Annotated in this window: 37 protein-coding genes (1 of these 37 cut by a window edge); 8 read left to right on the top strand and 29 right to left on the bottom strand. The window is 62.7% G+C overall.

Going from position 1 to position 49846, the window contains the following annotated elements; genetic code table 11:
- Positions 1–229: 229 nt before the first annotated feature.
- A complete protein-coding gene (locus QW863_RS08885; protein ID WP_315767599.1) occupies positions 230–1768 on the bottom strand; it encodes a hypothetical protein in 1539 nt (512 codons plus the stop codon).
- A gap of 439 nt (positions 1769–2207) precedes the next feature.
- Between QW863_RS08885 and QW863_RS08880 the strand changes: the two genes are divergently transcribed.
- Positions 2208–6134, top strand: coding sequence for a hypothetical protein (locus QW863_RS08880; protein ID WP_315767597.1), 3927 nt, complete (start codon positions 2208–2210; stop codon positions 6132–6134).
- Between the two features lie 86 nt (positions 6135–6220).
- Here the strand turns inward: QW863_RS08880 and QW863_RS08875 are convergent, their stop codons facing one another.
- The 9 genes from QW863_RS08875 to QW863_RS08835 form a co-directional block, all read right to left on the bottom strand.
- Positions 6221–7201, bottom strand: a complete 981-nt coding sequence (locus QW863_RS08875; protein ID WP_315767595.1) for a hypothetical protein — start codon at positions 7199–7201, stop codon at positions 6221–6223.
- A gap of 299 nt (positions 7202–7500) precedes the next feature.
- Positions 7501–8034: a hypothetical protein gene (locus QW863_RS08870; RefSeq protein WP_315767593.1), complete on the bottom strand. Its 534-nt coding sequence runs from the start codon at positions 8032–8034 to the stop codon at positions 7501–7503.
- A 216-nt stretch (positions 8035–8250) separates the two neighbouring features.
- Positions 8251–9735, bottom strand: a complete 1485-nt coding sequence (locus tag QW863_RS08865; protein ID WP_315767591.1) for a hypothetical protein — start codon at positions 9733–9735, stop codon at positions 8251–8253.
- Complete coding sequence (locus tag QW863_RS08860; RefSeq protein WP_315767589.1) at positions 9732–14624, bottom strand: hypothetical protein; 4893 nt, start codon at positions 14622–14624, stop codon at positions 9732–9734. Before QW863_RS08860 ends, QW863_RS08865 begins: the two co-directional genes overlap by 4 nt.
- Positions 14625–15400: 776 nt before the next feature.
- Positions 15401–17347, bottom strand: a complete 1947-nt coding sequence (locus QW863_RS08855) for a hypothetical protein (RefSeq protein WP_315767587.1) — start codon at positions 17345–17347, stop codon at positions 15401–15403.
- An 11-nt stretch (positions 17348–17358) separates the two neighbouring features.
- On the bottom strand, positions 17359–17835 hold the full coding sequence (locus QW863_RS08850) for a gamma-glutamylcyclotransferase family protein (RefSeq protein ID WP_315767585.1): 477 nt from the start codon (positions 17833–17835) through the stop codon (positions 17359–17361).
- 179 nt (positions 17836–18014) lie between these two features.
- Complete coding sequence (locus QW863_RS08845; RefSeq protein WP_315767583.1) at positions 18015–20468, bottom strand: ATP-binding protein; 2454 nt, start codon at positions 20466–20468, stop codon at positions 18015–18017.
- The gene (locus QW863_RS08840; RefSeq protein WP_315767581.1) at positions 20465–20638 is read right to left on the bottom strand and encodes a hypothetical protein; all 174 of its coding nucleotides are present in this window, start codon (positions 20636–20638) and stop codon (positions 20465–20467) included. The genes QW863_RS08845 and QW863_RS08840 overlap by 4 nt, the downstream gene beginning before the upstream one ends.
- Positions 20639–21141: 503 nt before the next feature.
- The gene (locus tag QW863_RS08835; protein WP_315767579.1) at positions 21142–21348 is read right to left on the bottom strand and encodes a thermonuclease family protein; all 207 of its coding nucleotides are present in this window, start codon (positions 21346–21348) and stop codon (positions 21142–21144) included.
- Between the two features lie 244 nt (positions 21349–21592).
- Here QW863_RS08835 and QW863_RS08830 point away from each other — a divergent pair, with 244 nt between their 5' ends.
- The 4 genes from QW863_RS08830 (at position 21593) to QW863_RS08815 (ending at position 23646) form a co-directional block, all read left to right on the top strand.
- Positions 21593–21952 carry a DUF2958 domain-containing protein gene (locus QW863_RS08830; RefSeq protein ID WP_315767577.1) on the top strand — a complete coding sequence of 120 codons (360 nt, stop codon included), beginning with the start codon at positions 21593–21595 and terminating at the stop codon, positions 21950–21952.
- Between the two features lie 8 nt (positions 21953–21960).
- Positions 21961–22185 (top strand): hypothetical protein, encoded by a 225-nt coding sequence (locus QW863_RS08825; RefSeq protein ID WP_315767575.1) that lies wholly within the window; start codon positions 21961–21963, stop codon positions 22183–22185.
- Complete coding sequence (locus QW863_RS08820; RefSeq protein ID WP_315767574.1) at positions 22182–22646, top strand: hypothetical protein; 465 nt, start codon at positions 22182–22184, stop codon at positions 22644–22646. Before QW863_RS08825 ends, QW863_RS08820 begins: the two co-directional genes overlap by 4 nt.
- 703 nt (positions 22647–23349) lie before the next feature.
- Complete coding sequence (locus tag QW863_RS08815; protein ID WP_315767572.1) at positions 23350–23646, top strand: helix-turn-helix transcriptional regulator; 297 nt, start codon at positions 23350–23352, stop codon at positions 23644–23646.
- On the opposite strand, the gene QW863_RS08810 is transcribed toward QW863_RS08815, so the two are convergent.
- The 7 genes from QW863_RS08810 to QW863_RS08780 form a co-directional block, all read right to left on the bottom strand.
- Complete coding sequence (locus tag QW863_RS08810) at positions 23600–24856, bottom strand: tyrosine-type recombinase/integrase (RefSeq protein ID WP_315767570.1); 1257 nt, start codon at positions 24854–24856, stop codon at positions 23600–23602. The two genes, QW863_RS08815 and QW863_RS08810, sit on opposite strands and share 47 nt — an antisense overlap.
- A gap of 291 nt (positions 24857–25147) precedes the next feature.
- Complete coding sequence (gene guaA, locus QW863_RS08805; protein WP_315714406.1) at positions 25148–26752, bottom strand: glutamine-hydrolyzing GMP synthase; 1605 nt, start codon at positions 26750–26752, stop codon at positions 25148–25150.
- Between the two features lie 402 nt (positions 26753–27154).
- Positions 27155–28456: an RsmB/NOP family class I SAM-dependent RNA methyltransferase gene (locus QW863_RS08800; RefSeq protein WP_315714407.1), complete on the bottom strand. Its 1302-nt coding sequence runs from the start codon at positions 28454–28456 to the stop codon at positions 27155–27157.
- A 15-nt stretch (positions 28457–28471) separates the two neighbouring features.
- Positions 28472–28813, bottom strand: coding sequence for an MAPEG family protein (locus QW863_RS08795; RefSeq protein WP_315714408.1), 342 nt, complete (start codon positions 28811–28813; stop codon positions 28472–28474).
- Between the two features lie 139 nt (positions 28814–28952).
- The gene (locus QW863_RS08790) at positions 28953–29975 is read right to left on the bottom strand and encodes an NADP-dependent oxidoreductase (protein WP_315714409.1); all 1023 of its coding nucleotides are present in this window, start codon (positions 29973–29975) and stop codon (positions 28953–28955) included.
- 195 nt (positions 29976–30170) lie between these two features.
- Entirely contained in the window at positions 30171–31658 is a 1488-nt protein-coding gene (guaB, locus tag QW863_RS08785; RefSeq protein WP_315714410.1) for an IMP dehydrogenase, read from the bottom strand.
- 263 nt (positions 31659–31921) lie between these two features.
- Entirely contained in the window at positions 31922–32170 is a 249-nt protein-coding gene (locus QW863_RS08780; RefSeq protein ID WP_315714411.1) for a hypothetical protein, read from the bottom strand.
- Between the two features lie 137 nt (positions 32171–32307).
- On the opposite strand from QW863_RS08780, the gene QW863_RS08775 reads away from it, so the two are divergent.
- Positions 32308–33795, top strand: coding sequence for an MDR family MFS transporter (locus QW863_RS08775; RefSeq protein ID WP_315714412.1), 1488 nt, complete (start codon positions 32308–32310; stop codon positions 33793–33795).
- A 16-nt stretch (positions 33796–33811) separates the two neighbouring features.
- On the opposite strand, the gene QW863_RS08770 is transcribed toward QW863_RS08775, so the two are convergent.
- The gene (locus QW863_RS08770) at positions 33812–35005 is read right to left on the bottom strand and encodes a sialate O-acetylesterase (RefSeq protein ID WP_315714413.1); all 1194 of its coding nucleotides are present in this window, start codon (positions 35003–35005) and stop codon (positions 33812–33814) included.
- Between the two features lie 113 nt (positions 35006–35118).
- Between QW863_RS08770 and QW863_RS08765 the strand changes: the two genes are divergently transcribed.
- On the top strand, positions 35119–36543 hold the full coding sequence (locus QW863_RS08765) for an O-antigen ligase domain-containing protein (RefSeq protein WP_315714414.1): 1425 nt from the start codon (positions 35119–35121) through the stop codon (positions 36541–36543).
- On the opposite strand, the gene QW863_RS08760 is transcribed toward QW863_RS08765, so the two are convergent.
- The 11 genes from QW863_RS08760 to QW863_RS08710 all read right to left on the bottom strand — a co-directional run bounded on the left by QW863_RS08760 (position 36528) and on the right by QW863_RS08710 (position 48596).
- The gene (locus tag QW863_RS08760) at positions 36528–37586 is read right to left on the bottom strand and encodes an acyltransferase (protein ID WP_315714415.1); all 1059 of its coding nucleotides are present in this window, start codon (positions 37584–37586) and stop codon (positions 36528–36530) included. The two genes, QW863_RS08765 and QW863_RS08760, sit on opposite strands and share 16 nt — an antisense overlap.
- Before the next feature lie 324 nt (positions 37587–37910).
- The gene (locus QW863_RS08755) at positions 37911–39887 is read right to left on the bottom strand and encodes a cellulose synthase catalytic subunit (protein ID WP_315714416.1); all 1977 of its coding nucleotides are present in this window, start codon (positions 39885–39887) and stop codon (positions 37911–37913) included.
- On the bottom strand, positions 39887–41089 hold the full coding sequence (locus QW863_RS08750) for a hypothetical protein (RefSeq protein WP_409977897.1): 1203 nt from the start codon (positions 41087–41089) through the stop codon (positions 39887–39889). Before QW863_RS08750 ends, QW863_RS08755 begins: the two co-directional genes overlap by 1 nt.
- Before the next feature lie 11 nt (positions 41090–41100).
- A complete protein-coding gene (locus QW863_RS08745) occupies positions 41101–42576 on the bottom strand; it encodes an HlyD family secretion protein (protein WP_315714418.1) in 1476 nt (491 codons plus the stop codon).
- Positions 42577–42772: 196 nt separating this feature from the next.
- The gene (locus QW863_RS08740; RefSeq protein WP_315714419.1) at positions 42773–44272 is read right to left on the bottom strand and encodes a tripartite tricarboxylate transporter permease; all 1500 of its coding nucleotides are present in this window, start codon (positions 44270–44272) and stop codon (positions 42773–42775) included.
- Positions 44272–44766 carry a tripartite tricarboxylate transporter TctB family protein gene (locus tag QW863_RS08735; protein WP_315714420.1) on the bottom strand — a complete coding sequence of 165 codons (495 nt, stop codon included), beginning with the start codon at positions 44764–44766 and terminating at the stop codon, positions 44272–44274. Before QW863_RS08735 ends, QW863_RS08740 begins: the two co-directional genes overlap by 1 nt.
- Entirely contained in the window at positions 44763–45731 is a 969-nt protein-coding gene (locus tag QW863_RS08730; RefSeq protein ID WP_315714421.1) for a Bug family tripartite tricarboxylate transporter substrate binding protein, read from the bottom strand. The genes QW863_RS08735 and QW863_RS08730 overlap by 4 nt, the downstream gene beginning before the upstream one ends.
- Positions 45732–45896: 165 nt before the next feature.
- Positions 45897–46256 (bottom strand): hypothetical protein, encoded by a 360-nt coding sequence (locus QW863_RS08725; protein ID WP_315714422.1) that lies wholly within the window; start codon positions 46254–46256, stop codon positions 45897–45899.
- Between the two features lie 81 nt (positions 46257–46337).
- The gene (locus QW863_RS08720) at positions 46338–46616 is read right to left on the bottom strand and encodes a DUF3551 domain-containing protein (RefSeq protein ID WP_315714423.1); all 279 of its coding nucleotides are present in this window, start codon (positions 46614–46616) and stop codon (positions 46338–46340) included.
- A gap of 102 nt (positions 46617–46718) precedes the next feature.
- Positions 46719–47414, bottom strand: coding sequence for an RlmE family RNA methyltransferase (locus QW863_RS08715; protein ID WP_315714424.1), 696 nt, complete (start codon positions 47412–47414; stop codon positions 46719–46721).
- Positions 47415–47522: 108 nt separating this feature from the next.
- Positions 47523–48596: a Ppx/GppA phosphatase family protein gene (locus QW863_RS08710; protein WP_315714425.1), complete on the bottom strand. Its 1074-nt coding sequence runs from the start codon at positions 48594–48596 to the stop codon at positions 47523–47525.
- A 200-nt stretch (positions 48597–48796) separates the two neighbouring features.
- On the opposite strand from QW863_RS08710, the gene QW863_RS08705 reads away from it, so the two are divergent.
- A protein-coding gene (locus tag QW863_RS08705; protein ID WP_315714427.1) for a xanthine dehydrogenase family protein molybdopterin-binding subunit crosses the window boundary here: on the top strand, positions 48797–49846 show its 5' end (the start). The gene runs 1326 nt beyond the window's last position; the window shows 1050 of its 2376 coding nt (coding positions 1–1050); its start codon is at positions 48797–48799; its stop codon lies off the right edge, out of view.

Genomic DNA, 49846 nt, shown 5'->3' with positions numbered 1-49846 from the left:
AATCCCGATGATCTGCTCTTCCGTAAAGCGGCTGCGCTTCATGCTCTGGTCCTCGTTGGGGCCAGAACGAACTTCAAACTGGATTATCCCCGAGGGGCAAGGTCAACTGCACTCGCTTTCGGGCCCCGCCGTCATTTCATGCCGGCGTCGCTATCACTGTCCCGAAATCGGGTGCCATCTCTGCCCCGCCGCCGCTTCGCTCTGGCGGCGACAATGATCAGAGCTTGCCTTACTCCGGTTTGCATTCAGAACAGGCCAAGCGGCCCTTTCGAAGGGAAGCGGTGATATTGCCCTTGCTTCGACGAACGACATGGCCGTGACTCGTACACCGCCAGGAATACGCCCGTTGCACGCCAGCATACTTCTTATCCATCAGGCGAAGCCCATGCTTCGCGCCCCAACGACGAAGTTCGCTGATATCTAGCTTCCGGTTGCCTGCGCAAGACGGGCACCACGCCCCGCGCCGAATTCGCCATGGTTCTGCGAACCATGTGGGATGACCTGATATCGAGCATTTCCACTCGTGTCGCTCGCTTCCAAGGTACCGCTGTGAGACAAGCTTTCCTTTTCGCGCTGCCGCCATACGTTTCAGCTCGGCGAGTTCGGCTTCAAAGAGCTCATCCTTCGGAAGGCGCGGCTTCCTTTTTAACCCTGCCGCGTTAAGAGACGCTTCAACGCTCGGGAGCAGGTTTTGGGGCGGAAACGGTCGCCGCACGGCCACGACTTCGACCAGCGTCACTCTGTGGGCACGACAAGCCTTGCGCTTCAACGCATCGGTCGCCCGAACCGTGGCCTGACTCTTATGATGCGGCCCCTGATATTCGAACGCGATCGCCAGCTTCTCACAATAACCATCCAGTTCAAGCTTGCGACCTGTCCTCACCGCAAGCCACGCCGGCTTTACCTTGGGAAACCTCGCGCCAAACGTCGCTTCGAATATCTCTCGAACGATCCGCTCCCCTTTCGGACGACAATATGGACACCAGCTTCCGGCGTGAATGAGATTATTGGCATCAGCTTTCCATTCGTGGCCGTTGGCACATTTGACCCAGAGGAGAGTCCCAAGGCCTCGCCACTGTTTGCCCCCCACGATGCACACAATACGTCCGCCGCGCTCAGCAATTCGTGCCTCCACAATCGTGCGTGGTATGGCCGGCTTTGGTGGATAAAGTCTTCTGCGGACCGCGTCGCACTCAGGGCACCAATTGCCCTGATGCACGACGTTCGAAATGGCGGCCGGGAATGGCTTATGAGCTTTGACCTTACATCTCCACAGGACACGCGTATGCGTGGAAGCCGGTGTCGTGGCTAGGCACTTACCGCCAAACCTTTCATGTGCAATTTCGTTTAGCTTGGCGATCGACAGAAATTTGGCCGTCTGCCGCTTCGTATGATCCTCGAATTTGCATTTTGGGCACCACCGCCCATGCCGAAGATTGTCCGGCGTGATCGGGAAGATATGACCTCGTTCACAGCGAACGCGCAACTTTGTTTTCGCAGAGACATAGGCCTTCGACAGCAACGCTCCACCGCGCTTCTCGACAACTGCACGGATCGAATTGAGGAAGGCGTGCTTTTCAGGTCGTGCGTTCCAACCACCATTTTTCCGCGCATGCTCGACAAGGCAGGTCGCACAATTCGGGCTACTTACGTAGCGCGGCGCCAGATGCCCTCTGCGGCACGGCTTACCTGTAAAAAAGCGATCGACCCCAAGACGTAGGGCTTCCGCGCGCGTGGTGGGCAGGTTGCTATAATTTAAAGACGGCATGACGCGTCAGAACTGAACAGCTTGGAGCCCCGCCGCGGATAGAAATTGACATTTGCTTCGCTTGGGAACCCTTCACTAGGGTTTCGACACTCTATATCTAGCTTAATTTTCTCGCTATACTCACCATATTTTGCCTGACGCACGGCTCCAGGAACAACGGATGGATCGCTTAAGTCTGGCGAACAACTGATCTCCGTCTCGCCCGCGCATACATCCCCAATCTGATCAAGAGATCTGGAAGCAACTCTCCTTTCAAATCGGAACCGTAAGGCGCATTCTGAGCAGCCGACTCGTCCCATTCCAATTGCCCCTCAACACGATGCCTCCTCGGCAACCTTTTACTTCCGGCCCCCGCCTTTCTGGCGCCCCAAGCGGCGATCCGGCGACACAAGCCATCGCGTCACTTCGTGGGTATGCCTATCAACTCTATTCCAGCGGATTGGCATGGCTCGACCTTCGGCCGGGACAGGAACTGTATCTTGAGGTTGCTCAGGATTACGCCGTTGCGACCACGGATGCACTACGCGCCGTCCAGGTGAAGGACACTGCGGCCAACGTCACAATCAATTCCGAGGACATCCGCGAAACGCTGGATGCATTCGTTGATCTCGTCGAACGGAATCCGGAACGTGAGATTCACCTTCACTTTCTCTCGACCTGTTCAGTGGGGCGGGAGCAGAAGCTGGAGCATCGCGCCCACGGCGAGCCAACGCTGAATTACTGGCGGCGGGCCGCGGCCGGTGCGGATATACGGCCGTTGCGCGAGGTGCTGGCAAAAGTCGATCTCTCGGAGCGGGTTCGCCGCTTCATCGAAGCACGCGGTGACACGGCCCTCCGCAATGAATTCTTGCGCCGCATCCAATGGGATTGTGGGGCGCAGCCTCTCGAAGGCGTTCAGCGCGAGCTGGAGCAGGGTCTCCTTCGTTATCACGTTGAGCGGTTTCAATCGGCGGCCCGCCGAGACCAGCTCGCCGCGGCCGTCGTACAGCGTGTTCTGTCGACGATCATCCAGGGCGGCCAGCCACGCCTCACCGACGGCGAGCTGCTAGCGCTTGTAACAGATACATCGAATGTTCTCGTCCCGAGGACCGATCTTGAGGCGATGATGCGAGGCCTCGCCGCCGCAATCGGCGGTGGCCAGCAGGGCGCAATGCTGGAGACGGTCGAACTCTCTCGCCTTCTGGAGCCTGAGCGTGACCTTCCTTTTCCGCCGCTTCTCGCCGAACGCAGCGAACTCACACGCAACCTGCTCGATCGGATCCGCCGAAGCGGGACAGCCTTCGTAACGGGCAGCACAGGCTGTGGCAAGACAACCGTCGCGCGCCTCACGACACGCATGCACGAGGCTTCATGGTGTATTCTTGACCTCAGGGAGAATACCCCCGACCAGATCATTCAGCGCCTCGATCTTGCGGCCGGGGCGCTTGGTGCTGCACGCTACCAGGGAATTATCCTCGACGATCTCAACGAGATCGAAGACCCGCACGCCCGAGGGGCTTTGGCGCGGTTCCTTTCCGCTCTACGCCGTCGCGATATGCTCTGCCTAATTACGGCCTACAGCCAACCCTCGAGCCGTGCCCTTTCCGAACTCGGCCTGGACGACACCTCACAGCTCGCCCTTCCCGATCTCTCCCTGGCCGAAATCACAGCCCTAGTGGCAGCGGCGGGCGGTGATGGTGGGAAGTGGTGCGCGGCCGTACAGCGGGCCAGCGCATGGGGTCACCCTCAACTGGTTCAGGCGATTATTTCGGGACTGCGTGCCCGCGGATGGCTCGAAGCAGAACGCACGAGCCTGCTTGCGTTCAGCCCATCTGCCGACATCGAAGCAGAGCGGCGGGCCGCGCGAGGCCGAATATTCTCGATGCTGACGGAAGAGACCAGCGCACTGCTTTACCGAATCAGCATCTTGTTCGGCCGTTTCGACCGAAAACTCGCTCTTTCAGTAGGAGCGATTGAGCCCGCAGTGCCCCAGCCGGGGACCCATCTCGATCAGTTGATTGGCCCGTGGGTCGAGTTAACCGTTCGCGGCGACATGCGCATCTCGCCGCTGCTGCAAAATGCCGGGACGCAGATCCTGACGCCGGCCGAAGCCAAGCGCGTGCACGAAACTGCCGCACAGAACATCTTGGGAGGTCCGACAGTCGACATCGATCGAGCGAACTTTGGCTTTCTGCATGCATTGATTGGCGAACAGGAGTGGCTACTCACACGTCTCGCGTTCAACATCATTACGACATCTGATGAAACACGTCGCCAGCTTTCCGAATGGATGGGCAGCTTACGACAGCACCGGCTGGATCAGAAAATCTATTTGAAGGGTCGGCCGGGCACTCCAATCCTGTTAAGACTTGCACAGTTTCTTCTGATTGCTGAAGGCGGGAAACCGAAGACGATCCGCAACTGCTGGCGCACGCTCCAGGCTGAACTCGCCGAACTCGAGGATGCTGAGGTGCGCGAGCACTTTGAATACATGATTCTGGCGAAAGCCCTCTTCACCCGGGAAGCGATTGCTTTTTTACCAGATCCCGTCGGCCTCATGTTGCGCTTTGCGGTCCTTTCGCAAAAGGACTCTCTGAAGCGCGCCATGTTCGAGCAACGTACGCCATCGGCGGACGGACGCACCCACAGCATTCTCGGAACCTTCTTCATCACTTACGCACTGCGCATTCCGAGTGTGCCGGACTTGCAGCGCGCCTTTGACACCCTCGACGCTGCGTCGCCCACTGACCGCGCCGCGCTCCTGGGTGACGTGTCCAATATGCCGGGAGATGCGGGATATATCGTGAACCATGCTTGGTTGGAGGAAAGCAGGCGTGACACGACCGACTGGCCCGTGCACCTCGAAGCTTACCGGCGCATGGCCGACCAAGCTAGCAGCTGGGGCTATCGCGACTTGGCACTACGCTGCCACATCGCCCGCGGGATAATTCTCGACGAGTATCTCAAAGACCCCAGCGCGGGGTTACAGGCACTCGACGCCGCCGAGGCACTTCTCGGAGATGATCCGGCTCTCGATCGCGCGAGGGCAAAAATATACTTCCGCCGCAAGGACCACGAGGCCGCGCTACAGTTGTTCCGCGACAATGCTGGAAAAATGGAACGGCAGGACCCCGCGGCCCGCAGTTACATGCTCCGCGAGGCGGGCATCAGCGCCGCCGAACTCGGCCAATGGGCCGAAGCACGTGAATGGTTTGCCGCTGCGCGCGAAACAGCGAGTAACGCGACTTCACCCAACATCAAGCTTATGGCCATCGGGCTGCGCGCTGACGAGGCTCTTGCCGCCTACATGGCAGGCGATGTCGTGGCCGCGCTAAACGGGCTTAACGTTGCGCTTGATGAGCTGAGTCCCATTGATCCTGCCAGTTCAGTTGCGGCCGGGTATCGCCATCGCGTAATTGGACACTCGGCCCTATGGCTATTTGGCCAGACTACGGCGACTTCCGTTCAGGTCGGGGACGAACCCACGGCGATGGTGCCAGGCATGTGCAGCAACCCGGAGCCACCCGACGTTAGCGATCTCCCTCGCGGATCTCCGGTGTATGCCCGGTATCTTCTGGTCCAGGCAGAAATCGCAAGTGGTGTCTCGGCGGGCATCGAAAAGGGACTGCGGGACCGCCTTGGTGGCCGAGCCATCCCAGCGATGGACATCCTTGTCCGCGCCACGCGCATGGAATTTCTAATCCGGCAGCTCAATGCTCAAGGATATATTGCGGCGCTACCGTCATGGGTGGATTGCCAGATTTATCTCGACCTCAATCGTGGCGACCTACGGCAGAGCCGGCCAGAGAGCCCCGCCTTTGGGGAGATCCCGCCGGCCACGGCCGAGCAACTCGGATCGGAACGCGCAACCTTCACGGCCGATGATGCAGTATTGAGCTTCGGAATTCTCGCAGCCTTGCAAAATCGCAGGGATAAGCTCAATGATCTCTGCGCGGAAGCAGCAAAGATACCGGTGGGGTACGGTGGACAGGAGATTCTGGCCATAATCGCTAACGGAAATAGCGCGATCCAGGAATTGGCGCCGTTTGTGGCAGTGCAAATACGTCTGGTTGCCGAGCAGCCGACCCTCACACCCGACGAGCTATTCGTAGCGTGTGTTCGCTTTATCCAGTGGGCCAAGAAATCGAACCTCCAAAGGGTACTCACGCCAGCCATCGAAGCCTGGGCGCGAGCAGCGTGGGCTCATGCGATCGAGGAACAGCGGTTCAATTTGCGAAACCCCGCGAGCACCGTATTCCCCATACGCCGGGCGTTGGAATCGCCCGACACCGGCCTAACCTTTCTTGGACGGCTGGTTGTTGCCGCGCAGCCTGCGGTTCACCACAAGCTCGGTGAGGCGTTTCGTCAGTTTCTGCTCTCGCTTTGAAAGACGGGCGACCGTCCGAGCGGCCGGGCCAAGGTTGATCCTACGAAGATTGTCCGCCCAGTTCGCGCTGCACGGACAGCTTCACCTCATTCTGCTTCCAGGCGTTCCCTTTCGATCATCTCGCGCGAGACGACCTTCGCCGGATCGCGCTCGCGGTATCGCCTCGCGAATTCTTCGTCGCTTATGTCGTCGTCACCGTAGTCAGCGTAATCAAGGTGCCTCCAGCCTTCCTGAGAGAGCTCCATGCCATACAAGGGGCCGACAAAGCCGCTCTGCGGAATGATATAGGTCCGCACGAATGTGTTCGCTTCGTAGGCGCGCTTGATGAATTGAGCGCCCGGCGTATTTTCGATGAACCAGGGTTGACGGCCGAAATAACCAAACTGCCTAGCGAGGACGGCATTCAGCCGCTGGAGCGCCGCGAGTGCATCCTCACGCAACGACCGGTAAGTTTCAGGATTAAAGTGAATAGACCGATTGCGAAGCGAACCCAGAGCGAGAAATTCTGCACCGACGCCATCTACCAGAACATTCCAGTCCGTCAGGACAGATACCGCAAAAGGCCAATTATCAAAGGATTCCTTCCTGGCGACCTTTCGATAGTGCGCGGACGCCTTGAAGCTGTCGCGCAAGTCCAGCACAAGATGGTTTAGGATGCGCTCGCCCAGCGCACAGGCGGCAACGAGGGCCGGGTAATGCGCTCCTATAACAAAAGACCGTCGCGCCTGCTGATGAATCTGGTTGTGATACGCAAGTAGGGACATCGACTTCGGTCCAAGATCGATGACGTTCCTGACGACGTCCTCGATGTGCCGCGAACCATACTCCTGTTCAAGACGCTTCATCTGCTGAATGCGGTTCTCTCTATGGGTCTGTTTGATCTGCTCGTCCCAATGCGCCTCGGGCTCCTTGAGGCTCAGCGGCGTTGAGTCGAAATCAAATGAATAGGGATGATAGCGGCGTACGCCACGGTCGGCGAGCCATGCGTGCCCGTCATGATCGTAAACCCCTCGGGGCAAGTCGGCGATTGTTTTCCGCATACCTCGTGGCACCGTCGTCTCATCCATTCCAGAAATATATCAATGGGACCGAATTCCGACGAGAGACATCATTTCCAGCGGCAGATAGGGCCATCCGCTTCGCGGAGATGGGCCCTACTCGCTTCGCTCGCCGAGCCGCCTCCGTCCCGCTTTCGGTCCCCGCCCTCATTTCATGCCGGCGTCGTCATCACTGTCCCGGAATAAGGTGCCTCCTCTAGGCCTGCGCTTGCGCTGCGGGCGGTGATTCATCGGCTTATTTTTATACCAACGCGCGCATCCGCGAACCCTACATGGTTTACCATTCACGATGGTGTCATGCCACGAGGCTAACTCTTCTGAAACAGTGCGTTGATCATTCTACGGCAAACGTTCATCATCAACAGCGTGAACTGCGGATCAAGATGGAGTGCTCCGTGAGTCAACTTGTTCCGCTGCTTCACAACGACATCGAAATAGTTGAGTGGCTTGCTGCCAGGCACTCCCGGCACGTCAAACTCGTTCCGCTCGAGCCATTTATACTTGATGGCGGTATTGAGTAGCGGTGTCAGCTTGGACTGCTTCGATTGCGGTTGCGCAAGCTTCAGTTTATAGCGAAGCGCCATCTCAAGCGTCGTGTAACTTTGGAGCTCCGCCACGGTGGCAAGATCGTAAGCAAACCAAGAATAGAGATAAGCGTAGCGTGCAGCGTTGAAGTGCTGACGAATTTCTAGTGGCACTGACACCACCAATTCAAGCGATGCAATATCGTTGTATAGGTCTTCGATACGAAGCTCGCGAATATGCCCCACACCCTGATCGTGGTACCGGAGATTTCCAAAGCGTGCGTCTGGCTCGAGGATGTGGGCAAGGGGCTTAAGCATCTGCATTCTGTCGGGGACGGTGACGTAGGGCTAACCATATCAACCAGCGGCGTGCATCGACAATACGGCTGGATACGGTACGACAATGTCGGCTCTCGTTCGCCGAACTCCGCAAAGTGGTCTCAGCCCAATTCGGGTGCCTTATCGTCCAGGTTATACGGCGCACAGGCCCGACATGGCCTAGCCGTTTCGCGCTGCCGCCGGCTTGCTTCGACGCTATCCAACAGCAGCAGCCTCAGGAGAGGTAGGCGTTCCGCTATTGGCCCTCTGTTCGCTACAAGGTAGCGGTGGTACCTGAGGGTCGGGCCAACATGTGTTCTGGAATACGCACGCTTTGCAGCAAAGATACGTCTCAAATGCCGCCACATAGCACCAGTCCGTCCGGCGGTCGTGTATCGTTCGATGCGCGCAGTGTTGTGCCGAGCCTGACGCAAAATAGGCCTTCGGGGCGATGCTCGACGATAGAACTGGACTGGTCCCGTGCGCATGTCCAGCGCTCGAACAGGCGACCCAATCATGGCCCATGCACGAGAGAAAAGACGGCCCGTCGACGAGGAAGTGAGGTACGGCACCTGTAACGAGCAGAAATTCCCTGGGGCTGCCAGGAAATGGCCAAAGGAAATTGACGCGCTCCGGGATGGGTTCAGGAACGAGGCCACTTGATGACCCCCGTGTTGGTGTCGAAGGAAATCCCCGAAATACATCGATGTTCGACGCGACGAGGGTAGTTCCCAGCGCGGCAGCCGCTGAACGGAGTAATTGCTCGGCCTTCCCTCCTACACTCGCAAAGTGCGCTTCGAGCTTGTCGGAGTCCGTTGGAACGAACTCGTGGCCTAGCTGGTGATCGGTGACGTGCAGGAGTTCACCGTCCGCCCGCTCCAGAACAAGCGCCGGATTCACAATGATCTGAGGAAATCGATCAAGGACGGCATCGGAGCCCGAAGCCTGCCAAGTTACAACGATTCCATGGAACGCGCGGCGAACGTCGCTCGCCGCAATATAGGCGGAAAGCTGGGTCGGACGGAGCGGAGACGGAATGCTCTTAACGAGGGCATCGTATGCAAGTTGCTTGAATATGTCGTCCGAGGCTAAGACATACTGGTCGGCTTTGAAGACAAGAATGAAGTTTGGATCAATTGTACCGTCATCGATAAAGGCATTGCGGGTGTCTGTGAAAATCACCAGCCACTGGCCGGAAGAAATGGCGACCTTGCTGACAAGGTGCCTGCTTTGAGCTTGAAGGTTGCGAACATAATCCCGCAGCTTCGACAACCACCCAGTCCATTCTGCGGTAGTCGGTGATGTGCCTTGTCCGTCGCGGATGAATGTGAGCGTCCTGGCGAGAAGCGTCTCCGGCGAGACTCGCCTGTTAGCAGCGGAGATGGCGCTAACAGGCGGCTTATCCCAAGCCTTCGCCTCAAAAATCAATATGGGAGTCCGCTGTTGAACGTGGACACCGAGATAGTCGAGAAACAACGTTGTATCGCCCTTGACGCGGGCTTCTTCAACGACGGCTTCGACCTTCCATCCGAGCGCCCTCAGAAGGTGATCCAAAAACTGTATCCGCACCGTATGCTCTAGCGGCGCGTCAAGCTCTTCGCCCGTGAAACCGGCTGGCGCGTTCAGCGCCTGCCGCTGATCCATGTCGGCGACGCGTTTCTCTAACTCTTCCTTGAACCGGGAAAGCTTTTCCGGGCTCATTGCAGAAGCTCCGGAAGCCGGTAAAGAAGCCGTCGTGCCGAGGGCCAACCGGCCTGAATAAACAGATCAAGACACTTGACCAGCGTCTGCCGCCGGTCGGAGTCTTCAAACAATTCGCGGTGGTCAGCGAGAAAGCGGCCGATTAGCGTGACTGCCCGATTTACGCCGAGGCTTTCGAATTGATAGCCGTGGGAGCGGCCCGCACCAAGCAACGCCTGGGCCGACAGCTCGAATATTGCTTCTGGGTCGGCGTCCATCAGGAATTCGAGCAGGTCAATGAGGTAGTGGACTGTGTCGGGCGTCCCGACCGAGGCGACCCGCTCAAGGACTGGCTTGCTCTCTTCCAGAAACTGCCTTCTTGCGTCGATCGACGCGAGGCCCGCGTCTTCCTTATCTCCGCCCCCATCCCTAAAGGCGCCGGACGAGAAGTAAAACTGGTTCAGCAGATGATGAAGAATGCGGGAGGCAGCAATCGTCTCGTCATCTTCCTTCTTAGTATGCACGGTTTTCGCAAGATATGATTCGACAATCTCGGCCGTCCTTTGCGATACCATGTCCGCGAAACGCATCGATTGGCGGCGAATTTCGATGTCTTTTTCCTCGCCGCTGGCAAAGCCAAGGACGACCGCCCCCCGCAGCGTACTCACGGCATGGTCAAGCTCTTCTTTGTTGGCAGCAACATCGCTGAGCCATTCTTCGAGCGTCGCCTTGGCTAAGGGACGCTTATGAGTGATCCATAGAATTGCGATCAGGCTTCCAATTTCTTCCCGCAATTTCTTCCAACCCTCTTCCGCGATGAATCGGGTCCGCAACTGCAAAAGGAAGCCTTCGACACGTTCGGGATCGGCATGAACGAGCCGGCCCAGCACGCCGTTGACGAAAAACGACAGCACCGAAGCATTTGTCTCCTCACCGACAACCGTCTCGCACATAGCCCACATGGCGCCGCGATCCGACACCCATAGCGCATTCAGATATGTTGCAACGGCCATGCGTACCGCCGGGTGCGGGTCGCGCAGAAGCGACTTCAACAGCGGCAAAAGCCGCGCCGTGGCTGCCGAGCTCACACGAGCGAGTTGCATGGCGGCGTGGGCAGTCGACACTCTTGGAGCTGGCGAACCCCAACTCGGGTTGTCCGCGAACTGGGCCTCGGTCTCGGGGCCAAGTTCAGGACCAGCGCTCTTGGCAAATCGTTCAGCCACAAGGCTCAACTCCTCGACCGAAGAGCTATTCTTGGCGAGTTCCCGCTCGAAGATCGGAACCACTGCTTCAAGTGCTTCAGCTCCGATGCCCTCTGCATAAGAGACAACGTCGGCATCAACGCCTTCCGCACGCGCGATGTCATCGGTATAGCGCTTTAGCCGGCTTACGGCAGCGCCGAGGTCGGGAAACGCCTTCGTGCGGTTACTCACCTCGATCTCGGCTTTCAAAGCTTCCGCAATCTTCAACAATGCCGCATTTGGGGGCCGATCTGGGTCGACATCATGCCGCCGCAGCCACCAGTAGGATTCAGGCGAACCCGATGTAACCTCGAAATGGATAGGCCGTTCGTTGTTGTAATCGCGAGCCCGCGTCGGCTCGCTTACCGTTGCAAAAACCCGCGCTTCTTCCGTCTGGAGCCGGTCTCGTCCGATGGCCGTAAAGAGCCGCTTGAGGACGTATTCACGCGCAACCGCTGGATCTTTGGCGTCATTAAATATAAAGCCCAGAGCGCGGTGTTCGAAGGACTGTCGCTCTGTTTCGGGCTGGTTCGAAAATGCGGCCGCAATGAAATCGATCGCGTCCTTTCGCGTATCGCTTGCCCAGAGGAACGGATAGCTCGTCGCAATCGGCCAGAGAAGTGAGCCAAATAATTCGGCCCGCGCCTTTGCGACCATAAATAGCCGTGCCCAGACTATCCCCATCTCGTTCTCGGCGCAGATGATCTGGGCAGCCCCGATCGCATCATCGGCCTTGGCATCCTGCAACCAGGCCGAAAAATCCTGCACCATTTCAAGGGCGTTTTCGCCATGCCGATCGTCGGGATTTGACGCCCAGATATAGCTGTAGTCCTCAAGCAGGCGGCACTCGCTGCCATCCGGTAGCTTGACCGTTATCGTTTCCATCCGCTCCGGAGCGTGATCGCGCAACACGTATCCGTGGAGTGCTTTGACATAGGCCTTGGCGGCAAGCCGCGGCTCGGCAGCGAGAAACTTCGGGAAGAACTCCTTAAGATTATAGTAGGAGAGCTCGAAGTCCTGTTGACGGTTGCTGGTCATCCGCATTATGCGGCTATTGCCGATAGACGTCGTGCTTCGATCCGTGATGCCGCGCGCGAATGCCTTCTCGTAGATTTCCAGAACGAATTCCGGGTCCGACGCGAGGATCGTCCGGAGCTTTTGTGTCATCCAGGGAATGTCATCGTCGGCGTGCGCATCGAATCGTGACGGGTCGAAGAGAGAAGAAAGCAGCTTGCGGGACGCGCCGGGGTCACTCGCGTAGCTATCCGCGACGAAACCAATGGCTTGCGTTGTGAGCTGTTCCTCGGACGCTAAGGAAAAACGTAGAAGCGAGCGCGACGCCAACCCGATCCATACCCACTGTTCGGGTGTTGGCGCTTGCGTGGTCAAGATGAACAGCAAGGTACGCAACGGCCAAGCGACACCGTCGATCTCTTCACCGAGCTCATGGGCCAGCGGACACCACGCGTCCATCGCAACCGGAAGCTTATCTTCCGCATGAACCGAAAGGGAACCGACGACATGATTTAGCGCCGTGCGTGCAAGGTCTTTCCCATCGCCACTGGTGCGGAGCAACCCGACAAGTCCGGCAAAATCCTCGGCGCTGACCGGCAGCTCGCTTGCTACGCGTGCCGCGATGCTGCGGGAAACAGGGTCGATATCGGAGCGGCCGACGCTTACGAGAATAGCATTCCAGAACGCTACCCGATCTGGCCCAGAGCTCTCCCAAAGTTCGTTCAAGGCAAAGATCAAGGCTGGCCCCAGCATCAAGCCAAGGGCACGGTTGCCGCTAAGCACATCGGCAAGTGCCTGCGGATTGAGGAGGTCAAGGTAAACCTTGCTCGCAGCGTAATCGAAGAGGATGTGGTGCCGGAATGCGATGTAGCGCTCGCCAACCACCGGAATGAGGACGCTTTCGCTAAGTAGCTTTTCGAGTACGCCGGCATGCTGTTTGGCGATCGGGATGCGATCGACTTGTAGCGACCGCGTCTCGACCATGCCGTGAACAACGTCGCTTAAACACGCGCTGGCGGCCAGGCCATAGCGATCCACGCGATGCGACCAATATAGCTCTAATAGTTGGGATTGAGTGCCAACTTCACTGAATGCATCCGGGCGCAAGCCGTCCGTCACCAGATCTGCAAGAAGCCTCGTATTAAAGGGTGTTCGAGCAAGGTCCAGAAGCCTCGTTCCGCCTGCTTTAGCCGCTTGGTCTATTGCTGGCGCGAGCGAAAGCAATTGTTGTAGCTCGACGTCATCCCACAGAGGGATGTGGACATGCCGGACGCTCTGGAACGCCTTATCGAGGAACGTTGCATCCGGCGGCCGTCCGGCAAACAGCGCCACGAATTGCTTTCCCATTCGAAGATCAAAGCTGCGGATGGAGGCAACCACGCGCCAGCGCTGACCCGGCATTTTAACAACTTCGGAAATGAGCCAGCGAATAATAGCCTCGCTCTTACCTCCGCGTGTGGCGTCCAATGCGTCGATAAACAGGAAGGCCGGTTCGTTTCCTGGCCAGTTCGCCAGAACATCAAGAATACGTTTGGAAAGGCCGAGCTGGTGGTTCAATCCTTCGATCGATTCCACGGGCAGGCGGTCGACTGCCAGCTCAATAACTTCACGGCCGGCCTGCTTGAGGCGTGTCGCCGCGGTGCTCATCACCGCGCTTTTTCCGGCCCCCGGGTCTCCCACAAGTAACAAGGACGCGTCCATGGCCGCAGCAAGAACGGCGTTTACGCATTTTCGGTCGATCTTAATAATTTGTGCCCCGAGGCGGGTTTCCTCGAGATGTTCGAGATGTCTGCGCGTCTCGTCGCTGTAGCCGCGCAATCGCTCGACATCGGTGCGATAGCTAGGCGGCGCCTTGAGCCGGATAGATCCCGCTATTCGCGTCCGCAGGCCGGTGGCGTCGACGCCAAGACGCTTTACGCTGAGAGAGGTGAAGATGTCACGGAGCAGCCCGAAGGCGCCGTCGGCATCACTTTGCTGTTCTGCAAGACCCTGCATGGTATGCGCGACGAGCGATTGATCCGCGCCATCGAAGTCAAAAACAAGAACATCAATCAACCGAGTAAGAGCTGTTACGTCGGCCTCGGTCGGCGCGCTGGCGGAGCTGGTAAGCCAGACCTCGCCAATCGTCTTAGCCAGACGGTCGAACGCAGCTTGCTGGTTCTGAGGTAAGGGGGCACTTGCCTGCGCGCGCTTGGCCTCCAGCGCGCGCTTCAAGTCCGTCTTAACGCTGTTCGATGAAGCCGGACCGACTGCGAGCACCAACCGGTCGCGAACATGATCGAGCGGCCTGTTCCAGTTCCGGTCGCCAGAACCCGAAGCGCAGACGAGCCATTGTCGAACAAATTGTTCAACGGTCTTCCCAAAAGGACTTTCGGAACCCGGTGTAAGATCGACGCGGGTCTTGGCTTGGATGAAGATAAAACCGCCGGCACTCGTTTCCACGAGAATGTCGTCAACGGGCGCCTCGGTCTCCATACGAACAATGACCGGAACGCCCGGCGTCATATCGGGAAAACGATCGATGTTCTTCTCGGCGAGCATGGCAGCGCCGAAATAGCTGGCGACGCCTGACTCGAACAGCACGCCCGAGGAGGTGGCATTTCCGCCACCGCCGGCGAGCAAAGAATCTGGTTTTGAATCTGTCATTTCTGCCATTTGCCCCCGTGGGTTGAGACTACTCCGGACTCGCCCCATGTGAAAGCCTCGTCGACCCGTAACGCGGCAGTTAAACCACTATATTCGCACATGTTTTGTCGAAATACTCGACGCCCCCAAGGCTCCAAGGTGCCGCCGCGAGGAGTTGCAGGAGCGCGTCTAATCTTTCTGCGCCCACTATAACCGCCTCTCAGGGTGCACCGCCGCTATTTGAGAAACTTCGATCGTCTAGCAGTTTCTTGTGCACGGCTCAGGACATCAAAGGCACACGGATTACGCGCGCCACCAGCAGCGCGACCCTCTTCTCATTGATGTCATGTCCAAATTTGCGCGCGATGATCACCGAGATCTTCTGGACAAGATCTCAGCGGCGATCCAGCCACGCACAGTCTGCATCCGTGAAGACGAGGCTCGTGTCCTTCGGACCTCTTCCCCGCGGAAAGCGCGAGGTTTTCCTACCCCCCGATAAGCCGCGCCACAAGCTCACCGACTTTCTTCTTCGAAAAAGACATGTTGTACTCGCCGGGCTTTCTCTCGATCATCTCCACGGCAGGCTGGCGCGGTAGATTTTGAACCAATTTCCACACTCGTCTTCAGTCACGCCCTTTAGGCGGAATTGCTTGCCAAAGCCATGAGACGTTCCATAACTGCGCAGTTCGGTCCGCAAAACGCCGGTTCATGACCGATGGCACACCGGTTGCTCAATTCGCTTCTTCAATCCACCGGACTATGCATAGCTAGAATGGGCCAGAATCACCTTGAATTAACCGAACGCACTATTCCCAAGGCGGCTTTTCCTTTGCATCTTGTGATCGCGTTTGGCGACTTCTACGCCGTTTCCGGCGAGGCTTGATTTGCTTTCGTTGTTCCGAGACACGCTCCCACACCGTACCCCGAGAGTTTGAGCGGGTTTCGACGTTGGAAATTGGCCTGCGTACGGCGAGCGCGGCGTCAATCTTCATGTTCGCAAACTGCAGATCACGAATGACGAGATCATACACTCGGTCGAGAAGCGATCCGAATCCTGCTCCGCCTTCGCTCAGTGAAACCTCGAAGCGCTTCAGTTCTTTCGCCAAGCGCTCGTGCCTATGAGTCGCTTTGTGGCCTGCGAGCAGGCGCAGTTCGTAGAGCGAAAACAGACGCTCAATCGGCTGCTCTGGCTCGGTTCCATCCCGCTGGAGCCGCTGCCAGATTTCTTTACCCAGCCGTGACAACTCAAGGCCATTCTGCTCCGCAAGCTGTGCCATGCAAACGAGCGCGTCGAGCAACTTTAGCCCTCGCAGCTTTTCAACGGCCTCCGACGGCACGCCCAGTGCCAATACTACCAAACGCAGGCTCTTCTCGGATAAGCCCTCTATGACGAGCTTGGTGAGGGTCATGCAACGATCGAGGAACGCGTCTTCTGTTAGCGTCAGCGGAACATGCCGCGCAATAGGCTCAATATTCTCGAGGGTCCACCAACCGTGATATTCGAGCGCCTTCCTTCTCAGGCCGACGAAATCCTCCGGCAGCAGGCCCACCAAATTTATTGCTTCGGCAAGACGGGAGAGGCTCTCGCCCAGAGAGACAAACCCAAACACTAACTTCTCCGCCCGCGCGCCAATATTGGCCTCCGTCGCCATGCGCGCCAGCGCGGCCTCCGATGGGCGTACAACGGCATGGCGATGCCAATCCCTCGTAATGTGCGGGGGACATCCCTCATAGAGCTTCTTTAGCTCCAGCCTAATGAGGTTCCGCCCGACTCGATCGCAGAAACCGACGCTCCACTGCGTACCAAAACCAACCGAGCCGTGCTTTGGATTGACGCGAAACTCGGATCTCCCTTCATATCCGCCGAGCACAGCATCGCTAACGTAGACCACATCGCTTACGCTCATACCCATCGCCATAGCGTCCGTCACGGGCTCCGCGTAGCCCGGCCAGATCAGGCCATCCCTTTCTAGTGCGTTTTCCGAAATCGGCAGAGACCCCGGCTCTGCGATCACCCGCGCTCCCCAGACTTGCGCCGAAATAGCACCCTTATCTTCCCAAGAGCGCCGCAGCGCGTACCGACGGTCTAACAGATCAATATTCACTCCTTCGGTACCTGCAAGTCTGGTCTCGATTGCTCCGTCCGTGCGGCCCCAGCGCATTTCCCAGTAGGTTTGAACCAATGCCATCTGACGCAGAGTGAGATAGTCCTGAAGGTAATCTCTCCGCACGGTGACACTCGCAGGCGTCCCAGATGGAAATTCCCAGACGGAGGGAGCGGAGACGCTCGCGATATCATAGACAGGCGCCGTTGGATCGTCCCAGCGGGTCTCCCCGTTGCCGAGATGCCGGGGCACAAGCCCGTAGGTCATTGCGAAGCCGGGATCGAGTTGGAGAACGGTCTTGTTGTGTGACCTCCAGCTCAGGACAAGCGGCTCGTAAGAGCGCCTGGGCGGACCTTCTACCTCGATCCAAAATTTCGGCATGTAGGGATGAGTGAGGCTTGCCGACGGATGGGGACCACTTCTCTCAACGCCATACTCGAATCGCGCGAGATTTTTCCTCACCTCAGGCAATTCCGCTACAGGAATCAGCGCCGAGAAAACATGACGATGCCCGGTATGCGGCGCAGCGTCGAAGCTACGGATTTCCGCCACCAGCACATCTGCGTCCGCCCATGGGTCAATATCTCGAACGTGCCCTAACGGTTTTGGCCACCAGTTTTCTCCTGTCTTTTTCTCGTCTTTGGTCATGCGCGCATCCATCACCCCTTCTTCACTTCGATCTTTCGGAGTTCTGCAATGTACTCTGCTGGCGCCTGGATCCACTCAGCGCCTGAGACGATCCTCGCGAGATAATGTGGATGGGGAAGCGGGTTTGGTTCGATGCGCTCGCACACGACGTAAGTTTGCGCTGGTGTTTGGGCAGCCGGATCACCCTCCTTGTTGACCCTTACCTCAATGCGCTCATAGGCGTTCTTGGCCCGCTTGGGATTATAACCTTCTAATCTATCGAGCGACGGGATGTCCGCGTCGGCAATTTCAAACAGAGCACCCCATACGTGCGCTCCTTTGTCGGGCAGGACATCCGCGACACCACACCCTGGCCAGTTCGTGACCGATTCTCTGGTGAAGGCGAGCCGATAATCATCGAGCCTTGCCTTCCCTAACAATCGGGCGGAGGGACAACGTTTTTCTATTTGGGCCGCGTGCATGTTGGAACCGTAAGCGAAATAGAGCATTGCGTTGGGCTCCCAGGAGAGTCGTGACGATTGCTCTACTATGGCCAAGGCCTCTTTTCGACGCCAGCATGACTTTCACAGTTCAAAATGAAACAGCAGATTGGCTACACGCCCTCTAGCTATTTATCGGACTGCCTCGATGGCATGGCCATGTGCCTTGTCCTGAGTGGCCGTAAATATCACTTTTGCTTCGATCGAAGATTCATGTTCACGCGGCTGCAAGAGCAGCGTACGGCGTCGGGATTCCCACGCGGGGTGATATAAAGCCAAGTGTCGCAGCTATTGCACCGAAAGCAACCGAGCAGCTCGCGGAAGGCCGCCACAACCGGTTCAAAATCCTTCCGCGAGAAGTTGGCCCACTCATTGTAGTGAACCGCTTTGTTCACGGCCCACTGCTCGACGTTGACCGCTCCATTGCACGTAGAAAGTAACTTTTTCCGCTCGAGCCCCGCCTCCTTCTCCGAGGTCTTTCCCCAGGATTGTGCCGCTTCCACAGCTTTCCCGCACAGTTCTCTCAGGCGGACAAGGACGCTAGGCAACAGGTCGCCAAGTTCATAATTGCCGTCCGATCTAAAAACAGGACTGGCGCCAAGGCTGTCTGCGAGACGGCGCGCCACGTATTCAAGATGCCGGCGAAGCGTCCCCGCAGCATCCGACACCTTGTTTCTGGCAAGTGAGGCCGCGATGTCCTGCCAAACGTCGATATTGGATTCCACGAGCGGTCCCGTTTCGACCGTCCATCCGTGGAACGAAAGGGATGTCTTGGTCGAGACAAGTCCCGCATATCGCATCTGCTCCGCCCACAGGCGATCGTGCGTGGTGATGATAAACTGAGTGTTCGGGAACTGCGTCTTGAGCAACTTGCAGAACTGGTATCGATGGCCAGAGTCGACCGACATCACCACGTCATCCAGCAACGCCAGCGTAAACGAATCGCCGTATAAGCGCTTCATTAGGGCAAGATACAGGCAAACTCCCATGCCATCCTGATGGCCTTCGCTGTGGAACGCCGCAGGCGGAAATAGCCCGCGCTCGTAGAAGTTCACCGCGAAATCCAGCTTGCCGGCGCTGGGCGACAGCTTGGCCGTGAACTTCTCTTCATCGCCCTCGTTTATCAAACGGTAGAAGGTACTGAAATCCTCCTGCACATCCTGATAAAGCGCGTCGAGTTCTGTCTCCATTACGGTGCAGTACGTGTCGTACGTCACCTTGGCTGCCTGACTTGCCGATTCGGCGCGCTGCTTTCGGCGCATCGCTTCACGATAGTCATCAAGCCGGAGCTGCGCTGTAGAAAGAAAGGTTTGCGCGTCGAGAGTCGCCGTTTGGTCAGGCTTGGACTCCACCAGCGATATGAGTGATGCAAGTGTTTCAGCAAAATTTTTCGGAACCGCAGCCCAGCCCGAAGACAACCGTGGCTTCAGGCCAAGAAGACCATCCGTCTTCGTCAGCTCCGATCGTAACTGCTCAAGGTCTTTGCCCCAAGTCTCGATCGCCGAGCGGCTGGCGCCATGATCTTGTGCCGCGGCAATTCGATAGCCTGCAACAAGAAGCTCCCGCAAGCGGGCGCATTCGCGCGCAAGGTCACTGCCAGCGGTGTTCAGCGCGGCTTGCAGCTTCGCGGCCTCTTCGGACTTGGCAAGCTTTGCGGCAAGATGCTCGCGGAGGTGATCTTCGTCTGGCCACGGATGGTCGCATAGAGGACAGAGAGGACCATCGACCAGATCCAGGCCTCGTTCGACAAGGCCGCGGTGGTTGAGCGCACTCAACAATGTGGGATCGGATTCCAGACCCGACAGTGCCCCAAGAATTGCGTCGGCCGCCTTCTGGCCGACCTCCGGCAATCCTGGCACCGCTGCGAGAAGGGCGTTCAAATCGCGAAGTGCCGATTGCTTGTTGAATTCGGCGTTGGTTTTGCCTGGGTCCATGAGACCCTGATCCAGTCGCGTTTCCGCCGTGAGCTTGGCGATCTCGGGCAGGTTTAGGATTTTCCGCCGCGCGTTTACAGCCGCAAGTATTTCTTCCGGCCTGAACTCCGCGATGTTGAGATGGCGCGCGAGCGTGTTGCGGCTCGATTCCGCCTGCCCTTCTGCGCCTTTCAATGCTGTCTGAAGCCGGTTGCATGCCGTGTTGAGCGCAGACCGCGTCTGGCCCACAGCATCCAGTTTCAGAATAGTCTGGATTTCCTCGGATCGCTTTGCCGGTTCAACAAGGATCAGCCGGAGGATTTCACGTCGCGACAGCGTAATTTCTGGATGCGATGCAATCTCATCGAACGCGGCCTTAATGTCGGGGTCTTTGGGAGTGATAACCGGCTTCTTTGGCGCCGAGACCTTCCGGGTGATCTTCGCCGATTTCTTGAGATCCGGAAAATACACCTCAAGCGTCACGAAAGCGACGTCAGGGAATTTCGTCTTGTCAACGTGCGGGCCATGCTCCCCCACGGACAGGTCTTTGGTGCCGGGTCCAGTCAAGCGTCCGATCTGGCCGGTCAACCCGAATTCGATCGCGTCGATGACACCGCTCTTCCCCGATCCATTAGGACCCGAGATCGCAAACGTAGCCTGGTTCAACGGAATATCGAGTTTGCGGATGCCGCGGACTTCCTCGATATGGGCAGCGATGATCTTAATCACGCGACCTCGCCATCGTCGCTGGAAAATAGCTCAATGAGCTCGTCGGGCCGGAGCTTGTTGTCCGCTTTCAGCAGCCCACGCAAGGCTTCAATTTTCTTCTCAGCAAGGGTCTTTTTGCTGGCCAGTTCAGCAATGAGTTTCTCAACGATCCTGTCGTGAATGGTCGCCATGCTTGTCTCTGTCGGCGGTCAGACCGCCTCACCAACCGCCGAGTTAAAGAAATCTGTTACCTTTCCACACATTCAACCTCGCATTGTGGCCAACTACTACGAAACTTAACAAGACCCCGGCCGGCCATCTGCGTAAAAAATAGGACAATTCAGGTGAGCCGGCGCACTTCGAACCGACGGTTGGTGGCATTTTGCCCCGTCACTTGGAGCACACCGCCGTACCTCTCCCCGCCCTCATACACGATCGGAAATACCTTGGTTCGATAAAGTCGCCTGCCCATACGCCGCGACGAGCCTTCGAGGCCTCGTCCTGCGCGCCGCGGTACTTCCCCTTCGAATAGTAGGCGTATTCGATCGCGAAGGCCCCGTCGCACCAGCCAGTCGCCGATGTCGAGGTTCGATGCCATGCAGACCGCGACCGTTCGCCCGTATTGATCCACGTCACGCGCGGCACAGGAGAGGGTCTTGCCTTCGAGGAATTCGGCAAGCGCGTTCGCTGCGACCTACCCACAGCGATAGTCCTTCCCGCCGGCATCGTGGCACAATTGCGCAGTCTCCGGCGCGTCGATGCCGAATAGACGGATACGGTTGCCGTGTATCTCGATCGTATCCCCGTCGATGACCGAGGCGCGGCCGACGAGATCGCCACCGCAGGCAGGGACCGCGAATGCCAGAAGCGATGCTAGGACCAGGAAGATCGTTCGACTCATCCTCCGATTAGCAGCCAATCATCCACCGGAAGCAAGATCGTTCGGGGGCATCCGGCTTCGCCGGAAACGGGCTCTATTCGCTTCGCTCACCGAGCCGCCTAAATGATTTTTGAATGGGGCCCCTCGTGCGGAGCCTCCGCGCGGATGCTTGCACCCCGCTACGCCGAAGAGGGCTGTCCATTGGTTTTCAAGCGCGGGCTTGCGCCCAGCGCCGAAAACCAAAACTCAAGAAAGGAAGCCCCACATGAAACTGTTACTCAATGAGCAACGCGCCGAACTGCTGGCAAACGGACGTACCAACAACGAGCGCCGCGTCAAAGGCCTCGACGAGCAAGACTTCAACCCCGTCGTCAAGCTCTTCTGCCCATGGGGAGCGGCGACATTGCTTCTCTCGGAACTCGACCCCGAGGACGAGGATATCGCCTTCGGCCTCTGCGACCTTGGCATGGGCTGCCCGGAATTAGGCTCCGTTCGTATCAGCGAGATTATATCCGTCACCAGCCCCGGCGGGCTTCGCATCGAACGCGACATTCACTTCAAGGCGGACAAACCGCTTTCGGCCTACGCCGAGGAAGCCCGCCTCCATCAGCGCATCGTCGCCTGAGGTGGCCCATGCCGAACTTCCTCAACCTCGTCTGCCCCCGCTGCGGGGCAGACGACCGCCTCGAGATCGCCTCGCATCTCTGGCTGCGCGTCACCGAAACCGGCACCCAAGCCGACCTCACGGGGACCTATGAGTATCATCCGCAAAGCCCGGCCATCTGCACCGGCTGCGGCTTTATTGGAATCCTCCGCCAGTTCGAGCGTGCGGACGACAAGCCGGGAGCCGCGTCATGAAAGCCGCGTCGCCTCGTCAAATGGATTTTGAAACGCTGCTCGCCGAGACAGACCGCGTCAACGCAAACCGCGTCCTCGCACGCGAGACGGCCCATCTTCCCGCGACGATGGACGAGGCCGTGCCGTTCTTCCGCGGGCTGATCGACCGGCACCACGCAGCCATGCTCGCCGCGGATGCCTCGTCCGCCATGGCGATACGCTCGGAGGCCGAACAGCTCGCCACGAAGCTCAACGGCTTCGAGCCCGGCTATCTCGCCGACGACGACGCCCCCGGATGCGTGCTCGACCGGAAAACCCGTGCGCGCAAGGGGAAGGTCCCGCTATGGGGCCAGAGCGGCGCGTTCGAGGTCACGGTTCAAGCGGACGAAATGCCACGTACCATTTCGGCGGGTGAGGAAGTCAGGCATGACTCACCCCCACGTTGGACGCAATGTTGTACGTTTTGTTGGCGTCTCGGGTAGCCACGTTCGTGCTCCGGTCCGGAAAGTTCCGGTAGAGCGTACCGCCCACATCGCGCGGATTGGGGGGAATAATTGGTAATTTCAAGTTTTTGCCTCCGGTTGGAGGCTCTAGGTCGGCTCTGACGCTCTATAAATGTGGAGGTTCTCCCCTCCGCCATTCTTTTCAAACGAGCAATCAGTGGCGCTCCCTAGGGGAATCGAACCTCGTTTCAGCCTTGAGAAATCCGCCCCCCGGTGGAAATACTGATGCGAGGAAGACCAAGGACCGAAGGAATGTCGCTCTTGCGCAACTAGCGTCACTTCGTCTCGCACCGGTGTACGATCAAGGTCGAGGCCTGCACCGCCGGCGCGCCGGCAGTCTCGGACGTAATAGGCGGGCTGACCAGCGCGAGCGTTGCGACGAGGATTAAGCTAGGCGCCAAGCGGTCACGCCGAACACTTTGACCGTTTGAAAGACGGTTTTGGTTTTCCAATCTCAAATGGTGATTTTAGCTAAGTGCTTGATTTGAATGGCGCGCCCGGAACGATTCGAACGTCCGACCCTCAGATTCGTAGTTGAAAGGTCCTACCTCTGGCTACGCTAGGGCACCCTATTGCTTCCATTCGCTCGCCGAGCTTTCCAATTGCCGACCGACAGGCGTATGCCTGTTTCATTCGAGTTCGATCGGCTTCAATTGCTGCGTTTCGCACAAGGAAATCGATCATGGCTCGCCAGGAAGGCACGGTACTGAGACGAACGATCCGGCGGCATCAGCTCCGTGAAATGGTCCCTCTCGCCGACAGCACCATCTACGAGATGGAGCAGCGCGGGGAATTTCCGCGACGCTTCGCGCTCTCTCCTCGGTGCGTGGTGTGGGACCTGAGCGAGGTGGAGGCCTGGCTTTCGCTGCGCCGAAGCACTCCCCTCACCCGCCCTCCTCATCCAGACGTAAAGCTGCGACGAAGCCGCCCGGTCAAAGGGCAGGATCGGGCTCGAAGATCGGCATCGACGGCGGAATGAGGGTTGGCGCGTATTTTTGACCACCGACCCACGCGTCGATGATGTTCGACCACTCCTGCATCATGTGCCGGCGCTGCAGCTCGTACTCCGCCTTGTTGTAGACCCCGCGGGACGAGCGGCCATCCTCGTGCGCCAGGCACTTCTCGATCCAATCGCTGTTGAAGCCAAGCTCGTTGAGCAGCGTCGACGCTGTCCGCCTGAGGTCGTGGACCGTGAAATGTTCGAGCGGCAGCCCCTCGTTCCGAGCGCGCTCGACGACCGCGGTGGTGACACGATTGAACGTCGCGCGCGACATCGGGCTGTCGGCATCATACCGGGATGGAAGCACATATCGCGAGTTGCCGGCACAGGTCTTCAGCGCGATGAAGATATCGAGCATCTGGCGCGAGAGGTACACATTGTGTGCCTTCGACCGCTTCATCCGCTCCTTCGGTATGGTCCAGACGGCATTCTCGAAGTCGACCTCGTCCCAGGTCGCATCCTGCAATTCGCTTTTCCGCACCATCGATAGAAGATAGAGCCTGACGCCCAACCGGATGGTCGGGAGCGTCGCAACTTGCTCCAGCTGCTTGAGCATGATGCGGATTTCTGCCGGCGACAGTGAGCGATCGCGGGGTACGAACTGCGCGATGGAGGATGGGCCGACGTCGTCGGCTGGATTGGCGACCTTCTCTCCGTGCAGAATCGCAAAGCCATAGATCTGCTTGACGATATCGCGGACGTGGATCGCGGTTGCCGGCGCGCCCCGATCGACGATGGCCGCACAATGCTTCCGCAAATCGTCCGGCGTGATTTCGGACAACAGCCGCTTGCGCCAAGGCGGCAGCAGCTCTCGCTCGAAAATTGAACGGCGCATGGCCCGCGTGCTGTCAGCCATGGGAGCCGCCGTGAGCCACTTCTCGCCAAACTCTCCGAATGCCTTGGCTTCCATCAGGCGTCGCTTTGCGCGCTGCTTCTCAATGGCTGGCGAACGCCCCTCCTTGATGGCGCGCCTGGCGTCGATGCAGAGCTCTCTTGCTCGCGCAAGCGACAGGTCGGCCGGACCGTATTTGCCGAAGGTGATGGTCTCCCTGCGTCCGTTCATCCGATAGTCGAGCCGGAACGAGATCGAGCCCTTCGTGCTGACGAGGACGTACATGCCGTCCCGATCGGTCACCTTGTAGGATTTTTCCTTTGGTCTCAGATGCTTAAGCGCGGCATCGGTCAGCATTTGTCCGCCTTCTGGGTTCGATACCGTCAGGCCGATTTCGGCCGCGGATCTGAAGGAAAGCGACGCTATTTCAATTGGTTGGACCAAAAAAAATACCGTCAGGGCTCATTCCGAGCTGACGGTATCGATCAAAACGGGGTGGGAATATGGAAGCCGATGCCGTCAAACAGTCCGGCACGCGCGACCATCGCCCACCGATAGCCAGCGATAGCTATCGGAAGAATTTATTTTTGATCCAGAGGGTTAGAGCGTAGATTTGGATAGATCCGGCGAGCTTCGGATAGGCCCGAATTATTCCCACTCAATCGTCCCCGGCGGCTTTGATGTCACGTCGTACACCACCCGGTTCACGCCCTTCACCTCGTTGATGATGCGCGTCGCGGTGTTGCCCAAGAACTTCATGTCGAACGGATAGAAATCCGCCGTCATGCCATCCGTCGAGGTGACGGCGCGCAGGCCGACGACGTAATCGTAGGTGCGGCCGTCGCCCATGACGCCGACGGTCTTGACCGGGAGCAGCACGGCGAAGGCCTGCCAGATGGTGTCGTAGAGGCCGGCCTTGCGGATCTCGTCGATGTAGATGGCGTCGGCCTTGCGCAGGATGTCGAGCTTGTCGACCGTGATCTCGCCGGGGCAGCGGATGGCGAGGCCCGGGCCCGGGAACGGGTGGCGGCCGACGAACACGTCGGGCAGGCCGAGCTCGCGGCCGAGCACGCGGACCTCGTCCTTGAACAGCTCGCGCAGCGGCTCGACCAGCTTCATGTTCATGCGGGCTGGAAGGCCGCCGACATTGTGGTGCGACTTGATGGTCACCGAGGGGCCGCCGGTGAAGGAGACGCTCTCGATCACGTCGGGATAGAGCGTGCCCTGCGCCAGGAAATCGGCGCCGCCGATCTTCTTGGCCTCGGCCTCGAACACGTCGATGAAGAGTCGTCCGATGGTCTTGCGCTTCGCTTCCGGGTCGGTGACCCCTGCGAGCTCGCCGAGGAACAGCTTTGAGGCGTCCACATGCACCAGCGGGATGTTGTAGTGGTGCCGGAACAGGTCGACGACGGTCTCGGCCTCGTTGAGCCTGAGCAGGCCGTGATCGACGAACACGCAGGTGAGCTGGTCGCCGATCGCCTCGTGGATCAGCACGGCGGCGACGGCGGAATCGACGCCGCCGGAGAGACCGCAGATGACCTTGCCCTTGCCCACCTGGGCGCGGATCTTCTTGATCTCCTCGGCGCGGAAGGCGTGCATGGTCCAGTCGCCGCCGAGGCCGGCGATGTTGCGGACGAAGTTGCGGATCAGTTTTGCACCATCCGGCGTGTGCACCACCTCGGGGTGGAACATCAGGCCGTAATACTTGCGCTGCTCGTCCTGGATCACGGCGAAGGGCGCGTTTGGCGAGACGCCGGCAACCGAAAAGCCCGGCGGCATCTGCGTGATGCGGTCGCCATGGCTCATCCACACCTGGTGCTGCTCGCCCGGCTGCCAGACGCCGTCGAACAGGCGGCTCGATGTCTTGACCTCGACGTCGGCGCGGCCGAACTCGCGGTGGTGGCCGCCCTCGACGGTGCCGCCGAGCTGGGCGGCCATCGTCATCTGGCCGTAGCAGATGCCCATCACGGGCACGCCTGAATCGAAGATCAGTTGCGGGGCGCGCGGGGAGCCCTCTTCGTGGACGGATTCGGGGCCGCCGGAGAGGATCACGGCCTTCGGGTTCATCTGCCGGAAGGCGGCCTCCGCCTTCTGGAACGGCACGATCTCGCAATACACGCCGTCCTCGCGCACCCGGCGCGCGATCAGCTGCGTGACCTGGCTGCCGAAATCGACGATCAGGATCTTGTCGTGGAGCGCGGCCACGGAGGTGTCGGCGGCGGCGCTGGCGGGGGTGTTGGGCTGGGCTGTCATGGCAAGGAATTACGCCGAGAGCACGAGTCCCGCAACCCTTCGCCGGGGTTGACGCCCTTTCCTCCCCGTCATTCCGGGGCGCGCGGAGCGCGAGCCCGGAATCCATAACCACGACCGGGAGTATGGATTCCGGGCCCGCGCCAAGGGGCGCGTCCCGGAATGACAGCGTGCTTGTGGCAACGCCGTCATACCCCGCGAAGGCGGGGTATCCAGTACGCCGCGGCGTCTCGGTCGGACACGACCGGCGGGTGGATTACTGGGTCCCCCGCTTTCGCAGAGGACGACGGTGGAGGATGCCGCGGCTGCCTCCTCCGTCATTGCGAGCGCAGCGAAGCAATCCAGAGTCTCGCGCGCAACCCTGGATTGCTTCGCTGCGCTCGCAATGACGGCGGTGGGTGGAGTTTAGGCCTGCTTCTTCAATACCGACACGAAGAACCCGTCCGTCCCCGTCCGGCGGGGGGTCATCAGCCAGCCCTCCTCCGACTTCAGCGCGGCCTCGGCGAAGGCCTCGGCCTTGTCCCAGAGGACGGTGGCGGTCTGGTCGGGGGGCTGGATGGTGAAGGCCGGATGCCGCTCCACGAACGCTCTCACCTGGTCGCCGTTCTCCGGCTGGAGCACCGAGCAGGTGATGTAGGCGATGCGGCCGCCGGGCTTGACCAGGGCGGCGGCGCGGTCGAGCACCTCGGCCTGATCCTTCAGGCGGATCTCCAGCGCGCCGGGGCGCATGCGCCATTTGGCGTCGGGATTGCGGCGCCAGGTGCCGGTGCCCGTGCAGGGGGCGTCGATGACGACGAGATCGGCCGAGGCCTTGATGTCGGCGAGCGGATCGGCGTCACCCCTCGGGCTGCGGACGTCGGCATTGTGGACGCCGGCGCGCGACAGCCGCTCGTGGATGGGCGCCAGCTGGCGCTTGTCGTGGTCGGTGGCGATCAGCCGGCCCTTGCCGCCCATCATCGCCGCCAGGGCCAGCGTCTTGCCGCCGGCGCCGGCGCAGAGGTCGATGACCTGCTCGCCGGGCTTGGCGGCGGTGAACAAGGCCGCGAGCTGCGATCCCTCGTCCTGGACCTCGATGCCGCCCTTGATGAAATCCTCCTCGGCATGGATTCCGGGATTGCGCGCGTCGGCACCGAGCGTGATGCGCAGGCCGAGCGGCGACCACGGCGTCGGCACCGCGCCGAGATGCTTCAGCGAGGCCTGCACCTTCTCGCGCTTGGCCTTGAGCGTGTTGACGCGGAGGTCGAGCGGCGCGCGGCTGGCCATCGCCATGGCCTCGGCGACGCGGTCGTCGCCGAACACCGCAGTGAGATAAGGGTCGAGCCAGTCGGGATAGTCGCCGGCGACCGGCGGCGGCGCGCCCTCGGTCGTGCGCGAGGCCAGCGCCGTCTCCTCCTGCGCGGTCAAGGGCGGCGGGGCGAAGCGGCTGCCGTCGCACATCGCCGCGATGGTCGGCACATCGAGGCCGCGCTCGAGCTTGAGCATGCCGAGCACCCGCGCCCGCGCCGTGTCGTCCTCCATGACATAGGCGCTGGAGGCACGGCGGCGGAGCACGTCCCAGACCAGGCCCGCGATGGCGGCACGGTCGCCGGAGCCGGCGAAGCGGTGGCTGGTGCCCCAGTCCTTCAAGGCCTTGGCCGCCGGCGCCCTCTGGGCCTCGATGGTCTCGATGATGTCGATGGCGGCGGACAGCCGGGCGGCGGGGGTCATTCAGGAGGTCCAGTTCTAGATCAGGAGAAGGATCTTGAGGGCGAAATACAGCCACATCGCCAGCAGCACCAGCGCCGAGGCGATCCAGGCGAGCCCGCGCTGGCGGCTGTCCTTGGCGCCGCTGACGAGGCCCGCATTGACGAAGCGGGTCACCACGAACACCCAGGACAGCAGCACGATGACCAGATCGGCATGCCGCAGCGGCAGCGCAATCGCGATCAGCGCGTAGAACAGGGTCGGCAGGCCGAATTCGTCGGCGACGTCAGCGGTTTGTGCCCGTGTCCTGTTCCAGAACAGCAGCGCGAAGGTGAGCCCGACCTGCACGAAGACGGGCAGCAGCACCATGGTCAGCGACATGGAAATCCCCCTTGGGAAAGTCGAAGGCCCGGCATGATGCCGGGCCCTCGTGGATGAACCGGTTCCCTCAGGACTCCCGATAAGCGCCCGTGGTTCCCGCTTTTTTCCAGACAGGCTTAAGAATTACATCAGGTGTGGCTCAGGCCTTGTCGGGTCCGACCCGCACCAGCTGCTTGCCGAAATTGGCGCCCTTGAGCAGGCCCATGAACGCGGACGGCGCGTTCTCCAGGCCCTCGGTGACGTACTCCTTGTACTTGACCTTGCCGTCGCGGACCCAGGCCGACATGTCCTTGAGGAAGTCGCCATGGCGGGAGGCGAAATCGCTGACGATGAAGCCGCGGATGGTCAGCCGCTTGGTCAGCACATTGCGCATCAGCGCGCCGGCCCATTTCGGCGCCACCGACTGGGTGTCGTTGTAATGCGCGATCAGGCCGCAGACCGGCATGCGGGCGAAGGCGTTGAACAGCGGGAACACCGCCTCGAACACCGGGCCGCCGACATTCTCGAAATAGACGTCGATGCCCTTGGGACAGGCTTCCTTGAGCTTCGCGGCGAGATCGGGATCGCGGTGGTCGAGGCAGTCGTCGAAGCCGAACTCGGATTTCACATAGTCGCATTTGTCCTTGCCGCCGGCGATGCCGATGGCGCGGGCGCCCTTGATCTTCGCGATCTGCCCGACCGCCGAGCCGACCGCGCCGGAGGCGGCGGCGACCACCACGGTCTCGCCCGGCTTGGGCTGGCCGATGTCGAGCAGGCCGGTGTAGGCGGTCATGCCGGGCATGCCGAGCACGCCCACCGCGGTCGAGATCGGCGCCAGCTTCGGATCGACCTTGGCGAGGCCCTTGCCGTCGGAGATCGCGTGCGTCTGCCAGCCGGCGCGCGCCAGCACGATGTCGCCGGCCTTGAAGCCGGGATTGTTGGAGGCCACCACCTCGCACACGGTGCCCGCCTCCATCACGCCGCCGACCGGCACCGGCTGGGCATAGGACGGCCCGTCGCTCATGCGCCCGCGCATGTAGGGATCGAGCGACAGCCAGATCGTGCGCAGCAGCACCTCGCCAGCACCGGGCGTCGGGACGGCGTAGTCCTCGAGACGGAAGTCGGTCGGCTTGGGCTCGCCGACGGGACGGGCGGCGAGAACGATGCGCTTGGCTTGGGACATGGTGTTTCCTCCTGATGTTATTATGCTTGCTGAGGGAGCGGTGCCCTCTCCTCCGTCATTCCGGGGCGCGCGTTAGCGCGAACCCGGAATCCAGAGGTGAGGTGCGCAGGTGATGATGCAAGACAATATCGGGATTCCGGGTTCAGCACGCCGCGCGTTGCGCGTCGCGCTGCCCCGGAATGACGTGGGTATGGCTTACGCCCCGCCCGGATAGTTCGGGCTTTCGCGCGTGATCGTCACGTCGTGGACGTGGCTTTCGCGCAGGCCGGCGCCGGTGATGCGGACGAACTCGGCCTTGGAGTGAAATTCGCCGAGATCCTTGGCGCCGACATAGCCCATGGCGGCACGGAGGCCGCCGGCGAGCTGGTGCATGACGTTGCCGACCGGGCCCTTGTACGGCACCTGGCCCTCGATGCCCTCGGGCACGAGCTTCAAGGTGTCCTTGATGTCCTGCTGGAAGTAGCGGTCGGCCGAGCCGCGCGCCATCGCGCCGACCGAGCCCATGCCGCGATAGGCCTTGTAGGAGCGGCCCTGCCACAGGAACACTTCGCCTGGGGTCTCGTCGGTGCCGGCGAGCAGCGAGCCGACCATGGCGACGTCGGCACCGGCGGCGAGCGCCTTGGCGAGGTCGCCGGAGAACTTGATGCCGCCGTCGGCGATCACGGGCACGTCGGCCTTCTTGGCGGCCTCGACCGCGTCCATGATCGCGCTGAGCTGCGGCACGCCGACGCCGGCGACGATGCGCGTGGTGCAGATCGAGCCCGGGCCGATGCCGACCTTGACCGCGTCAGCGCCGGCATCGATCAGCGCCTGCGCGCCGTCGCGGGTGGCGATGTTGCCGGCGATCACCTGCACCGCGTTGGAGATGCGCTTGATGCGGTTGACCGCCTCGAGCACGCGCGAGGAATGACCATGCGCGGTGTCGACCACGACGAGGTCGACACCGGCCTCGATCAGCTTCTCGGTGCGCTCGAAGCCGCCCTCGCCCACGGTGGTCGCGGCGGCGACGCGGAGCCGGCCCTGGCCGTCCTTGCAGGCCAGCGGATGCGCGACCGCCTTCTCCATGTCCTTCACGGTGATCAGGCCGACGCAGCGATACTGGTCGTCGACGACCAGCAGCTTCTCGATGCGGTGCTTGTGCAGGATCTTCTTGGCCTCGTCCTGGCCGACGCCTTCGCGCACGGTGACGAGGTTCTCATGCGTCATCAGCTCGGAGATCTTCTGGCGCGGATCGGTGGCGAAGCGCACGTCGCGATTGGTGAGGATGCCGACCAGCTTGCCGGGGATGCCCTTGCCGCCGCCGGTGACCACCGGGATGCCTGAGAAGCCGTAGTCCTTCATCAGCGCCAGCGCGTCGGCGAGCGTGGCGTCGGGCGCGATGGTCAGCGGATTGACCACCATGCCCGACTCGAACTTCTTGACCTGGCGCACCTGGGCGGCCTGGCCCTCGGGATCGAAATTGCGGTGGATGACGCCGATACCGCCGGCCTGCGCCATGGCGATCGCCATGCGCGCCTCGGTGACGGTATCCATGGCGGAGGCCATGATCGGAATGTTGAGCGGGATCTCGCGCGTCACGCGCGAGCGAATGTCGACCTCGGAGGGCAGCACATCGGACAGGCCCGGCTTCAAGAGCACGTCGTCGAAGGTGAAGGCTTCGCGAAGTGTCTGGACGGTCGCCATCGTCAACTCCTTGTCTGCGGCCAAAACGGCCGCGATGCGGGTACGGATGAGCGACGCCGCCGTCGAGACCATGCCTCGCCGTCGAATCGGTGCCCATCGGTGGGGTTGACGCGGGTCGATAGCATGGGCCTGTGACGAATCAAAGGGCCGATCCGCTGTCCTCCCGCGATTGCGAAGAACGGCCCAGACCGGCCCTGATCAGGTCCGAAACGCGCAACAAAAGGTCGCGAAGCCCCCGATTCTGGAGCAGAAGTTCCGCGCCTCTAGCGCCATGCGCCCGGCGGTGGCCCGTAGCGGCGGATGGCCTCGACCACCTCGCGGTGCCGCCGGTCCTCCCGCCGCATGTGCACGGCGACCAAAGCGTGCGCCGAGGGCACCAGCAGCATGACGTGGAAGAACAGGCCGAGGACCAGGCACACCAGACACAGCAGCAGGTTGAAGATCGCCGCGAACGGCTGCCCGTTGAGCAGCAGACCCAGCGGCGGCACCAAAGCGGCGAGCAGGTAGATCATCGGCACATCTCCAACAAAACGGGACGCGGCAGCGTCACGCTGCATCTAGGGGGCCATGCCAGCAGCGCAATGGCCTCGTTCGCCGCAGGGTGTTAAAGCCCCGGCGCCCGCCCTCGTCCTCCCGCTGCCGACCTCCGATGAACAAGCAACGCGTCATTCCGCTGATCGTCGCCACCGCCCTGTTCATGGAGAACATGGACTCCACGGTCATCGCGACCTCGCTGCCGGCGATCGCCAGGGACATCGGCACCAGCCCGCTGACGCTCAAGCTCGCCATCACCTCCTATCTGCTGTCGCTGGCGGTGTTCATCCCGGCGAGCGGCTGGACCGCCGACCGCTTCGGCGCGCGGCGCGTGTTCTCGAGCGCGGTCGCCGTGTTCATGATCGGCTCGATCGGCTGCGCGCTCGCCAACTCCGTCGAGAACTTCGTGTTCGCGCGCATCCTGCAGGGCATGGGCGGGGCGATGATGACGCCGGTCGGGCGCCTCGTGCTGCTGCGCTCGGTCGACAAGAGCGCGCTGGTCGGCGCCATGGCCTGGGTCACCATCCCCGCGCTGATCGGTCCGGTGATCGGACCGCCGGTCGGCGGCTTCATCACCACCTATTTCTCCTGGCACTGGATCTTCCTGATCAACATCCCGATCGGCATCGTCGGCATTATCATGGCGCTGCGCTTCATCGATCCGATCAAGAGCGACAATCCCGAGCCGTTCGATCTCTATGGCATGGTGCTGGCCGGCATCGGCCTCGCCGGCCTCGCCTTCGGTCTCTCGGTCGCCGGTCTCAACCTGCTGCCGTGGCCGGTGGTCGCGAGTCTCGTTGCGATCGGCGCGATCTCGATGACGCTCTACGTCCGCCACTCCTGGCGCACCAACTCTCCTGTGCTCGATTTCTCGCTGCTGCGGCTGCCGACCCTGCGTGCCTCGATCGTCGGCGGCTTCATGTTTCGCCTGGGCATCGGCGCCCTGCCCTTCCTGCTGCCGCTGCTGATGCAGCTCGGCTTCGGGCTGTCGCCGTTCCAGTCCGGCCTCGTCACCTTCGGCTCCTCCGCCGGGGCAATGGGCATGAAGGCGCTGGCCGCGCGCCTCATCCGCGCCTTCGGCTTCCGCCATCTGATGACCGTCAATGCCGTCGTCAGTTCGGTCTTCCTCGCCGCCTGCGCGCTGTTCACGCCGGCGACCCCGCTGCTGCTGATCCTGATCATTCTCGTGGTCGGCGGCTTCTTCCGCTCGCTGCAGTTCACCGCGATCAACACCGTCGCCTATGCCGAGGTCGAGACCGCGCAGATGAGCCGCGCCACGACGCTCACCAGCGTCAACCAGCAGCTCGCGATCTCCGCCGGCGTCGCGGTCGGCGCGTTCTCGGTGGAGACCACGATGTGGGTGCACGGCGCGAGCCAGCTCACCGCGGCGTCCTTCGCGCCCGCCTTCATCGTCGTCGCGATCACGTCGGCGCTGTCGTCGATCCTGTTCTGGCAGATGCCGGACGACGCCGGCAGCGAGATCTCAGGCCGCAAGGTGGCCGCGATCGCGAGCCGCAAGGGCGCCGAGAAGGGCGCGGAGAAGGCCGCCAGGAAATCGGCGAGCGAGACCACGCATGATGCGCGGGATCAAAAGCTCGGCTGATCGTCCCGCTTCCGGCTCAAGGCCGCCTCGCCCCGGACTTCCAGTAGTCGGCCAGGCGATCGGCCCACATCCGCGCGTGCAACTCGGTGCCGGCATGGCTCATGTGGCAGCCATCGTGGCGCAGCTTGAGCCCGATCTGGTCGGTATCCGGGCCAGGATAAACGCCGAGTGCCGGGTTCGGCACGGCGGCCTGGGCTGAACGGATGATCTCGTCGGGAACACTGCCGCAGAGCGTCGCCGTGGCGACGAAGATCGGCGCCGTCAGGTCGGCCGCCCGCAGGCCGGCAACGATCTCAAGATAATTGCGCAAGTAGGACAGTCGTCCCGCTTCCTTCATTTTCGCAGTGACGTGCAGGGACGCGCCGTCCTCCGCGCCATTGGTGGAGAACGCGAAGGCGTTGTACTCGCCCTGATGCCAGAGCACCGCGCTCGGTTCGAGATTGGCCTCGCGCAGGCCGGCGACGGTTGCGAGCAGCACCTCGAAATACTTGCCGCCGCGGGCGCGCCACTCCTCGAGATAAGTCCCGCCGATCGCAACGGGTGCGATCACGACCGTCTTCGCCAGCCCGCGATCGATCAATTCGTCGCCCAACCGGGTGGCGACGTTCTCGCCCTCGCCCGGCGTTCCCAGCAATGGATTGCGCGCCACGTAGCAGCGGCCGTCGAAGCGGTCGAAATTGTAGAACCGGTTGTGAGGCTGATAGAGCCGGCCACTCTGATCGGGCGCGCCGGTGTTGGAGATGTTCGACTGGCCCGCGGTCAGAAGCACCACCAGCCCCTCGCGCGGAATCGCGTCGCAGGCAACCGGCGTGGCCCTGGCACGCACGGCCTCGTTGTCCGGCAGGAGGCAGCGCGAGGCGTTGCCGCCCGCGATGAAATCCGCGTCAGAACCGTACAGTGCACGGGCCAGGTTGCGTCCCTGCAGCAGGCTCTGCACCTCCGGGTCTCCGCTCGCGCCATCGATACGACGGTCGATGTCGGCAAAGGCGGCGCGCCGCGTGCGCACCTGCTCCAGCAGTGCCAGGAACCCAGGGGCGGTCGAGATGGGTCCGACGGCGCAGGGAACGCAATTGCCGTCGCGCGATTTGGCCGAGGTGGTCGGCTGGCAGACGTCGCGGGCCGGCAGCACCTCCGCAGCTCCTGCCGTCGCGGTCAACGAGACGGCCAACCACGCTGCGACAAGCGTGGCCACGATTGCGCGTCGCATCATGCTCGGATCACTTCTTTCGTCGTCCCGGTTGACGGCCGCCTCAGGCGCCGGGCATCTGGCTCCCAGCCTCGAACATGCCTGAGGAGACCGGATTTCCATTATAGTCCGACTTCATGAAAGAGAGCCGAATCGATCCGCAGCCGCTCGCGGCGATGGCGATGAACTGTTGGCCGTCCGCGCTTCTCCTGGCAGCGACGGCGCTTGCCGTCCCGGCACTCGGCGGCATCGTCAGACCAGCCTTCATCCTCGGCTGCGCGGTGGCCGGCTGGTTCGCGTGGCGTCGCAGCCCCGCGGCCCACGTGCAGTCGGCGATCCTGATGTTCGCCTTTGCTCCTTTCGTGCGCCGCCTGGTCGACATCTCCGCAGGATTCGATTCGTCCGGCGTCATGCTGAGCGGCCCGCTGCTGTTCATCATCGCGCCAGTTCCGAGTCTGGTGCTTTCGCCCGCGGACAAGGACAGGCCGGGCAATCCCTGGCTCGTGGCGCCCTTCATCATCCTCGCCTGCATCGTCTATGGCGGCGCGCTGTCGATCTTCCAGAACGACTGGTTCAACGCCGCCAACGGCGGAATGAAATGGGCCGCGCCCGTACTCTATGCGATCGCCCTGCAGCAGCGGGCGCGATCCGACGGCGCCCTGCTCGATGCAATCACGCGCGTATTCCTGCTGGTGCTGCCGGTCACAGGCCTTTACGGCATCTGGCAATATGTCGATCCGCAAGGCTGGGATCGGTTCTGGATGGTGAATGCCAGCATCACCTCGGCCGGCTATCCGCTGCCCTACATGGTGCGCGTGTTCAGCACGATGAACGGCCCGGCCAGCTACGCGACCTTCACGGCCACCGGCCTGCTGCTGGTGGGCTTCCTGCGCCCGGGATGGCTGGCAATGGCGGCGATGGCGCCCGCGGCGCTCGGCCTGTTGCTGTCGCTCTACCGCACCAGCTGGATCACGCTTGCGGTGGGCGTGCTGTTCTGCATGTTGTTCCCCGCGACGCGGCGTCGGGCCGTATCGATCACGGTCGGATTGGTCGGCGCGGTGATCGTCACCGTCATGTTCACGCCGTTCGCGGAGGTCATCACCTCCCGTCTGGAATCGCTCGGCAGCGTGTCGCAGGACAGCAGCGGCAGCGAGCGGCTGGATGAGTTCGTCACGCTGTGGAATGCGCCGAACAGCATGGTCCTGGGATCGGGCTTCACCATCACCGACGTCGGCGTCGCCGGCGCGATGCCGATCGACGGGCAGATCATCGCAAGCTGGGTGACGATGGGCATTCCGGTCGGACTGATCTGCCTCGCGGCCTATGTCTGGGTTGGGCTCGCCGCCACCGGCGCCGCGTGGCGGATACCGACGCGCGAGGGCGCCGTGCTCGGGGCGCTCGCCATCAGTGCGCTCTTGATTCAGCTGCCGCTGACCAGCATCTCCTCCGGCGAGGTCTCGGCGCTGTTCTGGATGCTCGTCGCGATGGCCTGTCCGCTCGACCAGATGGCCGACGGAGCACGGCGCACCGTCGCCGCTCGGCAGCATCAGGCCGGCGCCTGATCGGACGTTGCAGCGCGCGGCGTGATCGCCGCAGTCTGGAGCTTGCGGGAGGCCGGCGGTGCGAGCCCGAAGACGGCCAGCAGATTGAGCCGCCGCAGGATGGCATGCGCGATCAGAGGAAGCACCACGCCGGCCGCCGTTCCGGCCAGCAGATAGACCCATGGCGATGGCGGGATGTGCAGCTTCAGCATGATGATCCGCATGCCCGAGCCGGCAAGGATGTGCAGCACATAGATCGTCATCGACGCGACGCCTGCGGCCGCAAGCCAGCGATGGCTCGTTGGCGCGAGCAGCTTGCAGAGCCCGACCGTGCCGGCGATCCCGAGCACACAGGCCGGCAGGGAGGCGAGTCCGTTGGCGTCCATGCCGGACAGCTGGCCGCCCAGCGCCACTGCGGCCGCAAACGCGATCCCGATCACGGCCAACGCGGACCAGCCGGACGGCCGCCATTCCGCCACGACGCTGACACCGTAGACGCCCGCGACATAGAACGGCAGATGATGCAGCGTGAGCGCGAGGTCCGGCCGGATCGGCAACGCGAGGAACACGCCGAGCCCGGCCAGCGCGAGCGTGGTCAAAACCGTCCGCGACGGGACCAGCACCGCGATCACGTGGCAGATCATCAGCGCGTAGAGGAACCAGAATTGCGCGATTGGACGATACCAGATCGCGGTGAGATCGCCGGGATGTATCGGGATGTTGGCATCCCGCGCCAGCAGCATCGTGATCCCGCCCTGGATCAGCGACCACAGCACGTAGGGGTAAGCGATGGTCCAGAGCTTGGAGGTGAGGAAGGGACGCGCGCCGCGCCGCAAGCTGTGCTGCACGTTCAAGCCGGCCAGGAAGAAGAACAGCGGCATGTGGAACGTATAGAGCGTGTAGTCCATCCAGCGCGCGACGGCTCCATCCGGGAAGATGCCGGGGCGCACCAGACCGCCAAGCACATGACCGTACACCACCAGGATGACGCCGAGGCCGCGCGCGAAATCGATCCACGCCGTGCGCGCGGTGTCAGCCGTTGCCCTCTGCGTTCCAGCATCCATGCCCGACTTGTCCTGCCTCTGTCGCGCAGCCCGCGTCCGGTCCGCGATGCTGCAAAGTCAGCGCCCCAAGTCATATCGCAGCCGGCTTTGCAGCGCCGTCGGCGCCTGCCAGGACATCGGAGGTATTCTCGCGTTAGTCTTAACCAACCGATAAGCCTCTGCCGGATGGCACGAGCTGGAGGCAATGGCGCTGCCGTGATGCTTCTCCGAGGCGAGCTCGAGGTAACGCCGTGCCACCGTCTCGCGTCCAAGTGCGCGGTTCGACGGGGGGCCCGCTGCCGCCTGCGGCGGCCTCTCTGCCTACCCGACAGCACGATCGGCAACTCACCGCCCGACGAAACCGCGTCGCGCCAGCCCTGCCAGCGCACCGCGCAGGCGGGCGCGATCGGTGATGACGCCGCGGGATGAGCTGAACAGGCGGACCACCAATTGCCGCCGTTGCGCTTCGTCGGGCTGCAGGCGCAGATGCGTGGTCGTCCTGGAGACGGCCTCGACCGACGCCTCGAGCCATCCGAGGCCGTCGAGATGCAGCGGCAATCGGGTGCCCGACCGGGTCATGCGATGATGCGGTGGACCGGCCACGCGGGCCGACGACAGCGACAGCGCCTCGATCTTGCACGGCACGACCTCGCCGCTCTGCGCCAGCCAGCCCGCCTCGTCGCTCGGAAACAGGTCCTCGCCGCGCGGCAGCTCGAAGCAGACGAGAAACGCGATGAAGGCGATGAGCATCGCGATGCCGGCCCATAACAGATTGAAGTAGTCGATCGACGAGATCTCGCTGGCTGCATTCGGCGACACGAACGCCCAGACGATGGCCGCCGCCGAGCTCGCGGCGATCCCGCCAAAGATCGCGGCGAGCTTGCCGTGGACGCGCGGCTTGGAGCGGTCGCCGCCCTTGTCGGTCACCTTGAATGGGCGGCCGAACGGCCGGACCAGCGCGCTGAACAAGGTGGCCGTGACGGCAAAGCAGGTCACTGCATGGGTCGCTTCCATGAACAGCGGCAGGGTCTTGGAACGCGAGATCCAGCCCATGTAGATGATCGTCCCGAGCAGCGCCGGCACGCCGTAGCGCAGGAACGACAGATAGTCGGCCTCGAACGCCGGCAGCCCGGCGAACCAGTAGATCGGCGGCGCGATCAGAAGCAGCACCATGAACGGCTTGCAGGCCCAGTTGAGCACGCCATGCAGGAAGTGCCAGCGCTGGGTGAAGCTGTAGCCGCGGCTGCGCAGCGGGCCGTCGCGCAAGAGCGCGACCTGAATCGTGCCGAGGCACCAGCGGGCGCGCTGGGTGATGTATTCGGGCACGCCTTCCGCCGAGAGGCCGAAGCTGAGCGGTTCGTTCAGCCAGACCGTGCGATGGCCGCGCTTGAGCAGCGTGTAGGTGAGGTTGAGATCCTCGGAGATCGCCGCGTGCGGGAAGCCGCCGATCTCCATGAGCCGCTCGCGGCGGACGACGAAGGAGGTGCCGACACAGAACGCGCAGCCCCAGGCGTCCTTCGCCGGCTGGAACACGTCGAAGAAGAAGCGCTGGTCGTCGACCCAGTGGCTTGACGCCAGCAGATTGTGCTGGATCGGATCGGGGTTGTAGTAGAATTGCGGCGTCTGCACGACGGCGATATCGGGCTCGGACAGCAGCAGGCCGACCGTCCGCTGGAGGAAGTCGCGGCGCGGGGCGAAGTCGGCATCGAGCACCAGGATCACCGGCGCGTTCGATAGCTGCGCCGTAGCCGCAAGCGCGTTGTTGAGATTGCCGGCCTTGGCGCCCTTGTTGTCGGGCCGCGTCAGATGGCGCGCGCCGACCTCGTCGCAGAAGGCGCGGAGCCGATCGCGCCTGGTGTCGTCGAGCACCCAGACGGTCTTGTTGGGATAGTCGAGCGCGAGAGCCGCGAGGATCGAGCGCTCGACTATCTCCATGGGCTCGTCATAGGTGCAGATGAACACGTCCACGTCCGGCTGCTCGCCCCGTGCCGCCAGCGCAGCTTGCGCGGCGTCGGCCTGTCCCGAGCGGTCGACGCTGCGGGTCAAGATCAGAATCGACATCAGCGTGTAGGAGATCGCCACGATCTCGAGCGTGATGAACAGCCGCGGCCACAGCGCCTGCAGGGTCAGGTCGAACACCGGCAGCGTGTCGTGCCAGCGCCACAGCGTGTAGATCAGGAGGAACGACGCTGCGGTAGCGCCGAACAGCAGGCGGTCGCGCCGGCGCGTCGGATCGAGCAGACGCGCCATCACGAGGAGCCCGAGCAGGACTCCGAGATCGGTGGTCAACACCGAGGCGTCATTGCTGGGGAGCGGAAACATCAGGGGACCCTTGCGCCGGTGAAAGGATTCCAGCCGGTCTCGGCGAGCACGGCCCAGGCGGTAGCACCGAGATGCGGGCGCTTGTAGTAGAAGAAGTCCTGGATGGTGGTCGCGCCCGTCGGGTCGATCGACAGACCCGTGGTGAGGCGCGCGTTGCGCGTCGCGTTCAGCAGTCCCGTTGCCGTGCGGTCGGCACGCAACCCTGCAAGCAGCTCCTCGCTGGCAGCGGCATCTCCGACCATGCGATAGGCCAGCGCCGCCTGCGCGGTGCCCTCGACCCAGACGCCGTCGCGATCGCTGTTGAAATCGAAGCCTCCGTCGACGGCAAGATGAGTTTCGGCAAAGCGCAGCGCGCTGCGCCAGTCGGGCGCATCCGTCACCGCCATCCACGGCCAGAGCTGCACGTCGAGCGCGAGCAGATTGTCGTCGGCGAGGCGGCCGTCGGGCTTGGTGCCGAGCAGGAAGCGATCGCCGCGGAACGTGCGATCGAGCAGGCGGCGCGCCGTCTGCGCGGCATCCTGATAGCGCGGCTCCAATGTGATACGATGGAGCCAGGAGGCCACGGCGTAGACATCGGCATTATGCTCGGTCGACATCCAGCTGAGGCGCACCTGCTGCGGATCGTAACCGTGATAACCGCCGCTGAAGCCGTCCGCTCCGTTCGTTGCGCTGGCAATGATCCAGTCCATCAGGCGCCGCGCGCTGGACAAGTAGCCCTCCTCGCCGGTCGCCTGATGCAGCGTCAGCAGCGCCAGCGCTGCCCAGGCGACGTTGCCGGTCGCGGTGCCGTCCTGCGCGGCATCCTCGCCCCAGATCTTCTTCTGGTCGTCCCACCAGCCAGGCAGCAGCGCCGCCCCGGGGCCGACAGGACCGGCGCGATAGGCATTGCGAAGGCGCCCATCGCCGAAGGTGCGATCATGAGCGGCGGCATGCACCAGCGCGTTGCCGATCACGCGGCCCTCGTCGGTGCGACCGCATGCGACCAGCGCGATCGCTGCCAGAGCGTTGTCATAGGTGAACGCCGTCGTCGAAAGGCCGAGCGGCAGCCCCTCCTCGTCGGCACCCGGCTCGTAGCTGCGAATGAACGCCGCGTCACGGCCGGCGAGGCCAGGCTCGACGGCCTGCACCAGTCCCGCACAGAGCGGAGTCTCGGCCCGCATCGGCGATGCGCCGCCGAGCAGAGCGATCACCGCCATCATCATGGAGAGAAGCCTCATTGTGCCGAGACCGCGCGCGCCGTCGGAAGCCACTGCTCGTCCAATACCGGCTGCTGCGCCGGGTGCGACCGCAAGGCGGAGTCGAGCTTGGTGACACCGGCACGGCGCGTCGCTTCGTCCGGCTCAGACGGGTCCAGGTCGGTCAGCGACGCAACGAGGTGGCCGAGCCGGCGCCACGTCACCGACATCGACGGCACGATGCCATTGTCGCGCGTCACGGTGACCCACTGCCCCACCGTGCAGGCCGGTGTCGCCGCGGAGGTCGGCTGCGCCGCCGGTTTTTCGTCGGCAGCATCAGGTGTGATCATGACATAGAGCTCCCGCCGCTCGGTCTGCGGAAATGGCACGGCAAAGCGCTCGTCGACCTTGTCGCTGGTCTTCGGCAGCACGGCGCTGACGATGCCGCTATGGAAGCCGCCGCCATCGATGCGCACCTTGGTGCCCGGCTTCATCGCTTCGCCCTGGCGATAGGAGAAGATCGCGACCACAAAACGCTTGTCGCAATCGACCACCGAGGCGATCGTATCGCCGGCGCTGACGTGGCGTCCGGTGTCGGCGCCCACCGCCAGCACCTTGCCGGGACCGGGCGAGAGCACGTCCGCGGCAGCGAGCCGCGCCAGCCGCGCGCGCTCCGACTTGATCAGGCCCTCGAGATCGTCGAGCACGGCCGCCTGCTGTTTCTCCTCGATCTCCATCCGCCTTGCATCGAGATCGATGTCACGGCGCTTCTGACTGAGCATGTTCAGCGCGACCAGATCCTCGCCGACATAGACGCCGGCGTCGAGCGCCTTCAGCTGTGTCAGCTTCTGGTTCAGCTTGGCAGTCTGCGCATCGGTGTCGTGCAGCGCCGCCGCATATTGCTGCTCGGTCGGCTTCAGCATCTCGACGCTGGCGGCATCGCGCGCGACCATGCGGTTCTGGCGGTCGACGACGGCCTTCTTCTCGCTGCTCTGCGCGTTCGACTGCGCGACGCGGGCACGCAGCTCCTCGATCTGGGACTGCAACTGCGCCTTCAACTGACCGGCTTGGCTCGCGATCTCCCGATCGAGCGAGCTGACATAAGCGACGTCGGACTGATGCTTGGCGCGCGTGGCGTCGAGCTTCTGACGCGCGTCGCCCGCCTTTTCTTCCAGCGAGATGAGCGTGGCGCGGTCCAGCCGCGGATTGGTGATCTCTGCGAGGCGGTCGCCGGACCGAACCTCGCCACCCGGCTTGGCCGTGAGCGAATCGACCTGGCCCGCGATCGGGGACGTCAGCAGCATCACCGGCGCATCGACCACGGCGCGATCGGACTGGTCGGCCACGATCGGCGGCACCACCGCGGTCAGCATCAGCGCCGAGAGGATGCCGGCCACGCCGAGCGCCGACACCCTGAGGATCACGGGATGGCGCTGTGGCTGGGTTGCGGTCTTCGGAGCGGCGGGACGTTGCGCGGGGGCTGGCTTGAAACCGTCATCGAAGCGATCGGTCATCAGGTCTCTTTCGGTTTGGGGTGACACGCCCCGAAAGACGCTTCCTCGGCTGATCCGGAGTTCCAGGCTCCGGTCTCGATGGCTCAACCCAAACCAGATCGCGGGCACATCGTTTCAAGCTGCGCCCGATCTCCGCGCTCACCTCCGGTCACGTTATGTTGCAGTGCGATGGCGCGGTTTCCGCTTGCGGCCGCGCTCAATCCTCATTCGCCTTGAAGCGTCCGAGTCCCTTCAAGATGAACGGCGCGATCAGAGCAATCAGCGCGACGACCAGAAGCGTTGCAGAGATCGGCGACTGCAGCAGGGTCATGGGGTCCCCAAGGCTGATCGCGAGCGCCCGCCGCAACTGGCTCTCGGCGATCGGCCCGAGGATGAGCCCGACCACGACGGGCGCAATCGGGAAATCGAACCGGCGCATCAGGAAGCCGAGCACGCCGAAGCCGGCCAGCATCGACAGTTCCACGACCGACGGTTTTGCCGCGATCGTGCCCATGGTCGCGAACACGAGGATGCCAGCGTAGAGCCATGGTGTCGGGATCGCGAGCAGCTTCACCCACAGGCCGACCAGCGGCAGGTTGAGGACGAGCAGCATCGTGTTGGCGATGAACAGGCTCGCGATCAGGCCCCAGACCAGGTCGGGCCGCTCGGCGAACAACAGCGGGCCCGGGTTGAGACCATACTGCTGGAAGCCGGCGAGCATCATCGCGGCGGTCGCCGACGTCGGCAGGCCGAGGGTCAGCAGCGGCACCAAGGTGCCCGCGGCAGAAGCGTTGTTGGCGGCCTCAGGGCCGGCGACGCCTTCGATCGCGCCTTTGCCGAATTGGTCGGGATATTTGGTCAGGCGCCGCTCGGCAGAATAGGACAGGAACGTCGGGATCTCCGCCCCGCCCGCCGGCAGCGCGCCGATTGGAAAGCCGAACATGGTGCCGCGCAGCCACGGCTTCCACGACCGCTTCCAGTCCTCGCGCGTCATCCACAGCGAGCCCTTGATGGCCTCGATCTTCTCCTCGGTATGATGCCGGCGCGAGGCGACGTAGAGCGCCTCGCCGACCGCGAACAGGCCGACCGCCAAGGTCGTCACCTCGACGCCATCGAGCAGCTCGGGCACGCCGAAGGCGAGCCGCGCCTGCCCGGTGAGCTTGTCGATGCCGATGAGGCCGAGCGTGAGACCAATGAACAGGCTGGTGAGGCCGCGGATCGGTGAATCGCCGAAGGTCGCGGACACCGTGACGAAGGCGACGCACATCAGCGCGAAGTAGTCCTCCGGCCCGAAGCGCACAGCGATGTCGACGAGGTAAGGCGACAGGAAGGCGAGACCGATGGTGGCGATGGTGCCTGCGACGAAGGAGCCGATCGCCGCGGTCGCCAGCGCCGGGCCGCCGCGGCCGGCCTTGGCCATCTTGTTGCCCTCGAGCGCGGTCGCCATCGAGGCGCTCTCGCCAGGCGTGTTGATCAGGATCGCGGTGGTCGATCCGCCATACATGCCGCCATAATAGATGCCAGCGAACATGATCAGCGAACCGCCGGGATCGAGCTTGTAGGTGACCGGCAGCAGCAGGGCGACCGTGAGCGCCGGCCCGATGCCCGGCAGCACCCCGACGGCGGTGCCGAGGAACACGCCGACCAGCGCATAGAGCAGGTTCATGGGCTGGACGGCGATCGCCATCCCATGCGCGAGCGCGGCAAAGGTGTCCATCAGAGCAGTCTTTCGAGCGGACCGGCGGGAAGGCTCAAGGTCAGGAGGCGGTCGAAGGCGAGATAGATCGTGGTCGTCAGCACCGCGCCGATGACGAAATCGGTGACGAAGGCGCGCCGGCCGAACGCCGCCGACGTCGTCACGAACAGCGCCGTCGTCGCCAGGATGAAGCCGCCGCCGAAGCCGATGATGGCGATCAGCAGCGCAAGTCCGACAAGAATGAGCAGCACCGCGACCGGATCGGAGCTCTCGCGCGGCGGCAGGTTGCCTCTGACGGCATCGATCAGATTGGCCAGTGCAAGAATGCCGAGCCCGATCGCGATCACGACCGGCATGACCTGCGGGCCCATGCCGTACATCGTGGTCGCCGGGATCTGATTGGCGTCGTAGACCAGCACGAGCGCGACGGCCGCCAGGAGCGCCGCAATGACGATGCCGGCCTTGTCGACGCCTCCCGAGGCGGGTGTCTCGGTGCCGGCGCGCTCCGTCGTCATGACTTGACGAGGCCGACCGACTTCAGCACGTCGGTAACGCGGACGTTCTCCTTCTTCAGGAACTCGGCGAAGGCGTCACCCGGAAGATAGGCGTCATCCCAGCCCTTCTGTTTCAGGATCTCCTTCCAGGAATCCGACTTCACCATCTTCTCGACGGCCTCGCTGAGCGTCTTTTTCTGCTCCGGCGTAATGCCGGGCGCAGCGACGACCGAGCGCCAGTTGGCGAGCACGAGATCGATGCCCTGCTCCTTGAAGGTCGGGATGTCGACGCCGGGAATGCGCTTCTCCGAGGATATGCCGATCGCGCGCAGCTTGCCGCTCTTGATCTGCCCGTCATACTCGGACAGGCCGGAAATGCCGGCGGTGACCTTGCCGCCGAGAATCGCCGCCAGCGACTCGCCGCCGCCTGAGAACGGGATGTAGTTGACCTTCTTGGCGTCGGCCCCGACGGCGCCGGCGAACAGCGCGGCCATGACGTGATCGACACCGCCGGCCGAGCCGCCGGCGAAGGTGACCTTGGCGATGTCGGCCTTCAGCGCCGCGGCGAGATCCTGCGCGGTCTTGATCGGCGATGCGGCCGGCACGACGATGACCTGGATCTCCTCGGTCAGCCGCGCGATCGGCGTCACCTGCTCCAGCGTCACCGGCGACTTGTTCATGGCGAGCGCGCCGACCATCACGAAGCCGTTGACCATCAGCTGGTTGCCGTCGCCCTTGGCGCCGGTGACGAACTGCGCGATGCCGACGGTGCCGCCGGCGCCGGCGACGTTGGTCACCTGGACGCTGCGTGCCACACCCGACGCCACGAAGGCCTGCTGCATTGCCCGCGCGGTCTGGTCCCAGCCGCCGCCGGGCGCGGCCGGCGCCATGACCTTCAACTCGAGTTGCTGGGCGAAGGCTGGAGTACCGGCAAGCACAGTCAAAGCGACGACCGCGCCGAACAGGCGCGTACAGAACGAATTCAAAGCGGTCCTCCACGGTCGGCCGAACGAACGGCTCGCGTTTCTTTTGCCTCTGAGGAACGGCATTTCAGCGGGAAATGCGGCCGCTGTCCAGACGGGATTGCTCGCGCCGTCGCCCGCGTTGCAGCAGCAGCCTTGGGAGAACGAGACGGTTGTGGGAGGAGCGGCCTAACCGCAAGTCCAGACCATCCCCACCGGCGTCCGCGTCCAGCACGGGCCGAAGCTGCCGCCATTGTAATGGCCGCGATAGAAGCCGGGCTGGCCGAAATAATGCCACTCGCCGTTGTAGAGCATGTATTTCGGCGTACCGTCGATATACCAATGGCGGCGGCTGCCGCGCGGCCCGTTGCGCATGGCCTCCTTGTCGGCATAGAGCGGCAGGCTGTTGTTGGGCGGCTGCTTGTAGCCGGGCAGGAAGCCATAGCCCTGCCAACGGTGCGCCTTGCGCTTGTGCGACGGCGCCGCGGACGCGATCGCGGGCACCAGCAGCAGAAGCATCACGATCGCGACGATGAAACGATGCGGCATCACGGCAGCCCGATGGATACGAGGGTCTCGAATCTTCAGTTCGATTGCGGCACGGCAACGGCCGTTCCGTCATGAAATGTTTCAGCGATGCCGCCGATGCGCGCGGCGCGGCGGAGGCGACGGCGGGGCGTAGAAGGGATTGAGGTCGCACATCGCCGCACGGCCCGACGCCGTCGCGCGACATTGCGGCAGCGACGTATAGCTGCAGTCGATCCACTCGCCACCGCCAAACCGGCCGCCTTCATAGACCTTCATGCACACGGGATAGCGCGGATCGTAGGCTTGGGCGTGAGCAGAGCCCGATAGGACGGACCCGACCGCCAAACCCAGCGCGAGGGCGCTCCAGTTGAGGACACGCATGCAGGACCTCCGGAATCGACGTCTCGCCGGCCCAGGCCGATTCCCGAGACGGTGATTGCCCCTGCTCTGTATCGCCAGGGCGTCAAGGCCGCAATGACGCCATTACAACAGGTCGGCCTGCTCTCCGCCGCGGAACCCCATCGCCAGCACGTAGCGCTCCGACGAATCCTGCCGGCTCGCCGCCGGCTTGACGTGGCGGACGCTGGCGTAATCGCGCTTGAGCTGCGCCATCAAGTCGGCATCGGCGCCGCTCTGGAACGTCTTGGCGAGAAAACTGCCGCCCGGCTTGAGCACCTCGCTGGCGAAATGCGCGGCAAGTTCGACGAGACCGACGATGCGCAACTGGTCGGTCTTGCGGTGGCCGGTGGTGTTGGCCGCCATGTCCGACATCACCACGTCGGCACGCCCGCCGAGCATCGCGCGGAGCTTTTCGGGCGCATCCTGGGCATGAAAGTCGAGCTGGGTGAAGGTGACGCCGGGGATCTCGCCCATCTCCAGCAGATCGATCGCGATCACCCTGCCCTTCCCGGCTTCGGCCCCGACCCGGCGCGCCGCGATCTGGCTCCAGCCGCCGGGCGCGGCGCCGAGATCGAGCACCGTCATGCCGGGCTTGAGCAGATGATGCTTGTCGTCGATCTCGAGCAGCTTGTAGGCCGCGCGCGAGCGATAGCCGTCGCGCTTGGCTTGCGCGACATAGGGATCGTTGAGCTGGCGCTCCAGCCAGAGTTTCGAGGACAGCTTGCGCTTGCCTCCGGTCTTGACCTGCACATGCATGCGGCCGGTGGTGTCTTTTGCCATGTGTTTCTCGGTCGTCGTGACCAGACGCGGGAGGCGAAAATCCGTCCACGCTCGAGGTCTGGCGGAACTACAAAGGTCACCCTCCCCCTCCAGGGGAGGGTGAAGTCGCTACGCCGTGCGCAGCGCGCCGTCTTCGCGCATCATCTCGACCAGCATGCCCTCGCGCAGGCCGCGATCGGCGACGCGCAGGCGCGGCAGCGGAAAGGACCGGCGGATGGCGTCGAGAATGGCGCAGCCCGCCAGAACGAGATCGGCGCGGTCGATGCTGATGCAATTGTTCTCGGCGCGCTCCTGGTAGCTCATCGCCAGCAGCCTGCCGATCGTCGTCGTGATGTCGGCGTCGTTGATCCAGATGCCATCGACCCGGCGCCGATCGTAGCGCGCGAGGTTGAGATGGATGCCCGCCAGCGTCGTCACGGTGCCGGAGGTTCCAAGCAGATGCATGCCGGCGAGATCGCCGCCGTTCTCGGCCGCGAACGGGCCAACATGCTCGGCCACGGCCTCGACCATGGCGGCATAGATCTCCGGCGTCACGTCACGGCCGCCGAACCGTTCGGCCAGCGTCACGACCCCGAGCGGGATCGACATCCATGCCTTGATCCGCGGCTCGGCGTTGCGGTCGCCCGCATCGCGCTCGATCCGGACCAACTCGCTGGAGCCGCCGCCGATGTCGAACAGGATCGCCCCTCGCCCGCCGGGATCGAGCAGCGGCGCGCAGCCCTTGACGGCCAACGCCGCCTCGGTCTCGCGGTCGATCACCTCGAGCTCGATGCCGGTCTCCGCCGCAACCCGGCTGCGGAACCCCTCGGCATTGGCCGCAGCGCGGCAGGCCTCGGTCGCGATCAGCCGCAGGCGCCTGGCCTTCTTCGACTGGATCTTGTCCCGGCAGATGCTGAGCGCCGCGATGGCCCGATCCATCGCCGCGTCGCTGATGCAGCCGGTGGTCGAGATGCCCTCGCCCAGCCGGACAATGCGCGAGAAGGAGTCGACCACGCGGAAACTGTCGCCCGAAGGACAGGCGATCAGGAGCCGGCAATTGTTGGTTCCGAGGTCCAGGGCCGCGTAGACGCTGCTGCCATTGCTGGCGCAGGAAGGCGTCGCGACGTCCAGACCCGGACGCAAGCCGGGCTCCAAGTTCCCGCGCGGCGCGGGACTCTCCCGCAGCCGCGTGTCATTGATCATTCAAATGTCTTTCCGCTGGCCGAACCGGCCCAGATGGAAGTTCTCTTTCGTGAGACATTATCAGTGGATAGCGCCGGCGCAACAGCCCCTCCATCAGGCGTGATGCACCATTCCTAATCAACCGTTGTCCGGCCGCGGGCGCTGCACTATCTGGGAACAGCCCGCATTTGCGACCAATTCAGCCCCTTGGGTCCTCATCCATGCAAGATCACACCTCCCCGGCCTCCCTCGAAAACGCGATCGCGCTGCAGAAATTCGGCGTCGGGCAGCCGGTCCGGCGCAAGGAGGACGACACGCTGGTGCGCGGTCACGGCAAATATACCGACGATTTCAACCTGCCCGGCCAGGCCCATGCCTGGATCGTGCGCTCCAGCCACGCCCACGGCATCATCAAGGGAATTGATACCGCGGCCGCAAAGGCGATGCCCGGCGTGCTCGGGGTGTGGACCGGCGCCGACCTCGCCGGAGCCAATTATGGTCCGTTCACCTGCGGCCTGCCGCTGAAGGGCCGGGACGGCTCGCCGCTGCTGCAGACCAACCGGCCGGCGCTCGCCACCGACAAGGTCCGCTTCGTCGGCGACCCCGTTGCGTTCGTAGTCGCGGAGACCGCGGCCCAGGCCCGCGACGCGGCCGAGGCGGTCGAGCTCGATATCGAGCCCCTGCCCGCGGTCACCAATGCCGAGGAAGCCGCCAAGCCCGGCGCGCCGCAGCTCTATGACCATATCCCCAACAACGTCGCGCTCGATTATCATTACGGCGACACGGCCAAGATCGAAGAGGCCTTCGCCAAGGCCGCGCACGTCACCAAGCTCGACATCGTCAACACCCGCGTCGCCGTGGTGTCGATGGAGCCGCGCGTCGCGCTCGCGGCGTTCGACGGCAAGACCGAGCGCTTCACCTTGCAGGTGCCGACCCAGGGCGTGTCCGGCAACAAGGCGACGCTGGCGAAGATTCTGAACGTCGCGCCGGACAAGGTCCGCATCCTCACCACCAATGTCGGTGGCTCCTTCGGGATGAAGAACGTCTCCTATCCCGAATATGTCTGCATCCTGCACGCCGCCAAAGAGCTGGGCCGCCCCGTGAAATGGCGCGACGAGCGCACCACCGCCTTCCTGTCCGACAGCCAGGGCCGCGATCAGATCATCCATGGCGAGCTGGCGCTCGACGCCGACGGCCGGTTCCTCGCTGTGAGACTGTCCGGCTACGGCAATCTCGGCGCCTACATCATGGGCGTCGCGCCGCTGCCGCTG

It is taken from the genome of Bradyrhizobium sp. SZCCHNR1017 (assembly GCF_032381375.1).
Taxonomy (GTDB): domain Bacteria; phylum Pseudomonadota; class Alphaproteobacteria; order Rhizobiales; family Xanthobacteraceae; genus Bradyrhizobium.
The sequence above is the reverse complement of the archived record's forward strand: the minus strand, read 5'-3'. Positions and strand labels throughout refer to the sequence as shown.

Coding starts and splice junctions, on each gene's coding strand:
- QW863_RS08885 (WP_315767599.1), bottom strand. CDS start 1,768: ATGCCGTCTTTAAATTATAGCAACCTGCCCACCACGCGCGCGGAAGCC.
- QW863_RS08875 (WP_315767595.1), bottom strand. CDS start 7,201: ATGGATGAGACGACGGTGCCACGAGGTATGCGGAAAACAATCGCCGAC.
- QW863_RS08870 (WP_315767593.1), bottom strand. CDS start 8,034: ATGCTTAAGCCCCTTGCCCACATCCTCGAGCCAGACGCACGCTTTGGA.
- QW863_RS08865 (WP_315767591.1), bottom strand. CDS start 9,735: ATGAGCCCGGAAAAGCTTTCCCGGTTCAAGGAAGAGTTAGAGAAACGC.
- QW863_RS08860 (WP_315767589.1), bottom strand. CDS start 14,624: ATGGCAGAAATGACAGATTCAAAACCAGATTCTTTGCTCGCCGGCGGT.
- QW863_RS08855 (WP_315767587.1), bottom strand. CDS start 17,347: ATGACCAAAGACGAGAAAAAGACAGGAGAAAACTGGTGGCCAAAACCG.
- QW863_RS08850 (WP_315767585.1), bottom strand. CDS start 17,835: ATGCTCTATTTCGCTTACGGTTCCAACATGCACGCGGCCCAAATAGAA.
- QW863_RS08840 (WP_315767581.1), bottom strand. CDS start 20,638: ATGGCGACCATTCACGACAGGATCGTTGAGAAACTCATTGCTGAACTG.
- QW863_RS08835 (WP_315767579.1), bottom strand. CDS start 21,348: ATGAGTCGAACGATCTTCCTGGTCCTAGCATCGCTTCTGGCATTCGCG.
- QW863_RS08830 (WP_315767577.1), top strand. CDS start 21,593: ATGAAACTGTTACTCAATGAGCAACGCGCCGAACTGCTGGCAAACGGA.
- QW863_RS08825 (WP_315767575.1), top strand. CDS start 21,961: ATGCCGAACTTCCTCAACCTCGTCTGCCCCCGCTGCGGGGCAGACGAC.
- QW863_RS08820 (WP_315767574.1), top strand. CDS start 22,182: ATGAAAGCCGCGTCGCCTCGTCAAATGGATTTTGAAACGCTGCTCGCC.
- QW863_RS08815 (WP_315767572.1), top strand. CDS start 23,350: ATGGCTCGCCAGGAAGGCACGGTACTGAGACGAACGATCCGGCGGCAT.
- QW863_RS08810 (WP_315767570.1), bottom strand. CDS start 24,856: ATGCTGACCGATGCCGCGCTTAAGCATCTGAGACCAAAGGAAAAATCC.
- guaA (WP_315714406.1), bottom strand. CDS start 26,752: ATGACAGCCCAGCCCAACACCCCCGCCAGCGCCGCCGCCGACACCTCC.
- QW863_RS08800 (WP_315714407.1), bottom strand. CDS start 28,456: ATGACCCCCGCCGCCCGGCTGTCCGCCGCCATCGACATCATCGAGACC.
- QW863_RS08795 (WP_315714408.1), bottom strand. CDS start 28,813: ATGTCGCTGACCATGGTGCTGCTGCCCGTCTTCGTGCAGGTCGGGCTC.
- QW863_RS08790 (WP_315714409.1), bottom strand. CDS start 29,975: ATGTCCCAAGCCAAGCGCATCGTTCTCGCCGCCCGTCCCGTCGGCGAG.
- guaB (WP_315714410.1), bottom strand. CDS start 31,658: ATGGCGACCGTCCAGACACTTCGCGAAGCCTTCACCTTCGACGACGTG.
- QW863_RS08780 (WP_315714411.1), bottom strand. CDS start 32,170: ATGATCTACCTGCTCGCCGCTTTGGTGCCGCCGCTGGGTCTGCTGCTC.
- QW863_RS08775 (WP_315714412.1), top strand. CDS start 32,308: ATGAACAAGCAACGCGTCATTCCGCTGATCGTCGCCACCGCCCTGTTC.
- QW863_RS08770 (WP_315714413.1), bottom strand. CDS start 35,005: ATGATGCGACGCGCAATCGTGGCCACGCTTGTCGCAGCGTGGTTGGCC.
- QW863_RS08765 (WP_315714414.1), top strand. CDS start 35,119: ATGAAAGAGAGCCGAATCGATCCGCAGCCGCTCGCGGCGATGGCGATG.
- QW863_RS08760 (WP_315714415.1), bottom strand. CDS start 37,586: ATGGATGCTGGAACGCAGAGGGCAACGGCTGACACCGCGCGCACGGCG.
- QW863_RS08755 (WP_315714416.1), bottom strand. CDS start 39,887: ATGTTTCCGCTCCCCAGCAATGACGCCTCGGTGTTGACCACCGATCTC.
- QW863_RS08750 (WP_409977897.1), bottom strand. CDS start 41,089: ATGATGATGGCGGTGATCGCTCTGCTCGGCGGCGCATCGCCGATGCGG.
- QW863_RS08745 (WP_315714418.1), bottom strand. CDS start 42,576: ATGACCGATCGCTTCGATGACGGTTTCAAGCCAGCCCCCGCGCAACGT.
- QW863_RS08740 (WP_315714419.1), bottom strand. CDS start 44,272: ATGGACACCTTTGCCGCGCTCGCGCATGGGATGGCGATCGCCGTCCAG.
- QW863_RS08735 (WP_315714420.1), bottom strand. CDS start 44,766: ATGACGACGGAGCGCGCCGGCACCGAGACACCCGCCTCGGGAGGCGTC.
- QW863_RS08725 (WP_315714422.1), bottom strand. CDS start 46,256: ATGCCGCATCGTTTCATCGTCGCGATCGTGATGCTTCTGCTGCTGGTG.
- QW863_RS08720 (WP_315714423.1), bottom strand. CDS start 46,616: ATGCGTGTCCTCAACTGGAGCGCCCTCGCGCTGGGTTTGGCGGTCGGG.
- QW863_RS08715 (WP_315714424.1), bottom strand. CDS start 47,414: ATGGCAAAAGACACCACCGGCCGCATGCATGTGCAGGTCAAGACCGGA.
- QW863_RS08710 (WP_315714425.1), bottom strand. CDS start 48,596: ATGATCAATGACACGCGGCTGCGGGAGAGTCCCGCGCCGCGCGGGAAC.